The organism is Cohnella sp. SGD-V74 (assembly GCF_003001675.1).
GTDB lineage: Bacteria > Bacillota > Bacilli > Paenibacillales > Paenibacillaceae > Cohnella.
The window spans coordinates 575,526-633,196 of sequence record NZ_PVYW01000001.1; the positions used below are offsets into that span (position 1 = coordinate 575,526).

Sequence of the window (57,671 nt, forward strand, 5' to 3'; positions counted from 1 at the left end):
AGCTTGATAATGTCCGCGGCGGTGCCCTGGATCGGAGTGTTCATCGCGGTACGCTCCGCGAAGGAACGCAGGTTGAAATTGGAATGGCGGATTTCCGGCAAGTAGCGGCGGCGCTCCAGCAAGGTCGTCACGTAGCCGTCCTTCCTCGCCTGCTCCACGATCTCGGTCATATAGCGGCGCACTCCCGGGAACGCCACGAAATATTGCTCGATGAAGTCCGCGGCTTCTCCTCGTGTAATGTTCAAGTTCTGCGACAAGCCCCAATCGCTGATGCCGTAGACGATGCCGAAGTTGACGGCTTTCGCCTGGCGTCTCATGTTGGCGTCCACCCGTTCCGCCGGAACTCCGAACACGTCCATCGCCGTCTTCGTATGGATGTCCATCTCCTTCAGGAACGCTTCCTTCAGCCCGTCGTCTCCGGAGATATGCGCCAGCACACGCAGCTCGATCTGCGAGTAGTCGGCCGCGACGATCGTCCAGCCCGGCTCGGACGGCACGAACGCTTTGCGGATTTGGCGGCCCTCCTCCAGACGGATCGGAATGTTTTGCAAGTTCGGGTATTGGCTCGAGAGCCTGCCCGTCGCCGCGATCGTCTGCCGGTAGAACGTATGGATTTTGCCCGTCTCCGGACGGATTTCCTTCAACAAACCTTCGATATAGGTCGATTGCAGCTTGGAAAGCTGGCGATAGTGCAGAATCAGCTTGACGATCTCGTGATGGGGCTCCAGCTTCTCCAGCACTTCCGCGTCGGTCGAATAGCCCGTCTTCGTCTTCTTCACGACGGGCAGACGAAGCCGCTCGAACAGCACTTCTCCGAGCTGGCGCGTCGAGCCGATGTTGAACTCGAAGCCGGCGCTGGCATAGATCGCGTCCGTCGTCTCCTCGAGACGGCGCTGGAACTCCGCGCCCAGCTCCTGCAGCGCCTCCGGCCGCACTTTAATGCCCTGCTTCTCCATGCCCGCCAGCACGACAGACAGAGGCTGCTCCAGCTCGTAGTAGAGCCGGTGCATGCCCAGCTTCTCGAGCTGTTCGGCGAGCGGCTCCTTGAGGCGGCGCACCGCATCGGCTTTCGCCGCCAAATGCTTGGCCAGCTCGTCCGCCGCCGGAACGCGGAACTTGGCTCCCTTGCCGTACGCCGCTTCGTCGGACGGAATCGGATCGAGTCCATACCGCTGCAGCAAGCCGTGCAGCGACGGGTCGGCCTCCGTCGGGTCGAGCAGATAGGCAGCCAGCTGTACGTCGAACGAATGGCCCTGCAGCTTGATTCCCGAGCGGGCCAGCACAAGATCGACGCGGTGCAGATCGTAGCTCGTCTTCGGCGTTCCGGCGTCCGCGAGCCACTCTCTGAGCTTCTCCGCCTCAGCTCCCGGCAAGGCGGCATAAGGAACGACATAGCAGGTCGAGCCGGCCGCGATGGCCAGTCCGATCCCTTCGCTCTGATGCGGGTTGTCGCCCGCCGCGTCCACCAGCAGCGCTTCCGCGTCGGCAAGCGCGCCGTACAGGCCGTCCCAGCCATCCTTGTCGACCTGGACGACTTCGTAGCGGGAGGCGGTCTCCGCCGTCTGATGCTCCAGCGCTTCGTCCGCCGCCCCCAGATTCAGCCGTTCGCTCAGCGCCTTGAACTCCAGCTTGCGGAACGCCGCCGCCAGAGTCGCCGGATCGTAGCCCTTCCAGGCGACGTCGTCGAGCGCATAGTCGACCGGAACCTCGCGGTAGATCGTCGCCAGCTCCTTGCTCATCTTGGCGCTTTCCATGTTCGCTTCGATATTTTCACGCAGCTTGCCTTTGATTTCTTCGACGTGCTCCAATACGCCTTCGACCGTGCCGAATTCGTGCAGCAGCTTCAGCGCGGTCTTCTCCCCGACTCCGGGAACGCCCGGAATGTTGTCGCTGGCGTCGCCCATCAATCCCTTCAGATCGATGATCTGGGCGGGAGTCAGCCCGTACTTCTCCCCGATGCCCTCCGGCGTGAACCGTTCCACTTCGCTGACGCCCTTGCGCGTAATCCAGACGCTGACCTGGTCGGTCGCGAGCTGGAGCATATCCTTGTCCCCGGATACGATAATCGCGGATTTGCCCTGCTCCTCCGCCTGCTTCGCCATCGTTCCGATAATATCGTCCGCCTCGTACCCCGCCAGCTCGTACTGGGAGATGGAGAACGCTTCCAGCAACTCCTTCAGCAGCGGAAATTGCTCCGACAGCTCCGGAGGCGTCTTCTGCCTTCCGCCTTTATATTCCGCGTATCCCTCATGGCGGAAAGTCACTTTGCCCGCGTCGAAGGCAACGAGCAAATGGCTTGGCTTCTCCTCTTCCAATACTTTCAGCAGCATCGTCGTAAAGCCGAGCACGGCGTTCGTATGCAGCCCGTTGCTGCTTGTAAGCGGAGGCAGCGCGTAAAACGCGCGATTAATAATGCTGTTCCCGTCGATCAGGACCAGCTTGTCCTTTTCATTGGCCATGGCCGTTCGTCCACCTCGCCGACTTTGGTTTATGTGCAAGTCCAACAACATCTACATAGCCTCATCATACCATAACTGCGGAACGGGCCGCACCCCGGCGAGAACGAAAAGAGAGCCCTCCCCGTCGTCAGACTTTGGGGATGGCTCCCGAATTCGCGGCCGCGGGAAACTCGCTCGGCCTGCCTATCAAATAACCTTGCGCGAAATCGAATCCCATGGCGCGAAGAAGCCTCAGCTCTTCCGGCCGTTCGATTCCTTCCGCGACCGTGCGGATGTTCATCTTCTTCGCGAAGCGGACGAACGTGCGCAGCATATGCTTCTTCATCTCGTCCTTGTCGGCGAGACGGACGAGCGAACGGTCTACCTTAATATAGTCGGGGCTCAGCTCCACGATCGATTGCAAGGAAGAATACCCGGCTCCCGCATCGTCGATGGCGATTTCGTATCCTTGGCTGCGGTAATGCGCCAATATTTTCTTAGCCGCTTCGAAATCGTCGATCGAGCTGCGCTCCGTCAGTTCGAACACGACCTGGCCCGGGAACATGCCCTTCTCGCTTAGCCAGCGTACCGTCTGACCGGATACGAAATGGGGATCGTTGATGATGCTCATCGTCACGTTGATGAATATTTTCTGAACGGCTCCCAATGCGGGAGAATGCCGGATCGCCGTTTCCCTCGCGAGACGATCCAACGCGAGAGCCATCTGGTTTTTCTCGGCGAATCTGAACAGCGCGAGCGGACCGTCGAACAGGCTGCCCTCCGGACATCTCGTCAACGCTTCGTAGCCGAATACTCTTCCGTCTCCCAGGCGCACGATCGGCTGGTAGACGCTCTTGATGCTGCTCTCCGCGAGCAGGCGCTCCAACTCGCAGCGAAGCTCCCAATCCCGATGTCCGCTGAGCGATTCCCGTATTCTCTCCGTCGCCTTCACGACGCCGTCGTAGACGACGTCCTTGATCGGGTCCGACTTAAGCCCCAGCAGGCTGGCGTAACCGATGCCCCGCTCCTTCTGGCCGGAAGTCGTCGGGGTATGCCCGGCCTTCCCTACCGATTCCGCGGCGATCGCTTCCCTGACCCGCTTGGCCATCGCCCGCAAATAGGAATCTCCCTCGTCTTCCCGCATAGAAGCCGGCATGCCGGCATATAGCCAGAGATGTCCCGACACCACGTCTCCGAACCACAAGTCGCTTCGGTTCATCGATCTGGCGAGCCAGTTCTCCCACTCGAATCCTTCTTCTCTAAACTTGGTTGCCAAGCCGCCGCTCCACTCGGAAAGATCGATGCCGATAAGACCGATAGAAGGATGATGTTCGATTCGATCGATGAGTTGATCTATGCCGAACCAGGACGTTGCCATACGATTGAACACCAGCTTCCTCGTGAAAATAACCGCGATTATAAATGTAGCAAGGTTGTGTTAACGCAATTCCTCATTTACGTTAACGCCCGGTTAATTCCATCTCCGGCTTCAGCTCCGCCGGCTCTCGCTCCCCGAGTTCTTCCCACGCGATCGAATTGCCCCGCTGCCGCTTCGCCTGCTTCTTAAGCAGCGCCGCCCTCTCCGAGAGCGTCTCCGCCGTCCAGCCCGCCGTCGCCCGGCACAGGATCAGGGACAAGGACAGAGACAAAGCAGGCGCCTCGAGCGGCTGGCCCGAGCGATCGAATACCGGTCCGGAATGCGCCGAAGCGTACGCGCCGATCCCTTGCTCGAACTTCGCGATCGTCTCTTGCGCCGCTTCCAGCGCATCGACGCCGGACGACAGCACGATGAAGTCGTCGCCGCCGATATGGCCGACGAAGCAATCCCCGTTCGGCCGTTCCCTGGACACTTGGATGAGCGTCTCGGCCGTATAGCGGATGACGTCGTCTCCCCGCTGAAAACCGAACTGGTCGTTGTACCACTTGAAGTGATCCAAATCCGCGTACAGCACCGCGAACGGCCGGCCTTCCGCGAGCCTGCGGTTCATCTCCCTGCGGATCGGCTCGTTGCCCGGCAGCCCGGACAGCGGGTTCGCCCACTGCGCGTCCTTCACCCGGGCTTGGGACACCCATTCCAGCATCGATCGGATCGAGGCGATTCCCGTTACCTGGCCGTCCCGGGTAATGATCACCTCGTCGTACAGCTTGTCCGGCTCGCGGGCCATCGCCATCTGCGACGCCTGGTCCACAGTGACCGACTCTTCGACGATGACGGGGTGAGTGTCCATGATTTTGCCTACCGGCCTGTTCCAGTAGAGCGGCAAACCGAACTGACCGGACAGCAGCTGCAACAGCTTCTCCTTCATTAATAAGCCGATCGGCTTGCCGCCCTCCGAGATGACGACGCCCTGAGCTTCGCGGTGAAGCTCGAAGTGACGGGACACTTCGGACACGTGCGTATTGCGGCTGAACTGCTTGACCGGATTGGCGAGCACGGCCATCGTGCCCGCCGCCCCCTTGAACCGCTTGCCGACCTCGACCCGAATGCGGGCTTGCAGCTCGGCGATCCGACGGTCCGGTTCGGCATCGCCGTCTCCCCCGTCCTCGGCCAGCTTCTCCGCCTGCGCGTAATGCATCCCGCTGGCGACGAGGCCCGGCAACAGGGGCTCGCGGTCGAGCCCTCCGGCGATAAAGACGATCTGCTCCTTGCGCGCCAGGGCGATCAGCGACTGCAGCAGGCTCGCCTCCACCGAATCAGGCGTCTCCCCGCGAATCCAATCGACGTCCAGGCGAGCGTAATCGGGGTGCAAGTCCGTCATTTTGCGCAGCGATTCGAGCTCCGGACGGATTCCCGGAATCGAGATGCGAAAGCCTTGATTCCGGTAATGCTTCAAGGCGGAGCGCGTCATCGCCGCCGATTCGTTATCCCCGCCGATCAGGACGAGCACGACGTGCTCCGGCCGCAGATTCGCGGCCTCGATTCTGCGAAGCGTGCTTCCGGGATAGAGCCGCGGATCGTAAATGATTTTGGCCGGAACGGGCAGGAACAGCTTGACGTCCCCGTTGCGGGACGGCAAACGCCGAATGGCCGCTTCCCGGAAGCGGCGGTCCCATTCGAACAGCTTGCCGGATTGGTCGGCTTGAGCGTAGAAAGCCCGCAGGTCGATCCGCTCCCCTCCGCGCGCGCCGACCGGAATGGCCTCGTACCCATACAACGATCCGTCCAGCAGCGAGACGATCGGCAAGTAGCGCACTTCGAACTCGAAACCGGACAACGATTCGCGCAATTCGTCCAGAGGGAACCGAATCAGGGGCGCGGGAGAGAACAGCATCCGCTTCAGGGCCGTTTCGTACGCGGCCAGCAGCGCGCTTTCCCATTCGCGCGGGCTGCCGGGCAGCGGGATCGTCCGCCCGTCTTGCCCTGCGACCCATCCGAAGCCGCACCGAATGCCTCCGCCCGGCCGTATCGCCTCTGATTGTCCGAATTCCAACAGCAGGCGCTGCGCCGTGTCCCGGATGAGGAACGCCATCCTGCCCGAGGACACGTCGCCGGACGTCCGGTCGTCGTTCTCCTCCGGCGCAAACGACGCGGCCAGAATCAAGTCGTCGCCGGCCAGCGTCCAGCCCCTTACCGAGTCCGACAGCTTCGACAGACGCAGCCCGATCGCGCTCAGCAAGCGGGCGACGCGCAGCGGAGAACTGCCCGGCTGCTCCGGATCGGCTTCCCATCGCACGACGAACAGCCCGCAATGCCCGGGAGTTCCGTCCTTGCTCCGCCAATGCCGCAAAATGCTCCGGTCCAACCATCCTTCGTTCCCCATCATGTCGCCAACCTCCGCCCGACGTTTCTCTGGTTGCGAGATCCGTTATTTTCTTCAAAATTAACACGGCACCATTAGCTTCAGCTCCGTTTTTTGTTATCCGATTGTAAATTTGCGTCAAGAAACGCGTATTCGCCTGCTCCGAACCATAGAAAAAGAGCCGGTACGCGACGCGGCTCCTCGATAACGCGACTTTACATCCTCATGCACAGTTCAAGTATCCAGCCCGATCATGCCGATTCGCAGCGGCTTCGCCGTCATGAGCTCACGCCCAATCTGCCGAGCGCGATCGCAGCCAGCACGGCCGCGCCGTCCGGCAAGCAGTCCTCGTTCAGCGTATACCGGGGATGATGCAGCCCGTACGCCCGCTCCGCGCCGGTCTTCGGACCCGAGCCGAGCCAGAAGAAGCAGCCCGGCACGCGCTGCAGGTAGACGGAGAAGTCCTCACCCGCCAGCACCGGGGGCGCCTCGATCCGGTTGGCCCGGCCGAGGACGGCGTCGATCGCCGCCTCCGCATGGCGGACGCAAGCGTCGTCGTTGACCAGCACCGGGACGTGGCGGATGTAGCGAAGCTCCGCCTCGCACCGATAAGCCTGCGCAGTACGCTCGATCAGCCTGCGCAGCCGCTCGGGCATCTGCTCCTGAATATCGGCGGAGAACGTCCGTACCGTCCCGGCAAGCTCCACCCGTTCCGGAATGACATTGTACGAAGCGCCTCCGTGTACGCTTCCCACTGTCACCACCGCCGGGCTGAACGGGGACAGTTCGCGGCTGACCGCCGTCTGCAGCGCCATGACGATCGCCGAAGCCGCGACGACAGGATCAACGCATTGCTCCGGCAGCGCGCCATGACCGCCCCGGCCCGTCACGGTCAGCTCGAACTGGTCGACGGACCCCATCAGCGCTCCGAAGCGGGTGCCGGTTTGGCTTGCGGGCAACGTAGGCAAGTTGTGCAGCCCGTAAATTTCGTCCACGCCATCCAGCGCCCCCTGCTCGATCATCGCCTTCGCCCCGGCGTTGATTTCTTCCGCCGATTGGAACAGGAAACGTACGCTTCCCGCCAACCGATCCCGCCGGTTCGCCAGCAATCGAACCGCGCCGCACAACATCGCCGTATGGGCATCGTGCCCGCAGGCATGCATGACGCCCGGCACCTGCGAAGCGTACGGCAAGCTGCTCTCCTCTTGAATCGGCAGCGCGTCCATGTCCGCGCGCAGCGCGATCCGCGGCCCGGGCCGGGTCCCGGCCAACTCGGCCACGATGCCGTGCCCGCCGACACCCCGCCGGACGACGTCCAGACCCAGGCCGTCCAGCCACTCGGCGACGGCGGCGGAAGTGCGCTCCTCCTCGAAGCTCAGCTCCGGATACGCATGCAGCTTCCTGCGCAGCGCGACCAGCTCTCCCTCGATCGCAGCGGCGGACGCCCGCAGGCTGCCTAACAATTCCTCAGTCATCGTTATCCCCTTCCTTCAGCTCCCCCGAAGTTCCGGCAAGCCGCTCGGCGATCTTCCTTCCGGTCGGCGTCTGCGCCAATCCGCCCTTCGCCGTCTCGCGGTGCATATCCGGCATCGCGCTGCCGACTTCAAGCATCACTCGGATGACTTCGTCGGACGGAATAACGCTGCGGACGCCCGCCAGCGCCATATCGGCAGCGGCCAATGCGTTGACCGCGCCGAAGCCGTTGCGCACGATGCACGGAATTTCCACCAGGCCCGCGACCGGATCGCAGATGAGACCCAGCGTGTTTTTCAGCGCGAGCCCGACCGCGTGCACGACCTGGGCCGGATTGCCGCCCTTCAGCTCCGTCAGGGCGCCCGCCGCCATGCCGATCGCCGAGCCGATCTCCGCCTGGCAGCCGCCTTCCGCCCCAGAGATAAAAGAATTGTTGGCGATGACGTAGCCGATGGCTCCGGCGCAGAACAACCCGCAGACCATATGATCGTCGGTCCAGCCGAACCGCTCCTGGCTGCTGACGAACACGCCCGGAATGACGCCGCAGGAGCCGGCGGTCGGCGTGGCGACGATGCGCCCCATCGACGCGTTCACTTCGGACACCGCGAGCGCGTAGGCCATCGCCGCGCCCGCATCGCCGCCCAGCGACGAGTCCGCTTGGCGGGCGTATTCGAACGCCCGCTTCGCGTCTCCTCCGGTCAGACCGCTTCTTGATCCTCCCTCCGACGCGATCCCCTTCTTTACGGCTTCTTTCATGATGCCGTAGTACTGCTTCATCTTTTCCCATTCCCGCTCGGCCGTCCGTCCCGACTCCGCCGCCTGATCCTCCAGCATCACCCGGAAGATCGGCTTGCCGTCGCGCACAGCGATTTCGGCCAGCTCGTTCAAAGTGCGGAATCTCATCTGGCAGCACCGCCATTCAGATCGATGTAACTTAAACCGGTCACGCTCCGCAGCTTCCGAATCTCCGCCAGCACGCCGCCCGGGATTCCCCCGTCCGTCTCGATCGCGGTCGCCGCTTCCCCGAGCCTGCCCTTGCGATCGACGTCCATGCAGCCGATATTGACGTTCGCCGCGCTCAGCAGCCGCGTCATGTCCGCGAGCACGCCGGGCCGGTCTCCATGAAAAACGATCAGCGTCGGATAATCGGCGGTAAACCGCAGATCGAAGCCGTTCGCCTCCACGACCTCGATATTGCCGCCGCCGATCGAGCAGCCGGTCATCCGGCACGAGCGCTCTCCCGCGCGCAGCTCCGCGGACAGCGTATTCGGATGAACGGCCGCTCCCGCTCCCGTTCGGAACGTCACCTTCATGCCAGCCTCCGCAGCCTCCCGCAGAGCGTCCGGAATCCGCTCGTCGTCGGTGCCGAACCGCAGCAGCCCGGCAACGACGGCTACATCCGTGCCATGCCCGCCATATGTCGCGGCGAACGAGCCGTAGAAGACGACTTCGGCCTCCTCCGGCAGCTCGCCGAGCAGCTCGCGCGCCACTCTTCCGATCCGGACCGCCCCGGCCGTGTGCGAGCTGGACGGGCCGATCATGCTCGGCCCAATGATCGAAAAAACATCCTTAAATCGCATAAGACCCTCTCACGACCTTTAAGTTGTGTTCAAAAAGTCCGGTTTTCAGCACCGAGAATATTGGATGAAGACCGGGAATGAGGAAGCGATCGCTTAGGGTAGATACCTACATGAGTACCGGAAGAACCGGCTGAATTCAAGATTCGATGTCGAATCCACTTCCCGAGAGGCTTCGTGATCAAAAGCGGACTTTTTGAACTACCTTTCAAGATAGCCATTCGGACAGATGTCTCTGCACGAACATGTCATCGTTCAGATGCGGGTAATCCCGGTACACCCGGTCGATCTCTTCCTTCTGCCCCTCCGACAACTCCTCATGAGGGTTCAGACACCATGTTCCTTGCAGCAGCCCCTGCCTGCGCAGCACCTCGTGAATGCCCGGAATGCAGCCCGCGAAGCCGTGGGCCGGGTCGAAGAAAGCCGCGTTGGCGTCGGTCACTTCAACGTTGCGGGTCAGCCATTCCGGCGGAATGCTCCCTTGTTCCCGCACGCGCTTGATCTCTTCCAACAGCTCGACCGCCTTGTTCGTCCAGACGGCCCAATGTCCGAGCAAGCCGCCGACGATTCTTTTCTCCACGACCCGGTCGCCCACGCGGAACTTATACACGGTCAGCAGGTCGTTGACGATGTTGTCGTCGTTGCCCGTATACAGCGCGATGTCGTCCCTGCGTCCGGAATAGCAGACCGCGCGCACGACGTCGATCGTCTGGTAGCGGTTGAACGGAGCCATCTTGATCGCTTCGACGCCGGGAATATCGGCGAACGCCCGCCAGAAGTCGAAGCTGAACGTCCGGCCTCCGACCGAAGGCTGCAGGTAGAAGCCGACGACCGGCATCACTTCCGCCACCTTCTCCGTACGCTTCAGAATATCCGCTTCGGTCCAACCTTGCAGCCCGCCCATGCTGAGCAAACCGGCATCGTAGCCGAGCGCGGCGGCCGTCACAGCCTCGTTCACCGCCTGCTCCGTCGGCCCGCATATGCCGGCGACGCGGATAAACGGACGCTGCAGCCCCGCCCGCTCCACTTCCTCGGAAGCCAGACGCAGCACCTTCTCGAACAGCCCGTGCCGAGAATCGCGAATCTCGAACTGCGTGGAATGCACGCCAACGGCGATGCCGCCCGCCCCCGATGCCATATAGTAGCGGCTCAACGCCCGCTGGCGCGTCTCGTCCAGACGGCGGTTCTCGTCCAACGCCAGCGGATGGGCCGGAATGACCAGCCCGTCATGCAGCGCCCGTTTCTGTTCGGACGTCAGTTCCCTTTTCCCGCTCATCGCTCAGAATTTCCCCTTTCGTTCCTGAAAATGCGTCGGCTTGTTCAGCGTCGCTCCGCCGGCTTTCACCCATTCGGCGACCCAGTCGATCATCTGCAGCAGCGAGACGCGGGGATAACCGAACCGCTGATGGCACTGCGTCGCGTTGTTCAGCAGCGCGTTGTCAGACTCGGTTCCCGCGAATATCGGCTCCGTCCCGAGCCGTTTGCCGAACTGCTCCGCGGCCCAGCGGATCGACATCGTCTCCGGCCCCGTCACGTTCAGGAAACGCGCCGGCGCTTCGCAAGCGAGCAGGGAGCGGATGGCGATCTCGTTGGCGTCCCCCTGCCAGATGACGTTCGCATGTCCCATCGTCAGGTCGATCGGTTTGCCGGCCTGCACCGCCGAAGCGATCTCCAGCAGTACGCCGTAGCGCAGGTCGATCGCATAATTAAGCCGATAGATGAGCATTTTCGTACGATTAGCTTTGGAGAAATGCTCGAATACACGCTCGCGCCCCAAGCATGATTGGCCGTATTCCCCGACGGGCGATGGCGATACCGACTCGTCCGCTCCCCCGTAGCCGACCGGCGTGAACGGATAGACGTTGCCCGAGGAGAAGACGACGATTCGCGAATCGCGGTACTTCTCCGCCACTCTGCCCGGCAAGTACGCGTTCATCGCCCAGGTGAACGATTCGTTGCCCGTCGTGCCGAACTTGTTGCCGGCCATGTAGATGACGTTCGGAACGTCCGGCAGGCTTTGCAATTGCTCTTCATTCAGCAAATCGCATGCGATCGTCTCGATCCCCTCGGCCTCCAGCTGCTCCCGCAGCCCCTTCTCCGAGAAACGCGACGCACCGATAACCCGGTTGCCCCTACCTGCCCGCTTGAGCGCGTTCATCAGCAGTCTGGCCAGACTCGGCCCCATCTTCCCCCCTACGCCCAACAGCAGAATGTCGCCCTCGATAGCGGCAACGCCTCTGATCAGCGCCTCCGAAGGTTCGGCCAGCTTGGCCTCCAGTTCTTCGATCGATCTCATTCGTTGTTTCTCCCTTCCCTTGTCGAGATTAAGACCATCATAATCCCCCCTTTTATTAAAAGACAAATCTTTAATTCGTCTATAAATAAGCAAGGACCGACTCCGGTCCCCATCTGCATGCGTTACTTCCAGCCTTCATCCGCCAGGAAGCTCAGCCGAAAAATTTGCCGCGGGCGGCCTTTCGGAACCTTCTCCACGCCCGAGATCCGCACGAGTCCGTGGTCGATCCACTGCAGCAGGAGCCGATGCGCGGTTCTGACGGTCACGTTCAGCAGGGCGGCCAGTTCGTGCGCCATATAGTCCGTCCTCCCGGTGCGGGCCGTCTGGGAGAGCAGCTTGCTCAAGTAAGCGGACGTCATGCCCGCGCTCTCGACTCTTCCGAGCAGCTCCGCGTCCGTAAGCGACAGGTTCTGCTCCAGCGAATCCGCCATCGCCAGCGGGCCGATCAGCGTCTTGTCCTCGCGCACGATAAAGCACGTATCCCCGCCCGCTTCCTTCGCTTTGCGCAGCGCGGCTCTCGCATGCGTGCCCGCTTCGTTGGCCGAACGTCCGAACCCGATGCCGATGCTGAGCGACAGTCCGAACTTCTGGTAAGACTGCTTGCCGAGCGGAATCGTCTTGTAGCCTCCCGTTTCCCGTTCGAAGATGCCCCGCGTCGTGAAAAACAAATATTCGTCCCCGCCGAGAGGGGTCAGGTAGCCGTCGAGGGATTCCACGTAGTCAAGCAGCATCCGGTGGATGTCCAGCTTGAACTTCTGCACCTCGTGCTCGGTCGAATGGCCGTGAATCCGCTTCTCGAAGTGATCTGCGTTAAGCAGCCCGACGACGATCTGAGCTTCTTTGCTCTGGCGCGTTTCCGTCGACAGCAGCGCGCGCTCCAGCGCGACCGTAATGTTCTCGTCGGTCGGGATCACCCATTCGTTCGGAACGCCGAGCTTCGCGAGCGCCCGCGCAACCGACCCTTCGGCGGTCAACGCCCCGTCGCACGCGCCGGACTCGTACCGCTCCCGGTGGAACGCGATCAGTTCCTCGCGGGTCGGATAAACCGATCCCCCGTAGTGGTCCGCCTCGACTCGGGATTCCCCGATCTCCTTCAGAAACTTGCCGACCATCTGCCCCCCGAGCGTGTCGATCGACAGACGCAGCCGCCTGTCCGGTCCCAGCGCGTTCTTCAGTCGGGCCAGCGCCCGGTAGAAGCCCGTATCGGTGAGCGGCACAGCATGCAGCGCCGTCTTCACGTTCGCCTCCTCCCGGATTCGGCGATAGGGCAGCGGCCCCGATACGAGAATCGCCTCCACGCCGTCCGCGATTTCTTCGGCCAGCCGCGGAGCGGCATCCTCTTCTTCGTACGGCCGCGGCACCGGATCGAAGGAAGGGAATGCTTTCAGAACCTTCAATATTCGCTTGACCGAATCGTCCGGGCCGATGATGCCGATAGAGATGCCCTTCTTTTTATCCGAACCGTACACGTCATCCATGGCGACAGCTCCTCCGACTGCGGGCATAATCGAAAGAAACCGCCCAAAAGGGCGGTTTCCCGTTTGTCCAACCTATATAGCACAGACTTCATCCGCCTGTCAATCGCCGCTTGCGGCGGGCGGTCCTACTGGTTCAAATCCGGGCGCTTGCCCGTCATCAGATAGACGACGCTCTCGGCGATGTTCGTCGCGTGGTCGGCGATCCGCTCGATGTACCGTCCGACGAAGCTGAGCAGCATCGCCTGGCCGACCGTCTTCGGATTCTCGACCATGAGCGAGAACAGCTCGCGGATGATCTGCGAGTACAGCGCGTCGACCTGGTCGTCGTCCTTGGCGCTCTTATAAGCGAGATCGACGTTCTCGTCGACGTACGATTGCAGCGACTCCTGGATCATCACCGCGACGATGTCGGCCATGCGCGGCAGATCGAGCAGCGGCTTGATGAGCGGCTGTCCGTCCAGCCGGATGACGACTTTGGCGATATCGACGGCCAGATCGCCCATCCGCTCCAGATCGCTCGAAATTTTGAACGCGATCAGAATACGCCGCAAATCCTTGGCGACCGGCTGCTGCGTGGCGATCAGCTTCGCGCCGATCTCGCTCACCTTCTCTTCCAGCTGGTTCAGCTCGGAGTCGGACTTGACGATCCGCTTGGCGGTGTCCACGTCCACGTTTTTCAACGCGTTCATCGATTCGGTGAGCGCCGTCTCGGCGCGATTGCCCATCTCGATCAGCAGTTGGGTAATTTCCTCCAAGCCATGATCGAACTCCAGCCTTTTTACCATCATTGCGATCCATCCTCCCGCAGGTTCAACCGAACCGTCCGCTAATATAATCTTCCGTGCGCTGATCCGTCGGATTGGAGAACAAGCGCTCCGTCTCCGAATACTCGACGACTTCCCCGTTGAGGAAGAACACCGTCTGCTGCGATACCCGGGCCGCCTGATGCATGTTGTGCGTGACCATGACGATCGTGTATCGGTCCTTCAGCTCCTGCGCCAGCTCCTCGATCTTGAGCGTGGAGATCGGGTCAAGCGCGGAAGTCGCCTCGTCCATGAGCAGAATGTCCGGCTCGACGGCGAGCGCGCGGGCGATGCACAGCCGCTGCTGCTGACCGCCGGAGATGCTGCCCGCGGAACGCTTCAGATGATCCTTCACTTCGTTCCACAGCGCGGCGGAGCGCAGGCTCGTCTCCACGATCTCGTCCAGCTTCTTGCGGTCGCTGATGCCGTGCAGGCGCGGTCCGTACGCCACGTTGTCGTAGATCGACTTCGGAAAAGGATTCGGCTGCTGAAACACCATTCCGACGCGCTTGCGAAGCGTCTCCACGTCGACGTCCCCGGAGTAGATGTCCGTGCCGGCGATCTCGACTTTGCCTTCGATGCGCGTGCCGGCGATCATATCGTTCATCCGGTTGAACGTGCGGAGCAGCGTCGACTTCCCGCAGCCGGAAGGCCCGATGAACGCGGTGATGGCCTTCTCCGGAATTTCCATGTTGACGCTCTTGAGAGCGTGAAAATCTCCGTAGTACAAGTTCAAGTCATTGATCTCGATAATGGAGTTCATGGCCATTCTCCTCTTGTTCTTATGGAATGCTTTATCCGAACCGCCCCGTGATGTAATCGTTCGTCTCCTGCTTCTGCGGATTCGTGAAAATGTTCGTCGTCAAGTCGTACTCCACCACTTCCCCCGTCAGGAAAAACGCCGTCTTATCCGACACGCGCGCCGCCTGATGCATGTTGTGGGTCACGATAACGATGCAGAAATCCCGCTTCAGCTCGGCGATCAGCTCTTCGATCTTGGACGTCGATACCGGATCGAGCGCCGAGGCCGGCTCATCCATCAAAATAATGTCGGGCTTGACCGCGATCGACCTGGCGATGCACAGCCGCTGCTGCTGTCCGCCCGACAGCGCGAGCGCGGAGTTGTGCAGACGGTCCTTCGTCTCCTCCCACAGCGCCGCCTTGCGCAGCGACTGCTCGACGATTTCGTCCAGCGCCTTCTTGTTTTTCGTCCCGTGGTAGCGGGGGCCGAACGCAATGTTCTCGTAGATCGATTTATGAAAAGGATTCGGCCGCTGCCAGACCATGCCGATGCGCTGGCGAAGCGACACGACGTCCGTGTCCGGGCTGTTGATGTTGCGGTCCCGGATCCAGATTTCCCCCGTGATCTTGCAGTCGGGGATCAAGTCGTTCATCCGGTTCAAGCTTCGGAGGAATGTCGACTTGCCGCAACCGGAAGGTCCGATGAGCGCCGTCACCTGCTTCGCCTGGAAATCGAGCGATACGTCCTTGACGGCTTGCTTGTCGGAGTAATAGACGCTTAAGTTTTTGGTGGACATGCCGATGGCAGTCATCCGCTTCCCTCCCCTTTATTTAATGGCCGTAAACCTGCGGTACAGGTAGCGTCCGAGCCATCTGGCCGCGAAGTTAAACGCGAGCACGGTAATGACCAGCACGGCGGAAGCTCCTGCGGCGATCTCCTTGGCGTCCGGCGCGAGGCCTTCGGAATTGATTTTCCAAATATGCACCGCCAGCGTCTCGGCCGGACGGAACGGGTTGAGCGGCGAGAACGGGCTGAACGGATTCCAGTCGCTGAAGTCGAGGCGCGGCGAGCTCATGCCCGCCGTAAACAGCAGCGCGGCGGCTTCGCCGAACACCCGGCCCGCGGCGAGAATCGTTCCGGTCAGAATGACCGGCATCGCGATCGGCAGCATGACCGACGTGATCGTCTTCCATTTCGACAACCCGAGCGCAAGGCTCGCTTCCTTCTGCTCTCTCGGCACGCTTCTGAGCCCCTGCTCCGTAATCCGCACCATCAGCGGCAGGTTGAACACGGTCAGCGCCAGAGCGCCGGCGAACAGCGAGAATCCGAAGCCGAACAGGTTAACGAGCACGAGCAGGCCGAACAGGCCGACGATGATGGAAGGCACGGACGACAGCACTTCGACGATCAGGCGAATGCCGTTCGTCACCTTGTTCGCCGGCGCGTATTCGCTCATGTAGATGCCGGCGCCGAGTCCGAGCGGGATCGTGATGATCATCGTCAGGAAGAGAAGAAACACAGAGTTGAACAGCTGCGGCCCGATGCCCCCGCCGCGGCGGATCGTCTCCGGCGCCGACGTCAGGAAGTCGAAGCTGATATGCCCGAGCCCCCGCACGAGAATGTAACCGAGCAGACCGGCCAATACTAGGACGATCAGACCGGAGACAGCGACGATGACCGAGGTCGCGATTTTGTTGGCCGTTTTGGCGCTCATATCTTCGATCTCCTTTCCAGCCAGCGCACGATGAAGACGAAGACGAACGTCATCAGCATCAGAATGAGCGCAAGCGACCACAAGGCGTTATTGGCGACGGTGCCCATCGCGGTGTTGCCCATGCTGAGCGTAATCGCGCTCGTCAAAGTCGACGCCGACTCGAACAGCGAGCGCGGAATATGAGGCGCGTTGCCGATAACCATCTGCACAGCCAGCGCTTCGCCGAACGCGCGGGCGATGCCGAGCACAATGCCCGTCATCAGAGCGGGAAGCGTCGTCGGCAATACGATGCGGTATATAGTCTGCCAACGCGTGGCGCCCAGCGCGTAAGAGCCTTCCTTAAGACCCTTGGGCAGCGCGGCCAACGCGTCGGTCGCAATAGTCGTAATCGTAGGTAAAATCATGATCGACAGCACGACGGCTCCGGCCGCGATGCCGACGCCTTGTCCTGGGAACACGTCGCGGAAAAAAGGAACGATGACGCTTAATCCGACGAAACCGTAGACGACGGACGGAATGCCCGCCAGCAGCTCGATAACCGGCTGCAAATACTGGCGTCCGAATTTCGGAGCGATTTCCACCATGAACACCGACGCGCAGAAGCCGAGCGGAGCGGCGATCGCGGCGGCGAGCAGCGAGGTGCTGAACGAGCCGAAAATAAACGGCAAAGCTCCGAACAGCCTCGGCTCTCCTTCGGGAGCCCACTTTAATCCCGTAAGCAGATCAATGACATTGACGCCGTTAACGAAAAAAGTGCTAAGCCCTTTGGAGGCGACGAAATAGACAAGCGAGAAGATGGTGAGAATAAGAAACGCGATACAGAGCAGCGTATAAACTTTGCCGACCCATTCTTCCGCAAGATGCGGCTTTGCTTGCTGTCGTTCTAACGGCTGAGCCATAGATCTCTCCCTTTACACAGCCGATCAAGAGGCTTATCGGAACGCCTCTTGATCGGCTTATGGTATGGAACCTTTACTTTGTGATCGTGCCGTTCACATCGCGTTTGATTTCCATTTTGTTGGCCGGAATGTAACCCAGCTCGACAACGTCGTTGTTCTGAATTTCGTCGGTCAGCATGAAGTCGAGGAACGCTTTCGCCAGCTCGCTGGGCTCGCCTTTCGTGTACATGTGCTCGTAAGCCCATACTGGATAAGTGCCGTTCGCCACGTTCTCTACCGTTGCTTCTACGCCGTCGTATTTCAGTACTTTGATCGATTCGTCGAGGTAGCTCAGTGCCAGGTATCCGATCGCTCCCGGAGTTTCGCCGACCAGCTTGCGAACCGTACCGGAGGAATCCTCTTGGATCGAGCCTTGCAGGTCTTCCGACTTCTGGCCGAGCGCGTAAGTCTCGAACGTAGCGCGGGTACCGGAGCTCGAAGGACGGTTGATGATCTGGATCTTCTGATCTTCGCCGCCGAGGTCTTTCCAGTTCGTTACTTTGCCTGTGAAAATGTCTACCAGCTGCTGCTTCGTCAAGCTGTCGACGGATACGTTCGGATTAACGACTGCCGCCATGCCGACTACTGCGACTTGGTGATCGACCAGTTCAGCCGCTTTGGCCGCATCCAGCTTCTCTTCCGCGAAGACGTCGGAGTTGCCGATGTCGGATTGGCCTTCGGACACTTGCGTCAAGCCCGTGCCGCTTCCGCCCGCTTGCACTTGGATCGATACGCCTTTGTGAATGTCCATGAACTTCTTCGAAGCTTGCTCGACGAGCGGCAGCAGCGCCGAAGATCCGGTGGCGAGCAGCGAGCCGGACAGTTCCGCCGCCGGGCTTTCGCTTGCAGGCGCCGAGCTTTCCGGAGCCGAGCTTTCCGGCGACGGGCTTGCACCGCCGCTATTATTATTTTGACCGCATGCGGCCAGGACCACCGTCAGCGCCAACACCATCAACATCATTACTGTTTTTTTCATTTCGTATAGTTCCCCTTCCAACTCTTTGTTTTTTTCTTGACAGTTCATATTGTAGAAGGCCGGCATTATTGCAATGTTTTCGTTTTGTTAACTCGGAGAAAAATATACATACAATTATTCAATGTGAATGCTATTATTATAGAAATATTAAATGACAATGACATAAAGTCGGGGGAATCGGTCATGAGTCTATTAAAATTGAAAATTATCGAGCTCGTAGACCGCTATAAGCAGGTGACCGCCGTGGCGGATGCGCTGCGCATGAAGCAGCCTACGATCAGCTTCCATATGAAGAAGATGGAGAGCGACTGGGGAGTCAAGCTGTTCGAGGCGAGATCGGGGCGCATCTATTTGACGACCGCGGGAAAAATGCTGCTGCCGTACGCCAAGCGGATCGTGGCTCTGCATGCGGAAGCCGAGGCGAAGATCGGGGAGCTCCGGGACACCGGGCGGAACCTGCTGCGGATCGGCTGCACCGATTGCGCGACGGCGGCGCTGGCCGGAGCGGGATGGCTCACGCGGCTCACGGCGCTTACGGAAGCGCGCGTTACGATCGTCAAGACGGACGACGACGGTCTGTCGCAGTTGCTCGAAGCCGGCGAGCTCGATCTGGCGATCGGCGGACGGCAGCCCGTCGATCCGGAGCGGCTGCGCTGCGCGGAGCTTCTCTCCTCTCCCTTGAAGCTGGTGCTGCCGGAAAATCATCCGCTCGCCAGCGTGCGGAGCTCCGCGCTGGCCGACCGGCTGCACCGCTATCCGTTCGTCGAGCATGCGGAGCGCTCGCTGGCCGAGCTCGTCTCCGCCTGGTTCGCGCGAACGGGCGTCTCCCGCGTCAACGGCACGTTCGACTCGGCCGAGCTGGTCGTGCAGGCCGTGCGGGACGACATCGGTCTCGCCGTCTTGCCCGAATGCGTCCTTCCCGCTTCCATGGCGAAGGCGGTCGCGGCAGAGTTGCCGGACCGCCCGATAAGCTGGACCTTGTATGCGAGTTGGAACGCTCATGAAGGCAACGTCGAGCTTGCCGAACGAGCTGCGCGCGCGCTTGCCCCGCAACCGGGTTAGCGGCTCCTGCGCTCCTTGATCCAGAGCGGGATGCGGAACAGAACGTTAAAGAGCAGAATGACGAACACGAGCACGGCGGCCGCCTTGTCGGAAATCGACACCGCATCCGGCACGATCGCCTCCGACTGGACGTACCACAGATGGACGGCCAGCGTCTCTCCCGGCGACAACAGATTGAAGTCCCACATCTCTCCCGACGTCGTCACCCCCGCCGTCAGAATGATGACGGCGCTCTCCCCGAACGCGCGGCCCGCGATCAAGCAAATTCCGGTCACGAGACCGTTGATCGCCGACGGAACGAGCACGCGGCGAATCGTCTGCAGGTGCGTCGCGCCGAGCGCGAACGAAGCCTGCTTCAGCTCCCCGGGCACGGCGCGGATCGACTCCTCCGTCACCCGGGTCATGACCGGCAGGTTCAGGAACGCGAGGCTGACCGCGCCTCCCAGAATCGTCAGCCCGATCTGGAACATTTCCACGAACAAGGCGATCCCGAACAAACCGAAGATAATGGAAGGCACGGAGGCGAGCCCTTCCACGCAGATGCGGACGAAGCCGATCAGCTTGTTGTCCGGCGCGAATTCCGCCAAGTAGATGCCTGCGGCCATGCCGAGCGGCACGGCGATGAACAGCGAGATCAGCAGCATGTAGAAAGAATTGAACAAAGCCGGGCCGATGCCTCCGCCCTCCTCGATCTCGCTCGGCAGCCCGAGAATGAAATCCCAGGTCAGCGTAGGCAGCCCCTTCTGCAGGATCAGATAGAGCAGCGCGAGAATGAACAGAACCATGGCCGCGGACGCGCTCCAGACAAATGCGGTAAACAGCCGGTTGTTCAACGAATTGATCCCCCGGCCCGAGCTGAACGGGCTGCGGGCCGCTCCGGTCGCGTTTTTCATGAATGGGCCCCCTTCCGCTGCAGCAGCCTCACGAGCACGATCATCAACAGAGAAATGACGAGCAGCAGGAAGCCCATCATATACAGCGCGTTGTTCCAGGTCGAGTCGAACGGCACGTTGGCGATCTGCATGACGATGTTGCTCGTCAGCACCGACGTCGGCTTGAACAGCGCGTCGGCCAGCTGCGGCGTGTTGCCGATGACCATGACGACGGCCATCGTCTCGCCGATCGCCCGGGCCATGCCCAGAATAACGCCGTATAGAATGCCGCTGCGGGCGGCCGGAATCGTCACCTTGAAGATCGTCTGGAACCTCGTGGCGCCAAGCGCGTAAGAGGCGTCCCTATATTTTCGCGGAACCGCGCTGATCGCGTCGTCGCTCACCCGGCTGATCGTCGGCAGCACCATGATCGTCAGCACGATCGCCGCCGCCAGAATGCCGTCGCCCATATTCGTGCCGGTTATATCCCTGAGCAGCGGAATGAGGATGGTCAGTCCGAGGAAGCCGTAGACGACGGACGGAATGCCGACGAGCAGGTCGAGCACCGGACGGAGCAGATTGCGCAGCCATGTCGGGGCGACCTCGGCCAGGAATACGGCGATGACGACCGACAGAGGCACGGAGATGAGCAGCGTCAAGAGCGTCAAGGCGAACGTGCCGAAAATAAAGACGAAAGCGCCGTAACGGTCGTCCTCCGGCGTCCAATCCGTCGAGAAGAAAAACGTCATCGGAGATACGTCGCGGAACGTCAGCACGCCGGTGCGGAACATCAGAAACAGGATGCCGAACAGAATGAGGCAGACGAACACGGCGCTGGCAATGCAGGCCAGCTTGAAAAAACGGTTGTAAAACAGAAGTCTGTTCTTCCGGTCGAACGACTTGCCCGAGCCGGCCTTGATGCTGCCTCCGAGCTCGGACGCGTTCGGGCCGGCGATCGAAGGACGCGCCGACGTGTCCAGTTGCATAACTCCAGGTTCCTCCCATGAAGAAACCAGCTTGGCGACAGATCGCTTCGCTGGTTTCTCCCGAATGTTGAGTTCGTCGATTATTCGCGATTAAAGCCGATTATTTCAAAGCGGAGATCGGGATGAATTTCAGCTTCTTCAACGAACCGTTCTGGAACTTGGCGCTTTGGATATATTCGATGAACGCCTTCGTCGCTCCGTCCGGCTTGCCCTTCGTCATGTAGTAGCCGTAACCCCATACTTTATAAGTACCGTTAACGACGTTCGCTTCCGTCGGCGCGATTTTGTTGATTTTCAGCGCCTTCATGTTGCTCGTCACGTACACGAGGTCGATGTAGCCGATCGCGTTGGGAGTCGTCTCCACGGCCGTCTTCATGTCGCCGCTCGACTTGACTTCCTTATAGTTGGAGCCCTTGCTGATGAATTCCGTGCCTTGCAGAGCCTTCATCTGGAAGTTGACGCGGGTTCCGGAACCGAACGCGCGGTTGACGACGATAATGTCGGCGTCTTCTCCTCCGACGTCTTTCCAGTTCGTTACTTTGCCGGAGAAAATGTCTTGCAGCTGCTTCGTCGTCAGATCGTCGACTTTGACGTTCTTGTTGACGACGGCCGCGAACGGGATAATCGCGACTTTATGCGCAACTTGGCCATCGAATTTCTTGAAGCCGGGAACGTCTTGGGAGGCGTCCCAGTCGACCGCGCCGATGTCGGCGATGCCTTTGCGCACCGATTGCGGGCCGGTGATCGAGCCCGCCGCGGAAGCGGAAATTTTCACCTTCGGGTGCAGCTTCTTGAATTCGTTGGCCGCTTGCAGCGTCAGCGGCAGCAGCGCGGAAGAACCGTTAATGACGATTTTGCCTTTCAGGTCGCTTGCCGCTCCCGCCACGGACACGGAGGTCGAGACCAGGGCGATCGCCAGTGCGGCGACGGATAAAGATTTAAACCATTTCATCGGAATGTTCTCCTCTCGATTCGATTATTTGGAAGCCGGCTTCCAGCTTCCGTTCACATCCACCAATACGCGTCCGTCCTGGATGACCGCCAGCGGCGCGCCTTCCTTCACGACGATTCCGCTTACCGCGGAGGACAGCGTATAGAGCTGCTTGGCCGCGCCCGTCGCCGGATCGACCTCGTAGACGAATTGATCGTCTCCGTTGCCCTCGGTCAACAAGTACCATTTGCCGCCGGCATATTCTGCTTGGTATACGTCTCTCTCGTTGTAGAGCGAAGCGACGTTTTTGTCTTTGCCGACTTTAACCAGCGTCGACTTGGCGGAAGTATCGGCGCTCACGCTGACGTACGCGACGCTGGAACCGTCGGCGGCGTGGATGAACACCTTGTCGTCTGTGGAAGTCGTCAGTTGCACGGCTTTGTTCTCCTTGACGGAAGGATCGACCGTAAATTGATAGATTTGCGGCTCGGTTCCCTTCATGTCGATAGAGACGTCGTCCTCTTCGACCGGCTTGTTGGCGTCGGCGACGACGGCTCCCGGCTTCGTTACGGTGTACGTGAACGTTTTGCCGTCCGCGGACACTTCCAGGTTCGCTTTGTAGTCGACCTTGTCGTCGAGGATTTTCGTGATTTTATTGATTTCCGGATCCAGCTTGGCGATGACGCTGCCCTTGTCCCCTTGCAGGAAATAGATGCTCGCGCTGTCGGCCGACCATACGAGCTCCGGCTTGATGTTCGTGTCGGTGCTGACGACGACGGCCCGGCCGATTTTGGTCAGATCGAGCACGGACACTTGGCCTTCCGCGTTCGTGTAGGCGACTTTCGTACCGTTAGGCGCCAAGATCAACTCGGAAGCGTCCGCGGCCACGTCCAGCAGACGGTACTTGCCCGTTGCGGCTTCCACGAGGTAATCCGCGCGGCCCGTCTCGTTCTCTTGCGTAGCGATGAAGCGCTCCGCATCGACCCATTGGATGCGATCCACGTTGGACAGCAGCTTGGCGTCGATCCAGACCGAGCCTTTCCCATCTTCGTACAGGCTGGCTCCCAGCGCTTCGACGTAGGCTCCCAGCTCCACGTAAGTGACGCCTTTGGCGTTTTTGACCGGAACGTTCAGCTTGTGCTCCGCTCCGTCTACCTTAAGAACGGCGCTGCCCGCTTTCAGCTCTACCGTATGGCCGTTCAGCTTCGCTTGAACGACGCCGCCGGCCGCTTGCAGCTTGGCTCCGAGCTTCGCGCTTAAATCTCTGAGAGATACGAGAGTCGTGCCCTTCTCCGTAATCGTACCCAGATTAACCGTCGTTCCGTTCACGATGTAAGCCGAATTCGTAATCTGAACCGCGCTCGTTGCCGTTGCGGTTGCGGCGAATGCCGCGCCTGCGGAAGCCGTTCCGACAGCCAACGCCAATACAGTTACCAGGGACGCTTTCTTTAGCACCATCGACACCTATCACCCTTCTGGATTTTGGTAGATTTTTCTTCGCATTGCTATAGTGAGTATAGTCCTATTTTGTAAAGCCGCTGTTGCCGATTTGTTTTCCTGCTGTTAAATTTAGGAATTTACCTGACTGGCCAGCTTGCGGATTTCGCCGCGGACTTCTTCCGACTTGATCGTGGCCGCTCCGGATGCCGACAGCAGCAGCGCAGCCGCCTCCTGGTTCAGCTCCGAGGAGCTCCACAGCTGGGCGAACGTGTCCTCGGTCTTGCTCACCGAGTGGACGCCTCGGTCCGCTCCCTGCTTGCCTTCTCCCGCCAAGCCGGCGGACAGCTTCACCGCCTCCGACATCGAGCGGATCATGCCGGCGATCTCCCCGGCGGAGCGTTTCGTCTGATCCGCCAGCGCGCGGATCTCCCCCGCTACGACTCCGAACCCTCTGCCGTGCTCTCCCGCTCTCGCCGCTTCAATCGCGGCGTTCACCGCCAGCAGATTGCACTGATCGGCGAGATCGGCGATCAGGCGAACGATGCCGTCGACAGCCGACGTGCGTTCGGTCAATTGGCCGGCGGCTTTCTCCTGCTTGTCCGCGTTCACCGACCACTGCTTAAACAGTCCCTGCATCTCGCCCAACTGCTCGCGGCCCTGGTCGGTAATTTCTCCGATCCGCTCGCTGCACGCCTTGGCTTCGTTCGTCGCTTGCGCGACCCGTTCGACGGAAGCGTGAATGTCCTCGATCATCGTCTCGGTATCGCGAATCGTGCTCATCTGCCGGCTAACCGCTTCTCTCTGCAGCAGTCTGGACACGTTAAGCAGGTCGTTCACCGTCAATATGCCCGCGAATTTCCCTTTATCGGTAAGCACGACGGCATCGTAGAACGTCTCCTCCTCCCGGGACAGCGCGCGGTCGATCAGTTCCTGAGGGTCGATGGATACGTCCGCGACGAGCGGCGACGGGTCCATCTGCAGCGAGACCGGACGTTGTCCATACAATGACATGCCGTACAAAGAGCCTATCCGCCGGTAGAACCGGCTTCTCATGATCAGTCCGACGGGACGCTTGCCTTCATCGCAGACGACGGCGCAAGGATAAGGCTCCTTGCTGCGGAACAGGCGGACAAGATCGTCGTTCGGCACATCGGGGGCGATGACCGGACAGCTCTTCATCCAATCTTTGACGGCGATCGGCTGCATGACTGCGGGGAGATCCGCTCGGGAAGAAGACGCCGGGCTTGAGTAGGAAGACTCGGCCAGTGCGGCGGATGGGGTGGACGAGGCAGACGCTTTAGGCCGGACAGATGCGGTAGAAGAAGCAGGAGCCTTAGACGCGGTGGATACGGTAGACGGGACAGATGCTTTAGACCGGACAGATGCGGTAGAAGAAGCAGAAGTCTTAGACGCGGTGGATACGGTAGACGGGACAGATGCTTTAGACCGGACAGATGCGGTAGAAGAAGCAGAAGTCTTAGATGCGACAGATACGGCAGTTGCGGTAGAATCGGCGGACGGCGAAGTCGGTTGCACCGTTTCTTGCTTCTCGAGAACTGAAGTTATAGGCATGGGACGCACCTCGTTCTAGGATTCGGGTCGTGGGGATTAATCCCTATTTCGAAACTAACAGACGATTGTTTTCCATTTGTCCGCTGTTCGTTAAGCGACTGTAAACTTTAGCCAGCAATCAGCATTGAACATACCTAATAGGTATATTATAATAGTGCTAAAACTGGAGGAAAAAGATGGATTTCGTATTGCTCGGCTTTTTGATGATCCGCGATTTGTCCGCGTACGAGATGCGGAAAATTTTGCAGCGAAAAGTATCGCCGTTTTACAGCGCCAGTCTCGGGAGCATCCAGACGACATTAAAGAAACTGGAGGACAACGGGCTGATCCGCACACTTGAAATGGACGCCACAGGCCGAAGGAAAAAGCTCTATCGCATCGACGAACCGGGAAGGCGCGGCTTCGCCGAAAAAATGTTTTCCGAGATCGCGGCCGGCAGGCTGGAGCAGGACATCACGACGCGCTTGTTCTTCCTCGGACTGCTCGATGCTCCCGATCGCTTGAAGGTTGCACGTTCGATCGCAGCCTCACTGGAGAGCGTTCTGGGGGAATACGATGCGGCAGCGGAGGAAGCCGCGCGCGCGGAAGTGCCGGAGAGCTTGCGGCAAATTGCCGTCTACCAGATCAAGACGCTGGAATTGGCGATCGCTCTTTACCGATCCATGCTGGAATGGTTCCGCCGATTTCAGGAACAATTGGAGGGTGATCCGGATGCGGGAGAAGAAGTTGAATTTCAAAAACGCGGAAGTGCGTTATCGGATTGAAAACGAAGAAGGCCGGCCAACGATCTTCATGCTGCACGCGGCATTCGCCGATCACGGACTGTTCGAAGACCAGGTCGCCGATTTCGGCAGCGACTGCCGCATCGTTCTGATCGATCTGCCCGGCCATGGAGCCAATCGCTCCTTGCCCGCGAGCGTATCGCTGCGGGATATGCCCGAGATCTGCGCCCGAATCGCCGCCGAGAACGGCATCGAGCGATGCGTCGCGATGGGCGTATCGCTCGGGGCGCTCGTCGCCCAGGCTTTCGCCGATCGCTGTCCGAACATCGTGGAATCGGTCGTTATCGTAGGCGGATACTCGATACACAAGGCGAATGAAGCCGTGCTGAAAGCGCAGCGGAAGGAGGGGTTGAAGTGGCTGCTGTACGTCCTGTTCTCCATGGACAAATTCAAGCGGTACGTCCTTCGCGTCTCCTGCCATACAGAGCGGGGACGGGCGAAGCTCGAGCAGGGAGTAATGCAATTTCGGCGAAAATCGTTCTCCTCGATGAGCGGGATGGCCTCCCTGCTCCGAAAAACCGACGACCCGATGCCCTACTCGTTGCTGATCGTCGTCGGAGAACACGATCTGAAGCTCGCCCATGACGCCGCGGTACAGCTTCACGGTTTGGAGCCGCGCTCCGAACTGGTCGTCATCCCGGACGCCGGCCACTGCGCGAACGTGGACCAGCCCGCAGCGTTTAATCGCATCCTGCGCCGTCATTTGTCCGGAGCGTAGCCGCACAACAGCGTTTGTGCCGGAGACGGAAAAAAACCGGGCGGAAGACGGTTTTAAGCCGTTTCTGCCCGGTTTTGAAGCAACCTTAATTCAACGCAAATTACACTTCGTCGATGCTGACCCAGGAGCCGCGCTCGATCGACAGATCGACCGCTTCGAGCACCTCTTGGCACTTCACGCCGTCGTAGAAAGTCGGCGCGAACGGCGAGCCCGTCTCAATGTGCTGCACGAATTCGTACACAATATGCACGAAGGCATGCTCGTAGCCGATGATGTGACCGGTCGGCCACCAGTTGCCGGCGTACTTGTGCGACGGCTCCGTCGCCAGAATGCGGCGGAAGCCGGCCAGGTTCGGCTCGTCCTCGCGGAAGTACACTTCCAGCTCGTTCAGCTTCTCGAGATCCCAGCGCAGCGTTCCTTTGCTGCCGTGAATCTCGAACGTGTTATGGTTTTTGCGTCCGGCCGCGAAACGGGAGGCGACGAACATGCCCATCGCGCCGTTCTTGAAGTCGGCCAGGAAGCCGGTTGCGTCGTCGACGGTTACCTCGTCCTTCTGCGTGGACGAGCCGACGCCGGCGGACAATCCGCCTGCCGCATCCGTTGCAAGCGGGCGTTCCTTCACGAACGTACGGTTGTGACCGACCACGCGGTCGAACTCGCCGATCAGGAAGCGGGCGAGATCGATGCTGTGCGCATTGATGTCCCCGTGAGCGCCGGAGCCGGCGACTTCCTTCTTCAGCCGCCACGCCATCGGCGTGTTCGGGTCGACGAGCCAGTCTTGCAGGTAGGTGGCGCGATAGTGATGGATCTCGCCCAGACGGCCTTCGTCAATGATCTGCTTCGCCAATTGAACGGCAGGCAGGAAACGGTAGTTAAAGCAGACCGCGTGCTTGACGCCGGCTTTCTCCGCCGCTTCGAGCATTTCGCGGCCGTCCGCCAGGTTCAGCGCGAGCGGCTTCTCGCAGAAGACGTGCTTGCCCGCGGCGATTGCGGCCAGCGTAATCTCCTTGTGCGCATCGCTGGGAGCGTTGATATCGACGAAGTCGATGTCTTCGCGTGCAACCATTTTACGCCAGTCGGTCTCGTACGATTCCCAGCCGAACTTGTCGGCCGCCGCCTTGACTCCTTGCTCGTCGCGTCCGCAGATCGCTTTCATGACGACGTCGGCGGCCGGTTCGAAGAACATGCCTACGTCTTTATACGCATGGCTGTGGGCTTTGCCCATGAACTTGTAGCCCACCATGCCGACGTTGATTTTTTTGTTGTTTACGCCCACCACATCTCACCCGCGCTTTCTTTCAGAATGAGGGAGTTGAGGAAGCCGGCCGCTTTCGTGAACCCTTCGTTCACGCTCATGATGCCGTCCTCGTGCTCGATGCTGATCGTGCCGTCGTAGCCGACAAGGCGCAACGTGCTCACCATGTCCTTCCAGAACTCGTCGTCATGCCCGTAGCCGACCGTGCGGAATACGAACGAACGATTCAGAATATCGCCGTAATGCTTCGTATCGAGCACGCCGTTCAGCGCCGTATTGCGCTTGTCGATCTTCGTATCCTTCGCGTGCACGTGGTAGATGGAGTCTCCGAGCGCCTTGATGCACTCGATCGGGTCCATGCCCTGCCAGAACAGATGGGAAGGGTCGAAGTTGACGCCGATGTTGTCGCCCGCTTCCTTGCGCAGGCGCAGCGCGGTCTCGGTATTGTACACGAGGAAGCCCGGATGCGCTTCGATCGCGACTTTGACGTTATGTTTGCGCAGGAACGCCGATTGTTCCTTCCAGTACGGAATCGCGATCTCGTTCCACTGCCATTCGAGCACGGTCAGGAAATCGGGCGGCCATGGGCAGGTAACCCAGGACGGATACTTCGCGTTCTCGGAGTCTCCCGGACAGCCGGAGAACGTAATGACCGTATCCACGCCAAGCTTCTCCGCCAGCTGTACGGTCGCGACGAAATCCTCGTGATCGGACTGGGCCGTAGCCTTGTCCGGATGCAGCGGGTTGCCGTGGCAGCTGAGCGCGCTGATCGTCAAGCCGCGGGAATCGACCGCTTCGCGAATGCGGCGAATGGCCGCGTCGTCGTTCACGATTTCCTTGGCGTTCACGTGCGCCGTGCCGGGAAAACCTCCCGTGCCGATTTCCACCGCTTGCAGTCCCGCCGATTTGGCGGTATCAAGCGCTTGTTCGAACGATTGTTGGGCGAATAGAACGATAAATACGCCGGATTTCACTTGAACTTCACCATACCTTTCATTCAAAATGGAAGCCTTTGCACGTTTTTATGTACGCGCGTTCATAAGTCGCAATTCTATTTTACCTGAAATGCCGGGCGGATTGCCACCCTTATTTCGCTTCGGGGGCGGATTGCGCCCCCGTTATCGGTCCGGCGGACCGTTATTTCCCTCGGTCGGCGGCTTTTCCGTCCGTTAGCGGACCGGCGGACCGCTATCTTCCCCTCGGGCGGCCTTGCAGCCTCCCGCTAACCCCGCTCCCGCGGCTTAGGCGAAGCTGATCGCTTGCCCCTTGCTCGCGGACTCGTAGACGGCTTCGAGAATTTCCTGCACGACAAGCGCCTGCTTGGCCGTCACGACGGGCTCGCGGTCGTACGCGATCGCCTCGATCCAGGCGCGCGCCTCCTGCTCGGCGGCGTCGTCCGGCAGCGGATTGCCTCCGAAATCGCCGGCCATCTGAATCTCCTGCGTGTACAGGCGACCGTGCTCCTCGCCGTTGACGCGCAGTCCTTTCTTCATATCGGCTCCCGCCTTCGTTCCGCTCAGAGATACCTTCGCCTCGTCCACGTCCAGCGTGTTCAGCGCCCAGCTCGACTCGAGCCACACGGTCGCTCCGTTTTTCATCGTGATCATCGCGAACGCGGAATCTTCCACCGTAAACTTGGCCGGATCCCAAGGTCCCCACAAGTTCGCGTTGCTTCCTTGCTCCGCGAGCTTGCGATAGGACGAACCCAGAACCGTCTTCGGCTCGTAGTTGTCCATCATCCACAGGGCCAGATCCAGCGCGTGCGTGCCGATGTCGATCAGCGGGCCTCCGCCCTGCTTCTCCAGATCGAGGAACACGCCCCAGGTCGGCACGGCGCGGCGGCGAACCGCATGCGCTTTGGCGACGTAGATCTCGCCCAGCTTCCCTTCACGGCAAGCTTGATACAGCCAGCGACTGTCCGCGCGGAAACGGTTCTGGTAAGCGATGCTCAGCTTCTTGCCCGTTCGTTGCGACGTTTCCAGCATCCGGCGCGCGTCTTCGGCGGTTTTGGCCATCGGCTTCTCGCAAAGCACGTGCTTGCCCGCCTCCAGCGCGGCGATGGAAATTTCGGCGTGCGTGTCGTTCGGCGTGCAGACGTGGACGACGTGAACGTCCTGGTCGCGCAGCAGCTCGTACACATCGTGGTACACTCTCGCGTCATGCGTGCCGAACTTGTTTTTGGCTTCGTGCGCCCGGTCGGCCGAGATGTCGAAGAACGCGACCACTTGCGCTTCCGGGATTTTGGCGAGCGATGGCAGATGTTTCCCCATGGCGATTCCGCCGCAGCCGATCATGCCTACGTTAACTTTTGTCAAAGCGCTTGTCCTCCTTGCGGCTAAACCTTATTCAAACTACAATATAGTGTATCACACTTCATCGAGAATCCCATTCGGGGATGTGCGAGGATTTTATGCGATTTTGCCTTTTGCCGACAATCCGCCTCTATGCGAGACGCTGAAAATCGAACTTTTTGACCAAACATTATAAGGGGATGATCCCTTGCAGCCGTTGAAAGAAAAGATCGAATACGAGAACCCCCTGTTGTCGTTGAAAATATGGCAAATGCTCCGCCGCAATTCCGGGAGCGTCTCCTGGCACTACCATCCCGAATGCGAGCTGATCCTCGTTCAGGAAGGTTTCCTGACCGTCGATCTCGGCGAAGAGACGTTCGGATTGGGGGAAGGCGACGTCGTCATCCTCGGCAGCTCTCAATTGCACCGGGATCACAATCCCGAAGGCGGCCTGAAATATATCGTACTCCAATTCGATCTTAATAATTACTTCGATCAGAGCACGATTCCGTACTTGCAGTATTTCAACGAGACCAAGGTGCCGCTGAGCGCCATGAACTACATTTTCCGGGAAAATCCCGAAGCCCGCCGGGAAGCGGCCGAATGCATCCGGCAACTCCACCGGGAAGCCGTCGACAAGCTGGGCGGTTATGAACTGGCCGTCAACATGCTCATCAAGAAGCTGCTGCTCATTCTCATCCGCAACGACACGCGCGGGCTGCTCGCCGATCAGGATCGGATCGAACGAATCCGTCTTAAGCCCGTCCTCGACTTCGTCGAAGCGAACATCGACGGCCGGATTGCCGTCGAGGAAGTGTGCGGGCTGGCCAACATGAGCTACTACTACTTCGTCAAATTTTTCAAGAAAATCATGGGGCAATCGTTCACCGAGTACGTCAATTTCCGCAAAATCAAACGCGCCGAACAGGTGCTCCTCACCCGCGACGTCAGCGTAAGCGAGGTCGGCGATCTGATCGGCATGGCCAACATGGCCCATTTCTACAAAATGTTCAAGCGCTTCAACGGCTGTTCGCCGAAGGAGTTCCAACGCAAAATGCTGGCTTGGGGCCGGGGATAGACCGCTCCCTCCCGCACCTGAGTCTTGCCGCTCGGTCGCATGGCCGCATCCTCCCTCCACTCCGTCTTCGCCATCTATCGCCGCGCAGCCATCCGGTTCCGTCTTCTCGGACCGGATGGTTTTTATTTTTCCGCCTCTCCAATTATTAAAGATTCGTTTCAGATTTTAGCGCATCGGATTACAGATTACGTCTATCGATTTTACATTTTGAACCTACCTTGTCTCCATGGGGCGATGGACAATAAAAAGGAACGTTATTTTGCGCGGAAGGGGGATCGACTGTCGGCCACTGTGTCTTGAAAGCGCAAACCATTCGGAAGAGGTGGGTTATTGTGATGAACGCACCAGAAAGCGAATTCGGCAAGCTGTTATCGAGATCGCTTCTACTCGGACTGTCTCTGCTCGTCCTGCTCGGCGGGATGCCGTCGGTTCCAGGAGCGGGACTTGCCGTTCATGCCGCGCCCGCGGCAGGCGGAACGCCGGGCGGAGTGAAGGGAGATTTGAGATTGTGGCTCAAGGCCGACGACGCAAGCATTGTCGCGGACGCCGGCCTGGATGTCGGCCTGTGGCGGGATAGCAGCGGAGGCGGCAACGATTTTGCGAACGACGGAACGATCGCGGCGATCGCGGGCCGTCCCAAACCTAAGTATGCGGCCTCCGTCGGAGAGCTGAACTTCCAGCCCGCAGTTCAATTCGTGCGCAGCGGGGGCAGTATCTTGCAGGATGTAGACGGCATCGTCGGAGCCGCCGAAGAAATCGGCTCCTTGAATGTCTTTCTCGTCTCCGGGGGCGCCCCCACCGTCGCGAATTCGTCCGTGTTCGCCGAATCTCTGGCAGGAGGCTCGCTGCAGGCGCACATCCCGCATACGTCGGGCTCTACGGAAGGCAGAGGCTCCGTCTTATGGGATGCGGGCAGACCCGCGAGCGGCTCGGGCTTGCCGAGAGCCCAGGCCGCCAATCAGGTTCTGCCATCTGCGTACAACGTCTGGGGATTGCAATTGGAGACGAATCCGACGGTCGGGCAAGCCGTCTATCAAGCGATCTACCGGGACGGAGCCAACGTGGCCCAATCCGCGTCAGCCCGTCTGCCGATCGTCGGCAAAGCGGACGGCGAGATGTCTCTCGGCTCGGCTGCCGCCGGAGGATCGGGCTATAACGGGCTCGTAAGCGAGCTGATTGTTTTCGCCCAACCGTTAACCGGGCTCGAACGCCGCCAGGTGGATACGTACTTGGCGCTTAAGTACGGCCTTCCCTTAAGCTCCGGACAATATTTGTCCGCCGGGGACGCGCCGTTAAACGTATGGGATTCCGCCGCTGACGCGGACTATTCGAACAATGTGGCCGGGATCGCCATGGATGAGGAAGGAGCATTGGATCTGATGCAAAGCCGGAGCAGCGCGAGTCCGCTTGCGGACCAAATTATCGTAACGGCTGTCGAACCGCTGGCCGATAAAACGTATCTTCTCTGGGGCGACAACGGAGGCGAATCCCTCCGCTTGCCTTACGGGGACGGCTATTTGCGGCTGGCGAAAATATGGAAGGCTCGCAATACCGGCCATGTCGGCCAAGTCCAGGTCGCCGTTCCGCAGAGCCTGGTTCCGCTCGGCGGCGTGCTGCTGACAAGCGCGGACGACGGCTTTACCGATGCCGCTTCCTTCGAGCTCGCGCCGGTGACGATACACGGCGGCGCTTATTATGCCGCGAACATCAGCTTGGCGGACGGAGCCTTCTTCACCTTCGCCGAACGGCTGCCGGGCGTTCAATTGTCGAGCCTGGAGCTGTGGAACGGCTCGCAGCAGGTGGCGATGAACAAGACTTTCGATCCGAACGTAACGGACGGTTACGAAGCTGTCGTGCCTACCGGAACGGAGAATGTTCGACTTGTCGCAACGCCCGGGTCGGTCGCTTCGGTAACGGCGAGCTTGAGCAACGATCAGCACGAGGACTATACGGTCGCGGACTTGACGAACGTTCCGCTGAGGCCGGGAGTAAACCGCATCGGAATCAAGCTGGACAACGGCAGCGGGTCGGCGAACAACTACGGCATCCAGGTTATTCGGGAGCTGCCGATCGGCTCCGACGGCAAAATCGGCCTGAATTCCGGCAGCGTCGCGGCCAGCTCGTCGCAGCCTAACACAAACTACGTCGCGGCCAACGTCGTCGACGGCATTTGGGGCGAGGACCCGATCTCGATGGAAAGCCGCTGGTCGGCTTCCGGGCATGGGCAATGGCTGCAATTCGACTTGGGAACGCCTCAGACGATCACTTACGCCATGATCGCGTTCCTGAACGCAAGAGAGCGGAATTCCAGCTTCGAGATCGTCGTTTCCGACGATCCGGATTTCGCTCAGAGCGCTGTCGTCCTTGCCAGGCGCAGCAGCCGCAATTTGCAGCCGGGCGATTCGATTATGCAGCCCTATGTAATGGAACAGCCGGTATCCGCCAGGTACTTGCGTTTGGTCGGTTACGGCAACAATGCCAGCGGCAGCAGCGGTAACTGGAACAGCATTATGGAGGCGGAGCTTTACATAGGAACGCCGCCTGATACAGGGGAGCCGGAACAACCGACGAGGCCGCCTCAAGCCGGAGATTTGACCGAAGACGATATTCAACTGCCCGTCCTTGCGCGCGTTGCGGTCAGCTCTGCGGCCGAATTGCAGCAGGCGCTCGATCAGGTCGGGCCGGGGACGATCATCGAGCTGCAGAACGGCAGCTATGAGCAGAACGGTCCCTTCGTCGTCCTGAACAAGCACGGCACGGCAACGCTCCCGATTCGGATTGCCGCGACGGAGATCGGCGGCGCCGTCATTGCGGGGAACAGCTATTTCCATCTTGAAAACTCCAGCTATGTGGAAGTATCCGGCCTGACGTTCAACAACGGAATCGGAACGACGGACGGAGCCCAGACGCTGGCGGAACGAGGACTCGGACATCGGGCGTTAACGGGCGTTCATCCGGGCGTCCAATTGTACGATTCCAGCAAAATATCGATTATGCGCAACGTCTTCGCGCTCGACGAGACCGGACAGCCCTATCAGTTCGCCGCTCCGGAAGGCAACGTCTGGTGCCTGGTCGGAATCGAGGGAAGCTGCCGCATCGGCGGTTCCGAATACGATCCCGATCGGCCGATCTATAACGGAGATACGCCGTATACGAACGACTCCATTCTTGTCGCGAACGGAACGCACCGCCATTATATTCGCGTCGAAGGCGTAAGCAGCCATAACCGGATCGCCTACAACGAGATCGGCCCGAAGAGAGGCTTCGGCGCGGTCGTTATCTATGACGGAGCAGGCCATACCGGAGAGTCGATCTCGCAGTACGATACGATCGAGTACAACTATTTTCACGGCATCGGCCCTCGCGTCGTTAACGGGCTTGAAGCGATCCGGCTCGGTCTCTCCAGCCTGTCGCTCAATTCCGGATACGTCACGATCCAATACAATCTGTTCGACGGCCTGGAAGGGGAAGACGAGATCATATCGGTCAAGAGCAGCGACAATGTCATTCGCTACAACACGATACGCAACTCGTTCGGAGGCATCGTGTCCCGCCATGGCAACCGCAACAGCTTCTATGGCAACTTCATTTTCGGAGACGGGGTCACGCCGGGCAGGAGCGGCTTCCGAATTTACGGCAACGATCACCGAATTTACAACAATTATATGGAAGGACTGACCGACCGGGTCATCCGGCTGGACGGAGGCACGCATGACGACGGTGGAGACGGAGGTAGCGATCCGATCGTGCGCTGGGGCGGCGTACCCGGCCAATCGGCCCGGCTCAGCGAGTTGTCGAACGAGGAACGAACGGAATTGCTGCGCGGCCATTGGCGGCAGTACAACGTGCAAATCTATCACAACACGATCGTCAACGTCGGTAACAATACGACCGGAATTGCGCTCGGCGGGCGCACCTATCAGCCTTCTGGAACGAAAATCTACAACAATATCGTGTTCAGCAACGCCGGAACGATCTTCAGCGAGACAAGCGCCGTCGTGAGCTCCCCGCTGGGCGAAAGACCCGTATATGTCGGCAACCTCGTCGACGGAATCGCCAACGTATCGAACAATCCGGCCGTCGGCAGCGCGGTCCGCAAAGAACAATTGCTGCTGGTGCGAAGCGCGGACGGCTTGATCCGCCTGTCCGGCCTCAGCCCCGCCATTGACGCGGCTGTCGCTCCCTACTTCGCTATGGAGGACATCGACGGTCAAACCCGGCATATCCCCGATGCAGGCGCGGACGAGTACAATCCGGGAAGCCCTGTCATCAACAGACCGCTGACGACTTCCGACGTCGGTCCGTCAGCCGGTCTGAACGACGGAGACAGCGGCGGCGGTAACGGCAGCGAGGGTGGCAATGGCAGCGAAGGCGGAAATGGCAGCGAGGGCGGAAATGGTAACGAAGGCGGTAGCGGTAACGAGGGCAATAATGGTAGCGAAGGCGAGAGCGGGAGCGGTAATGGAGGTAGCAGCGGAGGCGGTAACGGTAACAATAGCAGCGGCGACATCCCGTCATCTCCCATTCCAACTGCTTCTCCTCCCGCTTCCGAACCCGATCGGAATCCAAATTCGGATTCGGGCTCGGCGGAAGTGCCGCCCTCTCTCGTCGATTTACGCAGCCATTGGGCCAAGGAGGAGATCATCAAAGCGATCAAGCAAGGCATCGTCAACGGCTATCCCGACGGCAGCTTCAGGCCAGATGAACCCGTAACACGGGCGCAATTCGCCGTATTGCTTGCCAGAGCGCTTAAGCTGCGTCCTGCTTCTTCCCCAGTCCGATTCTCGGATCGGCAGGACATCCCGGCATGGGCGCTGGAAGCTTTGCAGGCCGCGGTCGAACGGGGCATCTTGCAAGGATACGCGGACAGCACGTTGCGACCGAATGCGGTCATTAGCCGCGCCGAAATGATCGCCATGCAGATGAGGGCATTCCCCGGAAACTCGGAGGAGGAGAACGCGCCGACATTCAGCGACGCTTCCGACATTCCGACCTGGGCCCGAGCTTCCGCTGCCCGCGCCGAAGCGCTGGGACTTGTCGCCGGGCGGACCGGCCACCGCTTCGAACCGAATGCCAAGTCGACTCGTGCAGAAGCGGTCGTCGTGCTCATTCGCATGCTGGAACTGAAGTAAAATATAGAAGAAACAGAAGCTGTCGCATAAGTAAAAATAGCTGTACTGAAAAATAAGCCACTGGGATAGTGCGGGCATGTATCTCCTTCCGCTGCGAGACACCGTCTCCAGGAGATACATGCCCTTTTTCACCACTCATCTTGTACGACCTTACCTACAGGACAGCCCACTGTTCACACGTTCTAACCAGACTCACCCGGTCTGCAGTTCCTCCGACCTCCTTCACAGCTCCACCATCCCCCGTTCTCATGCTCGAGCCCGACAGTCGGGCTTATTCGGCGAACGCCGATGCGACGGGGAACAAAGGCAGCCCTCTCGTCTCCTTTCTCCTCTTTCACATTATCCCCTTCAATCAGGCCGTCTGCTTCGGCTTCTCCCCGCTCCGCTTTCCGCTTCTTTTGTCGCTATCCCCTTCCGTCAGGCCGTCTACTTCTTCCCGCTTCGCTTTCCACATCTTTTGCCGCTATCCCCTTCCGTCAGGCCGCCTCCGCATCACACCTCTCTTTCAGTCCTTTGCCGGTATCCCATTCGTTCAGTTCGTTCCGTCTCTCTCCTTTCATTCTCTGTGCCTTTTGCCGCTATCCCCTCCATTCAGTTCACGCCATACCTCCCCTGCCGCCGTTTTCGGCCCATTTGTCGCTATCCCTTCCGGTCAGGTCACGCTGTACCTCGCGTACCGCTTTTTGCCGCCCCTTTTGCCGCTATCCCATTGAGTCAGTTGGGAGTCATGTCCAGTTGCTCGCGAGTTTCATCCATTCTTCGACCATCGCCTATCCTGAACTCACGAAGTCTAGCGGCCGTTCCAGGTCTGGCAGGCTGACTCGAGCTTCACGGCAACAATCCCTTAAACTTGGATAATCTGCTCCTCTCCGAACGGAACCAAGCCATTCTCTCACTCATCAATCTCGGCTTCCAGGAGCCCTGCGACCAACCTGACTCGACGGGATACCGGCAAAAGGAGGGAAAAGGCATTACGTACAGGTTCAGAATGTGGTGCAGAAAAACTGACTCGACGGGATACCGCCAAAAGGAGGGAAATGGCATTACGTACAGGTTCAGAATGTGGCGAAGAAAACCTGACTCGACGGGATACCGGCAAAAGGAGGGAAAAGGCATTACGTACAAAATTCAGAATGTGGTGCAGAAAAACTGACTCGACGGGATACCGACAAAAGGAGGGAAAAGGCGATACGTACGTATTCAGAATGTGGTGCAGAAAAACTGACTCGACGGGATACCGGCAAAAGGAGGGAAATGGCACTGCGTACAGGTTCAGAATGTGGCGAAGAAAAACTGACTCGACGGGATACCGGCAAAGAGGCAGAGAACGATAAGCCTCTTTGCCGGATATCTATTACACATTGGGCATGCCCAATCGCTCTAGCCGGTTCTTTGACGGCGCTCCGATCTTCATACTTGTTCTCCAGGAGGACGACTCTGGCAGCTTAAGCGACAGCCCTGCCCCAGCCCATACTGCCTCCAAGGCGTACGGCCGCCGAAATAGTTGCGAATTGGAGGCGCCTCGCTGGGCCGTACCGCCCGGACGGCCAGGTCGGGAACGCGCTCGCCGACGTACAGAACAATATCCTCTCCAGCGCAAATATCCAGTCGGATCAGGCCACTCTCTTCGACGGCCACCCGATCCGATCGGTCCTCCCGTCCGTGATTGGCCTCGACGGCCCGAACCGCCCCCCGCCCGGTCAAATCCGTGCGGACGAAGCAAGACTCGCCAGCCAAGCTCTTCACTCGCACGAAGCGGGTTTCTCCGCCCTCTCTGACGGCGCTGACCAGGAACCCGCCCTCGGCCCGCAGTTCGTGAAAGGCCGTATCTCGCCACTGCGCAGGCATGGCCGGAAAGATGCGCAGCACGCCTCCCCAGCTCTGCAGCAGCATATCGTGAATCGCTTCCGCCCCGGCCAGCGGCGTCTCGATGACAGGCCCCGCTTCCCTGTACATCGTGTTCGGCGTAATCAGATGCAGCAGCGTATGCAGACATTGCAGCGCTAGCTCGCCCTGGCCCAGCGCAGCGGCGATCGAAGCTGCGCCGGTGAAGCTGAATCCGCGCAAATCCCCTTCGAGACCAAGCCAATGACGCAGCGATCTATTGACGAGCTCCCATTCCTCGGACGATTCACAGCGGATGAGATGCAGCGGAAACACGGCCAGCAAATGGCTGAAATGGCGATGGCCGAAAGCCAGCGGCGTATCCTTCCCGACCCTAAAGCCGGTATCGTCTGTCGGCAGTGGCGCGAGGCGTTCGACTACCTCCCGCCACCTCCCGATCCGCTCATCCTCGACGCCCAGCCGCTCGGCCGAATCCAGCAGCGTCTCGCAGCCCCAGCGCAGCAGCGCCAGATCGTAATGGCAGTCCGCCACTTGAAGCCGCTTGAACGAGCCGTATTCGGGAGATATCGTCGGCGGCAGATGCAGCCTCCCGTCCTCCCCTTCCTCCAGAAGATGAAGATAGTAGTTCACGCTTCTGCGCAGCAGCGGATACAGCAAATCCCGCAGCAGCTCCTCGTCCATCGAGCAGCGGTAATGCCGCCATACGCTGTGGCAAATCCAGGTCAGGTTGCCGACCTCGTCGTCGACCTCGCTTTTCAGATCCAATCCGCTGCTTCTGCCCAATCCCGCGCTGTCTCCCCTGTACGCTTCCGGCACATTGGCGATCAACTGCTCCCGGCAGCGGCGAAGCGCGCCGATGAGAGACTGTCCCAGCTCCAGCCGGTTGGACGCGTAGACGGGGGAATAGCTCATTTGCACGTTCATATTAAACCAGGCTCCCGGCCACGGCGTCGTCGTCAGCCAAGGTCCGATATTGTCGAGCAGCGGCGCATTCGCCCTCGTCGCGGAGGCCAGCTTGTACATTTGTATCCAATAGAAGCTTTCGAGCCGCGAATCCGGGATCGAGACGAAGCTCTGCCGGTAATAGCTGTACCACCAGTCCCGGTGGGAGCGGACCAGCCTATCGCCCGGAAGGTCGGACGCCTCCCGCACAACCCGCACCGCTTCCGCGCAATCCGTCTCCTCGCAGCCCCGCACGACCGCGATCCAGTAAGATCTGCGCCCTTCCGCCCCTTCGCGCTCCGTCCAGGAGGTCGTGCAGCCTTGACCGGATTCGAAGCGCTGGATTCCAACGCCGATCCGGTCAACCGTTCTTCTGGTCACGACCGTATCCGGAATAGGCTGGTTCAAATTGATTCCGTCCGCTTGCTTCAGAACCTGATCCAGCTCCGAGTAAGCCGCCCATTCGATCGTCGCGCCGCGCTCCTCCTCCGAGCATTCCAGCTCGATGCAAAGAACGGGCATTTCGCTGTGAACGAATGCCCGCAATTGTACGCTTCCCTTCGTCGTCGTTATATCCGCCCTCAATTCCGCGTTCCACAGATCCAAGCGCATCGACGTCGGCTGATAGATCCAGCCTTCCAGCCGCAGATGCACCTCTCCTACCGGAACGCGGGGATCGAAGCCGGTCCGTCCCGCCGATCCGGCCGATACGTCGGTGCGGCCCAGCACGAACCGCAGCGTATTGCGCATGCTCGCATGCTCTTCCCCGTACGCCATCGCTCCCACGAAGCCGTTCCCGAGGAACGCTCCGGAATCCCAGGAGACCGGCTTGACGACCCAGTCCATATCGTGTCCGGACAAGTATTCTACCCAGTCCGTCTCCAGTCGAATACCGCCGTCGCCTTGCCTTCCCACTTCGTATCCCCTCCTCACATGATTTAGCCTTTAACGGCGCCGATCAGCGCGCCCTTGACGAAATACCGCTGCAGCAGCGGATAGACGAGCAGAATCGGAACGGTCGCGACCATGATCGTCGCGTATTTCAACGTGGCCGACAGCATCGCCACATCCTCCGTCGCCGCCCCTTCCGCCATCGCGCTGGCCTCGCCTTGCAGCAAAATCTCCCGCAGCACCAGCTGCAGCGGATACTTCGCTCGATCCTGGAGGAAGATCGACGCGTTAAACCAGGCATTCCAGTGGCTTACGCCGTAATACAGCAGAATAACGGCCACAACCGGGAGGGAAAGCGGCAGGATGATCCGGAACAAAATGACGAAGTCGTTGGCTCCGTCGATTTTGGCCGATTCCTCCAGACTTTCCGGGATGGCGTCGAACGCCGTTCTCATGATGATGAGGTTAAACGTATTGACCGCGGTAGGAACAATAAGCGCCAGCAGCGAGTTGCCCAGCCCCAAGTTCATGACCGCGAAGTAAAAGGGAATCAACCCCCCGCTGAAAAACATCGTGAATACGAAAAACAGCATAATCTGCTTCCGATATCTTAAGCTGCGCCGCGACAGCGCGTACGCGCCGAACGAAGTGAGCACGATGTTCAGCGCCAGTCCGCCGACGAGAATGATCAGCGTGTTCGTATACCCCGACGCGATCATCGGGTTGCGGAACACGTTCACGTAGGCGTCCATGGAGAAGCCGAGCGGCTTCCACAGCATTCCCGAATGCTTCATCAGCTCCGATGCGTCGCTCAGGGAGGCGAAGGCGACGTGCAGCAGCGGATACATCGTCAGCACCATAAGGAACGTCAGGAAAATGTAGTTGAACCAGTCGAATAGCCTGCCGGACCAGGAAACGGTACTCATCCGCGATCTCCCCTTTTTACCATAGACTTGTATCGTTCAGCTTGCGGCTGAGCCAGTTGGACGAAATGACGAGAATAAAGCCGATCGCCGAATTGAACAAGCCGACTGCGGAGCTGAAGCTATAATTGAAATCTTGCAGGCCTACCCGGTACACGTAGGAGGAGATGACGTCAGCGGTTTCGTACACGCCGGGACTGTACAGCAAAATAATTTTTTCAAAGCCGAGGTTCATCATTCGCCCCAAATTCAAAATAAGCAGCACGGTAATCGTCGGAAGAATGCCCGGAATCGTAATATGAAGCATCTGCTTCCATCTTCCGGCGCCGTCGATCTTCGCGGCTTCGTAGCGCTCCGGATCGATTCCCGTCAATGCGGCCAAATAAATAATCGTCCCCCATCCGATATGCTGCCAGATGTCGGTCGACACGTAGATCGTCCGGAACAGGCCGGGCTCCAGCAGCAACGAGTGCCGTTCCCCGCCGAAGAACGCGATAATGTCGTTGATGATGCCGTTGCTGGACGTGAAATCCTTGATCATGCCGCAGATGACGACAAGCGAGATGAAGTGCGGCAAGTACGTGAGCGTCTGGACCGTTCTCTTGAAGATTTGCACTCTGATCTCGTTAAGCAGCAGCGCCAGCACGATCGGCGCGGGAAATCCGAAGATCAGGTCGTAGAAGCTGATCATGAACGTGTTGCGAATCGTGCGCCAGAAATAAGCGCCCTGGAAGAAATCCATAAAATGTCCGAAGCCCGCCCATGGACTGCCGATAATCCCCAAGCGCGGAGAAAAATCCTTAAAGGCGATCATGGCTCCGTACATCGGCTGATAGTGAAACAACACGTAGTAGACGAACAGCGGGAGAAGCATGACGTATAAATACTTGTTTTTCCGAACGTCGAACAGCACGCGTCCCATGGCTTTCATATCGGTTCCTCTCCATCCTTGGCAGCCGATCCGCGGACGGTATCCGGCGCGGACGATCCGCGGATCGGCTTGCGCTTACCTGTTGTTGTATCGCTCCAGCGCGGCCTGATAAATTTCCGTAACCCTGTCGATGCCCATCGAACGAATCTGTTCGACGTAGCTGTCGAAACGGTCGAGCGGCTCCTTGCCCATAACGAACTTCATGAACATCTCTTCCTTATAGCTCGTTACCGCAGTCAGAATCTTGGCGACTTCCTGGCTTTCCTCGACAGTAGGCGTAAGGAAACCCGGCAGCAAATGCTTGGCGGCGTCCGTCTTCGCCCAGACGACGGCGGCTTCGTCCATTTCGGGATACGTGTTCAGGCTTTTTCTTGGATCGCCGAGGAACGGTCCGTTCGGCTTCGTATACTGAGAGATCATCTGCTGCACGCTGTATTGCGGGTCCTTCAAAACTTTGTCCGTAAATACGGGCTTTCCGTCGGCCATCGTATAGCTCTCGCCTTCGACGCCGAAGTTGAACAGCCTCGCGCCCGGCTCGCTGTAGGCGTAGTCCAGCCATTTGGCGACCAGCTCGGGATTTTTCGCCGCCGTCGTAATGCCCTTGCTCGCCGACGGATTAAACTCGAAGCTGCGCTGGCCGATGAACGCAGTGTCGCCTTTGTTCAAGGTCGGATACGGCGCGGGTACGAGATGGAATTTCTCGTCGCTCTTCTTGCCGGACTCCATCCATCTGCCGAGCCCTCCGGAGATAAGGTGAACCGTCGCGCCGGACTGTCCGCTCAGCATTTTGGCATCCAGCGCTTTCGTGTCCGTGTTCAGAGCAAAATCTTTGTCGAACAGACCCTCCTCATACCATTTGCGCAGCAGCGCAAGCGCGTCCTTGAACTGCGGGTCGATCGGGCCGTACTGCACCTTGCCGTTGTCGTCGATGTAATGGCGGTTGGCGGTGCGGAACGCGCCGATGAAGGCGTCCTGCAAGTTCGTCTCGTTGTTGTACATCGCCGTGAACGGAGCCGTCGCGCCTTTGTGCTCCTTAAAGGCCTGAAGCACCGCATACCACTCGTCGATTGTCGTCGGGACTTCCAGATTAAGCTCGTCCAGCCAGTCCTTGCGAATGATCGGTCCGCGGAATACGAGGGCGTTGTCCGGACGAATCATCGGGAAGACGTAGTAGGTTCCATTGTCGGTCTTCATCATCCTGTCCAGCTCGGGATTGTCCTGGAGCAGCTTCTTCAAGTTCGGCGCATGCTGGTCGATCAGATCGTTCAGCGGAACGATGACTTTGTCGTTGATCGCTTTCTCGGGGCCTCCCGGATATTCGACCGTCCAATCGATCTCGATCGTGTCCGTCAAGTTGTTCGAGGCGATCATCAGATTAAATTGTTCCTTGCGCTGTCCGCTTGCGGGATGCGTGTACTTGACCTTGATGCCGGTTTCCTGCTCCAGCTGCTTGCCGAACGGCGTGTCCGCAAGGTTGGAATAGAACGTGATCAGGTTGTCGTTCACTTCTTCCCACGAAGTAATCGTCTCGGTCGTATTGACCGGATACGCTCCGGCCGGATCGCCCGACGGCTGCACTGGCGGTTGGCTTTCCCCGTTCGCAGACGAAGCGGCGGGCGAACTAGGCCCCGCGCTATTCTTCTCTTCTTTCGAGCAGGCCATTAACAATCCGAATACGATAACAATGGAAAGCAAAATACTCAAGCGTCTTGAACCAGCGGACTGAGCTTTCATCGAAATCCCCCTTAAGCGTATTGGCGAGTGCACTCTACCCGAATTATCAACCGCCGCCGCGTTAGAAATAAATCGTCAAAACCTAAAACAACCGTTAAAAGCTGAAATTCCGCATCGTTAAAATGTGGTGTGGCATGCAAAAATGAAAAGCCGACCATAGATCGGCGCGGCTTAGGGCGTGTATGCATACACGCTTTAGTTCATCTCCCGGTACTTCCCGGGCGTAATCCCCTCGAACTTCTTGAAAATCCGGTTAAACGTATTGATATCCGCATACCCGACGGCGCGGGAAATTTCGTTGACGGGACGCTTTTTCTCCAGCAGCAATCTCTTGGCTTCCTGCAATCGCGTCTTGTTGATGAAGTCCAGCAAAGCCTCGCCGGTCTGGTCGCGGAACTGCCTCGACAGATACGACGGCGTTAAGCCGAAGCGTTCGCCGATACGGGAAATGTTCAAGTTCTCGTCGCGATACTGGTCCTGCACGTAAGCGATCACCTGATCGATCAGTTGGTTGTCTCGCTTGCGGCTGCTTTCGATGATCGTGCACGCCTGCCCCAGCGTCTCCAGCAATTGGGCTTTCATCTCCCGGATCGACCGGCAGTTCATCAGCCTGTCCACGGGATTCGACTGCTCCATGAACATCGCTTTGTTGATCGCGTTCATGTCCTCTACCGTTTTCATCATCGTGCTGATCAAGTCGAACATCAAGCATTTGGCCAGCGGGACGGACAATGAAGCGTTCTCGAGATTTTTGCGGAAAATAACTTCGACAAGCTGCTGCGATTTCTCGTAATTGCCCGTCTTCATAAAATTGATCAGCTGCTGCTCGATCGTCAGCGGGTAGTAATAGCCGTCCATCGCGCTCTCCAGCTCCGATTGCTTCAGGGAAGAATAGTTGGTCGTCTCCCCGTTGCCCAGCACCATGCCGTATTCCAGCGCCTCCAGCGCTTCCTGGTAAGCTTGCCCGATTGCGAATATTTCTCCATGAATGCCGCTGATCGCAACGGCGAGACGAACCTGCAGATGGCGGTACAGAAAATCCTTCGTGCTCTCGGCAATCCGCATCAGCTCGCCGGCGTTGCGCTCGGGATCGTCCTGCCGGAAGTTGAGAATGCAGGCCAGCGAATCGTCCATATCGACCATATACGCGCGGTTGTTTTCCCGGGACGTTTCCTCGACGACGTTCGTGATAAAAAAATGCAGCAGACGCTTCTTGGAAGCGTCTTCAACATTGCCGTCGGCATCGCCGTATTTTCCGTAATCCTCGATATAAAACAGCAATACGGCGTAGTCGGACGAGCCAAACTCGATGTCGTGGGCGGCCAGCGAATCGTGAATCGGCACGCTGCTCTCCACGCGCCCTTTAAGCAGTCCGGCCAGAAAATGCGAGCGGACGACGTCGTTATGCCGCTTCAGCCGTTTGCTGATCTCTTCTTTCTCGTGAAAAGCGCTGTCGATCGCCCTCTCCAAATACGAATATTCGTTGGAATTGCCGTCGAACGGCACGCCGACTTTGCCGGAAAAGCTGCGAATCAGCATGCTGATCGGGCTGTAGTTCATGCGCATGAAGAAATAAGTGACGAATCCGCCTATGACAAGACAGAGAACGATGCTGACGTAAATCAGGTTTTTCGTGTACTCCATCTTCTGGTTGTATACTTTGGCCGGGGTGAGCACGACATACTTCCATCCCGTAACGGCCGATGTCGTATGCGACACGGCCAGCTCGCCGCTGTCCGAATATTCGTACGTCAGCCCCCGTTCCTCCTTCATCCGGCCGTAGTCCAGCGAGGAAGCGAAGCTATGGTCGTCGCTTGAAGCGATGATGCGATTGTTCTCGTCCATGACGACAACCGACGAGCCTTCGGCGGGCCTGATGTTCTCCAGCAGCTTGGAGTCTTTGATCACGATCAGAATCACGTCGCTCGGCTGTCCCGGATTGTGCAGGGCGATAGACCGGGCATACAGAACGGAACGAACGGGCTTGCCGTCCGCCTCGTACAGCACCGGCGTATAGGCCCGGGTATAGCGGGAATCGAAAATATCGTTCCATTCCTCGCTCTTCACGTCCTCCCGGTGCTGCAGCAGGGAGAACAGCGATCGGCTGTCCATCCGCTCCTGAGGCGAGATGACGGTATCGCTGTTCTCGTAACGGACATAGATTTGTTCGATAAACTCGTTGGCCAGCTTGTACACGCGCAAGGCGTTGGCGATCTCGAACAGTTCGTAATGGTCGCTGTCGCTTAGCGGACTCGTGGCATGCGTAAAATCGGCGATCGGCTTGTTCAGCGAAATCTCCACGCTGATCCGTTCGATCCCTCTCAGCATGCCGTCGATCGCCTGCTCCATCTGCAGCAGCGTGGATTCGTTGGCGCGCTTGATCTCGGTTTTGACGACGTCCATCGTGGAGACGTAGATCGCTCCGCTGATGACGATCGGCACGAACAATACGGACAAATAAGAAATCAACCAATTCACGATGATGCTGCGATTGCCCGGCCAGATCCGCTTGATGATAACGATCCCTCCCCGAAACTTAATCTTCTCCGATCGTTTCCAGCCACGCCTTGGCAATCAGCGCATGCCCGGCGGGGGAAGGATGCACGCCGTCCGGCGCCCAGTATGGCGAATGCGCTCTCGTCGCAGCCTGGGCGAACAAACCGTCCAGAGGCACGAGCAGCGCGCCGAACTCCCGCGCCAGCTTGCGCACGACATGAATTTTCGGGTCCAAATCCTCCCGCCAAGCTTCCCGGTCCGCCGGATGCGGCAGGACGAACGGCTCGATCAGGATCAGCTTCGCTTGCAGCCGTTCCGTCGTCCTGACAAGCAAATCGCGGTAACCTTCCTCGAACCGCTCGACGGAAGTCGGATCGTCCCGGTCGTAGCGGCGCCACGTATCGTTGATTCCGATATAGACGGACACCCAGGTCGGCTCCAGATCGAGGCAATCCCGCTGCCATCTCTCTTGCAAATTGCTCACGCGGTTGCCGCTGATGCCCCGATTGAGAAATTTCAAATCCAATTCGGGATACTTGGCGGACAAATGCGCCGCGATCAGGAAGGCATACCCTTTGCCCAGATCGCCGCCGTCGTCCCGGTTCCGTCCCGTATCCGTAATGCTGTCCCCTTGAAACAAAATCACATCGTTTTTGTTCAATAGCTTGCCCATGCGCGTATCCCCTTTATTTTTTTGACCAAATTATAAGCGATAGCCGGGGTGAGACATAGCATTAATTCCGCAAATCGATGTGCAAAACCTTCAATAGCGCCAAGAAAAACGCCCGAGTCGCTAGACCCGGGCGAGAATTGCGATATAAGTTCGGATACTCTCAATGATTCGAAGTCGACTTCCGGTTGACGAACAGCTTGTAGCCGACGCCGCGAATCGAATCGATCTGCACGCTCTGCTGGTTCAGCTCCAGCTTCTTGCGCAGGGAGCTGACGTGCACGTCTACGGTGCGTTGGCCGCCGATGTAATCGAAGCCCCATACGACGTTCATCAGGTCGTCCCGCGTAATGACGATGCCGGGCCGTTCCGCCAAGTACAGCAGCACCTCGAACTCCTTCGGCCGAAGCGTAATCCACTGGCCTCCCGAGAACACCTCGTACTTGTCGGGGAAAATCTGCAGATCGCCGATCGAAATGACTTTCTCCCCGTCCGCCGCTTTCGCCGGCTTGCTCTCCTCGTTGCGCGAGCGCCTGAGCACGGCCGATGTCCGGGCGAGCAGCTCCGCCACGCCGAACGGCTTCGTAATGTAATCGTCCGCCCCGAGCTTAAGCCCCTGCACGACTTCCTCCTCCGCGTTCCTCGCGGTCAGAATGATGACGGGCGTGCGCACGCCGTTCTGCCGCAGCTTCTGGAGCACTTCGAAGCCGTTCATGCCCGGGAGCATCAGGTCCAGGAAGATAATCGCATAGGATTCATGTATCGCTTTATGAAGCCCTTCCGCTCCGTTTCCTACCACTTCCGTTTCATAGCCTTCCTGTGAAAGGTTGTAGGTTACGAGACGGGCAAGCGTCGGTTCGTCCTCTATAATCAAAACTTTGTCCGACATGCGTACCTCCGGATAGGCAGGATTCCCTGCCTTAATGGCTCATCTATGTTAGTTTTATCATACCACTGTAAAGCCAACATCATGCAAATGTTAACTCAGCGTAAAATAGACAGGCCTGCTTTACGGTTGCAGCAGCGGAAGCTCCAAAATAAACCGGGAACCAGCGCCGACCGTGCTCTCCACCCGAATCGTTCCGTGGTGCAGCTCGGTCAGATGCTTGACGATCGACAGCCCCAGGCCGGTGCCTCCGGAGCTGCGGGAACGGGCTTTGTCGACGCGGTAAAACCGTTCGAAAATGCGCGGGATGTCCTTCTTCGGAATGCCGATCCCGGTATCCGACACCGTAATGCGCACCAGTTCCTCGTCTCCGCCATCCGCCTCCACGATCTCCGCCCGCACTTTCACCTTGCCGCCTTCCGGCGTGTAGTTGATCCCGTTCTGCATCAGATTCATGACGATCTGGCCGAGGCGGTCTTCGTCCGCTTCGAGGAACAGCCCCTCCTCCGCCTGCACATCCAGCTCGATGCTCTTCTTCGCCGCTTCCGGCGACAGCAGCTCGGTCATCCGTGCGAGGAAGGCCGGCAGGTCGATCGGGGAAAATTGCAGCGGAGAACGGCGCGACTCGATCTTGGACAGCTCCAGAATGTCTCCGATCAGCCGGTTCAGCCGGTCGCTCTCGTCCTGAATGATCGTCAGGAAAGATCTCGCCGTCTCCTCGTCGTTCATCGCCCCCGCGAGCAGCGTCTCTGCGAAGCCTTTCACCGCGGCTACCGGCGTCTTCAGCTCGTGCGAGACGTTGGCGACGAACTCGCTGCGCATCCGCTCCAGACGGCGGATCGCCGTCACGTCCTGCAGCACGAGCAGCAAGCCTTGCTCGTCGTCGCCGCCCATCGTCATCGGCACGATATGAATTTCGAGCAGCCGCTCCTCCGGATAATACACCGTCAGCTCCTCGTGAACCGCAACCGGCTGCTCCAGAACTTCGCGGATCAGGTTGACCAGCTCGAAATGCTGGCGGATTTCCGTGACGTTGCGGCCGACGCGCTCGCGCACCGTGCTGCCGAGCAGCAGCTCCGCTTCGCGGTTGTACAAAGTAATTTTGCCGTCGGGCGCGATCATGACGACGCCGCTCGTCATATTGTCGAGCACGCTCTGCAGCCGCGTTCCGTTGTCGCGGATTTCATCGAGCTGATCCTGCAAGCTTGCCGCCATCGCGTTCAGCGCGCGCGCCAGTTCGCCAACCTCGTCCTTGCCGCCCTCCGGCACCCGCGTCGCGTAATCCATATTGGCCATCCGCTTCGCCGCCGAAGTCATCCGTTCCAGCGGTCTTGTCACGCCAAGCGCGACGCGGTAGCTGACCGCTCCGGCAACGACGAACAACAGGAGCAGCCCGAAAATAAGCGCCAGCCACATGTTGTCCAGGCTCCGCTCGACGTCTCCGAGGCTCATCGCCAGACGCACGACCCCCGTTGCAGCGGAGCCCTCGCCCGCGTTCACCATGATCGCGACGTACATCATGCGCTCCTTCAAGGTGTCGCTGTACCGGATGCTGCTTCCCGTTCCGGACGCCAGCGCTTCGCGCACTTCCTCCCGGTCCAGATGATTGTTCATCGTCCCGGGATCGTGATCGGAGTCGCCTATGACCGTTCCGTCAGGTCGAATGTAGGTGATGCGCATCTCGGCGATTTCCTTGAATCGCTGAGCCTGTCCCTGCAAATATTCGCTCGCTTGGGCGTCGTCCAGCGTACCCGGCCAAGGCACCGCCGCGTTCAGGACGTGCAGTTCGCGAATCATATGATCTCGCAGCGCCGCTTGATGGTTTTTCTGATAGGAATTGCCCATGAGCAGACCGGCCGCAAGCACGGAGGAGCCGATCAGCAGCACGAACAGGACAGTAAGCTTGAAACGGAACTTGGTCATGACCGGGGGTGCGCTCCTTCTTCGTTACGCGAATACGGGATCTTTGAACTGCTCCAGCTTCGCTCTTGAATCTTTGTCAACGTCCGCATGCAGGCTGTTGCCGTGAGCGTCCATCGTGACAATCGCCGCGAAGCCTTCGACCTGCAGATGCCACATCGCTTCCGGAATGCCGAATTCCATAAAGTCGACGCCGTTCACCTGCTGGATGCACTCCGCATAATATTGGGCCGCTCCGCCTACCGCGTTCAAGTACACCGCCCCATGCTCCTGGAGCGCCGCAAGAGTTTTCGGCCCCATGCCGCCTTTGCCGATAACCGCGCGCAAGCCGAACTTTTTCAAGATATCGCCTTGGTACGGCTCCTCGCGAATGCTCGTCGTCGGCCCCGCCGCCTTCACGTGCCAGCCGTCGGAATCCTTGAGCATAACCGGTCCGCAGTGATAGATAACGCCGCCGTTCAGGTCGATCGGGGAATCGTGATCCATCAGGTGCTTGTGCAGCGCGTCCCGACCCGTGTGCATCTCTCCGTTCAGAATGACGACGTCTCCTACTTTCAAGCTGCGCACATCCTCTTCCGAGAGAGGCATCTGCAGCACGATTTCTTTCCCTCTGGGCGCTTCCGCCGCCGCAACCGCCTTGTCCTTCATCGGAACGTTCGAGCCGCCTTCGTAAATCCAGCTCTTGATCTCGTGCGTGTCGCCGTCGAGCAGCACGCCTTGGCGGCGATACGCCCAGCAGTTGTAGGCGACGGAGACGAAGAAGCTGGCCGGAAGACGATTGGCCACGCCGACTTTGCAGCCGAGCAGCGTCACGTTGCCGCCGAAGCCCATCGTGCCGATGCCGAGCTCGTTCGCTTTCTCCAGCACGTAGTCCTCCAGCTGAGCCAGCTCGGGAATCGCGTTAACGTCGTCGACGTTGCGGAACAGCTGCTGCTTGGCGAGCTCGTAGCCGGTCGTCCGGTCGCCGCCGATGCCGACTCCGATGAAGCCGGCGCTGCAGCCCTGACCCTGCGCCTGATACACCGCATGCAGAATGCATTTGCGGATGCCGTCGAGATCTCGCCCCGCTTTGCCGAGCCCTTCGATCTCGCACGGCAGGCTGTATTGAATGTTTTTGTTCTCGCAGCCGCCGCCTTTAAGAATGAGACGCACGTCGACCTCGTCGCGCTCCCACTGTTCGAAGTGGATGACCGGCGTGCCGGGTCCCAGATTGTCTCCCGTATTCGCTCCCGTCAACGAATCGACCGAATTGGTGCGAAGCTTGCCGTCTTTGGTCGCTCTGGCGATCGCGCTGCGGATCTCCTTCTTCATTACGATCTGGTTGGCGCCGACCGGCGTATGGACAACGAACGTAGGCATTCCCGTATCCTGGCAGATCGGCGACACATTGCACTCGGCCATTTCGATGTTTTGCGCGATTGTGGACAGGGACAAGCCCGCGCGCGTAGCTTGGTCTTCCGCCTCTCTGGCGGCGGTTATGGCACGGCGGACATCCGCCGGAAGATTCGTGGACGTTTCTACGATGAGCTTATAGACGCTTTGTTCGAATGCAGATGACATAAGTGCTGAATCCCCTCTCTATTCGTTGACTCCTATTAAATATATAATAGCATATATGCTCCCTATAAGTTTAACCAAAGTCGAGCAAAACCGACTTGCCGGAGAAAGGGTGCCGCCTTCATGGCCAATCATTTTTTGGCGTATATGTACCGATTGCAGCATATCGAGCGCTGGAGTCTGATGCGCAGCGCGAATCCGGAAAACGTCGCCGAGCATTCCTTCCACGTCGCCCTGATCGCCCATTCCCTGGGCGTTATTGCGCGGGAAATATTCGGGCGCGACGTTCAGCCGGAGCAGCTCGCCTCCTACGCGTTGTTCCACGATGCGACGGAGGTATTCACCGGCGACATTCCGACGCCCGTGAAGCATCAGAACCCGCGGATTCTCGCCAATTTCCGCGAGATTGAAGCGATGGCCTCCGAGCGGCTGCTGGCCAACGTGCCCGAACGGCTGCGCGGCAGCTATGCCCCGCTGTTCACGCGTCAGCCGGACGATCCTGCCCTCGCCAAGCTGCTGAAAGCCGCCGATCTGCTCGACGCCTATTTGAAGTGCACCAGCGAGATGTCCGCAGGCAATCGCGAGTTCGCCACGGCCCGCCGCCAGATCGAAGAGAAGCTTGCGCAGCTCGGGCTTCCCGAAGTGGAATGGTTTCTCGACCATCTGGCGCCGGGATTCGAACGAACGATCGACGAACTATCCGAAACCGAAGGAGACGATCAGCCATCATGAAACTGAAAGTATTCAAATCGCTGTGGGGAATGGAACATCTGACGCTGGAAGAAAAATTCGCAAAAATCGCCGCAGCCGGCTATGCCGGGGTCGAAAGCCCGCCGCCCGGACCGGACGAGGAGGAGAAGTTCCGCGAGCTGCTGGCCCGATACGGACTGGAATATTCCTCGATGGCGTTCACGAACGGCGATCACGTCGAGTCGTTCCGTAGTCAGCTTGAGCGGGCGGCCACGTTCTCGCCCGTGCTGATCAACGCTCATAGCGCGAAGGACGATATGCCTTACGAAGAGCAGCTGAGCTTCTATCGCCAAGCGGCGGAAATCGAACGCGCTCTCGGTATCCCCGTCGTTCATGAGACGCACCGCGGACGGGCCATGTATACGCCATGGACGACCGAACTCCTGCTGAACGATCTGCCGGAGCTGCGCCTGTGCGCCGACTTCAGCCACTGGTGCGTCGTATGCGAATCCTTGCTCGAGGATCAGGCCGGACGGATGGAGAAAATCACGGCGCGCGCCGCATACGTCCACGCCCGCGTCGGCTATGCCGAAGGGCCGCAGGTCAATCATCCGGCCGCGCCGGAGCATGCCGACGCGCTTGCGGCGCACGACGCCTGGTGGCGTTCCATCGCCCGCCATCGCCGCGATCAAGGCGCGGAACAGCTCATTTTCGTCCCCGAGTTCGGACCACCGGGTTATCTGCATACGCTTCCGTTCACCCGGCAGCCGGTCTCCGATCTGTGGGAAGTGTGCCTGTGGATGAAAAATTACTTGGAGAGCCGTTGGGACGAGTGGCTGGCTTAACATACGAATGGGCTTGGCTCATAAATCAGGGCAATAAAAACGATCGATAACAGGTTGAGGCTATCCCATAAACAGAGACGTACAGATTATCGTTGTAAAAGGATGGGCATCTATCTCCTGGAGACCGGAGGGAGATAGATGCCCGTGACTATCCCTCGATAATCGTTCGGTACGTCTCTTTTATTTATAGGACAGCCCTCATGTTTCATAAATCGATCGTTCTTTATTGCTTATCCGGAACGGTCACGACAACCGTACGAGCCTCTCCATTGTACGCCAGCTCGATCCGCCAATGCCCGGTGTTCGCCTTGTATTCCGCCTCTTTGACCGCTGGCGGGAACATTCCGCCGGCGTCGGGAGCTTCCAGCGCTTTGCGGATCGCTTCCGCCTCCGTCAGATTCGCGCCGTCAGGCTGCTGCGCCGCGAAAGCTTCCACGCGCCCCGCCTTCCCTTGCCCCGGGTAAGATTCCGCGATAGGTCCGTCCGGCCATACTCGAACCCGCTCGCCGATGCCGTGCTCCGTACCTGCATTGGAAAACCAGGTAGCTTCGTAATAGTGGTTTGCTCCCCCGTCGTCGCTAGTGTTCGTTTTGACAGAGCCCGTGACTAGAATTCCATCGCCTTTCCTATCGACGATATAACCCGTATAGACAAACTCCGGCTCTTCGGAAGATTGCCCGGCCCCATCGTTCGATGCTCCCGTGCTCTCTCCGCAAGCCGAGAGCAGTACGACGAATGCAGCCAGAAACGCCAATAGAACGCCCCTTCTCCTTCTCATCGTTGCCCGCCTCCTTTATGTTTGCTTCTGGTTCTGACGAAGATCAGAACGCCAATGCCGACGGCGGCAACGAAGCCGATCCACGCCCAAACCGAAGCCCCGCCTTCGGCCTCTTCGCTTCCGGGCACGCCTTCTTCAGCCGATTGTCTCCCGGGACTACTCCCTTCAACCGATCCGCTTCCCGGCCCGCTCCCTTCCGCCGATACGCTTCCCGGCTTGCTCCCTTCGGCCGGTTCATATCCCGCGCCCAGCTGCTCTAATGCGTCCCCGGCTTCATCGATCGGTTTCGTCAGCTCGCACATACCCGTCTCCAACCGTTCCGGAGTTCCGTAGGCGGACACGAGGTATCGGCCGCCTTCCTTGAACTGCACGTAACCGCAGCTTTCCGAGCCGATCGCCGTATACACCTTCGTTTGCTTGGTCAGCTCGCCTTTCCACACGTTCTCGACATCGAACGTAACTTCCACCCGATCGATCGAGCTGTCGATAATCCCTTTATCCGGCTTGACCAGCTTCGTCACCGTGCCGGAAAATATCGCCGTCTTGCGGCTCAATTCGTCTTCGACGGACGGCGGAGCGGCGCAGGAGCAGGCGTAAGCCGTTCCCGGAGCCGCGATCGCGCCCGCGGTAAACGTCAGCAGCAGGCACGCGAACAGCGCCAATGCGGTTCTCATTTCTCATCACCTCTACCTTCAGACGACAAAAGCTCCCCGATTGTTCCGCGCTCGAAAAAAAAGAAGCCGGCTAAGCGGCTTCGGAAAATTGGCGGACGACGCGGTATTGCGCGAAGCCGGCCAGCAAGATAAGAACGGCCAGCGCTGTAAACAGCGTCTCCCCGCCTCCGTACTCGAGCAGCAGTCCTCCCAGCACGGGCCCAAGTCCTCTGGACATCAGGTGGCTCGTCCCGTATACAGAGAAGTAGAAGCCGCGCTGCTCAGCCGGAGCCATAACGGATACGGCCTTCTGCATGTGCGGCCCGAAGATCATCTCCCCGATCGTAAACACGAATTCCGCGATGAACAGCCAGACGATGACGGTCGAATATCCGTAACCGAGCGCCACGACGGCAAACAGTCCGTAAGAGGCGCCGATCACGAGATGAGAGCGCATCGCCTCCGTTTTTCTGGCAATCCAGATTTGCATGGCGATGACCATCACGCCGTTAAAAGTCAAAATGGAAGCGAGCAGCGTCCGGTAATGCTCGAAATTCGTTTGCAGATGCAGCGGAAACGTCGATTCGACCTGAGCGTACAGCAAGCCGACCGGTAAGCTGAACAGCGTCATCCACAGCAGCGTCTTGTGCTCCGCCCAGCGAAACTTCGTCCTCCGCGGAGCCCGCAGCACCCGGCCGGACGCGTCCCGGGCCGCCCGAGGCATCGTCTCCGGCAGCTTAAACGCGATCAACAAGCCGTACAGCAGGAAGGACAGCGCCGAGATAAGGAAAACCGCGGACGGATTCCAGTCGAACATCAGCAAACCGAGCACGGGACCGACCGCAGCCCCTACGTTAAATGCGGTATGCATCAAGGCAAACACTTCCGCGCGCTTGTTCTCCGGCACCATGTCCGTAATCTGCGCATTCGCGGCCGGCATAAACAGAGCAAAGCCGATCCCGTTCACGATCGAGATTGCCGCGTAATGCCACACGTCTTCCGCGAACACGTAGCCGACCATGCAGGCCATCTGCAGCGCGAGAGCCGCCGTCATCAACGGCTTCCGCCCGAAGCGGTCGCTCCAGCCGCCTCCGTACCAACTGACGAGCAATCCGCACAGCGGCTGCAGACCGACGATAATCATCGGCAGAATAATCGAGCCTTCCATTTTATCGTAGAGATAGAGAACCAGAAAAGGGCGAATCATAAAACTCGTAATCGTCGTTAACGCCGAGCCGAGCACCCTGATCCAGATTCCCGCGTCGTAGCGGTTGATTGCGTGTGCGATTCTCTTGATCTTCCTTCATTCCTCTGCATCGTCTTGGGAGTAACCCAAGCATTATAACACAGAAGAATAGACACAGAATTAAGCAAAAATCCCCATCCGGCAGCCGGAGGGGATTCCGCGAGGGGCGTTGCGCCCGCTCTGCTTACGCCTTATACCAAGGCACTTGCATAAACCAAATGATGACCAAAAACAGAACGAAAATGATCGTGCTGAGCGTCTGCACTTTCGAGATCGAAGCGCTGGCGCTCTCGCCCTTGACGGATGCTTCCGCGATTCGCTTAAGCGGTCCTTGGACGATGCCGCTGAGGGCGCCGATCGCGAGGAACAGGATGCCTACCGTCACGATCCAGGAGACGGCATAAGACACGTTTAATCCGGTCAACAGATAGCCGCCCGTGATCAGTTGGAGAACCAGGGCATACTGCCCGATTCTGCCGCCGGAGATCAACCCGCGAGCCAGCCCTTCCTGCGCGGTGCCGGACAATTGCTTGAACTTCCCGGCCACGAACGGCAGGATCGCGTACACGCCCATGCCGACCGCGCCTACTACGTGCAAAAACAACATTACATTCGCCATTCGTCGAAACCTCCAATATTGATCAACCAAACTAAGACATCCTAAGTATACACAAAAAAATGGACGAGCAAAACTTTTCGAGCCTGGGCGGCTGGGTTTCGGCTTCTTCTCGCTGCCCAACTCGCCCAAGACGCAAAAAAATCGCCGAAGACCTGCTTCGAGGCAGGCTTTCGGCGATTCCGAGACGTCTTGATCCGTTACGCGTTGTCGACGATCTTGATGACGTTGCGCACGGAGTCCGCGGATTTCTCGAGAGCGGCCTTCTCCTCCGCCGTCAGATCGAGCTCGATCACTTTCTCGATGCCGTCTCCGCCAAGCACGGCGAGCACGCCCATGAACAAGTTTTCGAAGCCGTATTCGCCTTGAAGCAGCGCGATGACCGGAAGGATCCGTTTCTTATCCTTCAGAATCGCTTCCGTCATTTGCACCAGGGAAGCCGCCGGAGCGAAATACGCGCTGCCGTTGCCCAGCAGGTTGACGATCTCGCCGCCGCCGGTGCGCGTGCGGGCCACGATGGCGTCGATCTGCTCTTTCGGAAGCAGCTTCTCGACGGGAATGCCGCCGATCGTCGTATAGCGGACGAGCGGAACCATATCGTCGCCGTGGCCGCCGAGCACGACGCCGCGCACGTCTTCGACGGACACGTTGAGCGCTTGCGCAAGGAACGTGTTATAACGGGCGGTATCGAGCACGCCGGATTGGCCGATCACGCGATTTTTGGGGAAGCCGAGCGCCTTGTTCGCCACATAAGTCATGGCGTCGACCGGGTTGGACAAAATGATGACGTAGGCGTTGGGACTTGTCGCTTTGACATTCTCGCACACCGACTTCACGATGCCGGCGTTCGTGTTCACGAGATCGTCGCGGCTCATGCCCGGTTTGCGGGCGATGCCCGCCGTAATGATGACGACGTCGGAATTCGCGGAATCCGCATAGTCCGCCGTGCCGATAATGTTGGCGTCCACCCCTTGCACCGGAGTCGATTCCAGCATATCGAGCGCCTTGCCCTTCGTCGGATTCTCAAGCTGAGGAATATCGAGCAGAACGACGTCGCCCAACTCCTTCTGGGCCAGCATCAACGCCGTAGTCGCGCCGGTGAAGCCGGCGCCTACGACCGTAATTTTTGCGCGTTTGATTGCCACTTGATTGCCTCCTTTGTCATTTTGCCTTTTCCCGCATAACCCCGTTATGCGGGGAGAACCGCCGCCTATGCAGGCGACGGTTCATTCCCCTTGCGATTCATCCCCTTGCGGGCGACGGAATCTTATTTAGAAGTTCTTGATGATCTCGTCAGCGAACTCGGAGCATTTCACTTCCGTAGCGCCTTCCATCAGACGGGCGAAGTCGTAAGTAACGACTTTGCTGCCGATCGATTTCTCGAGGCCTTTGTAGATCAGGTCGGCCGCTTCCAGCCAGCCGAGGTGCTCGAGCATCATAACGCCGGACAGAATAACGGAGCCCGGGTTGACGACGTCTTTGTCCGCATATTTAGGAGCTGTGCCGTGCGTCGCTTCGAAGATCGCATGGCCGGTCACATAGTTAATGTTCGCTCCCGGAGCGATTCCGATTCCGCCGACTTGAGCAGCCAGCGCGTCGGACAGGTAATCGCCGTTCAGGTTCAGCGTCGCGATGACGTCGAAGTCTGTCGGACGGGTCAGAACTTGCTGCAGAGCGATGTCGGCGATGGCGTCCTTTACCAGGATTTTGCCTTCGTCCAGAGCCGCTTTCTGAGCCGCGTTAGCCGCCGCTTC

The 57,671-nt window shown here is 59.1% G+C and carries 46 protein-coding genes (2 of these 46 cut by a window edge); 8 read left to right on the plus strand and 38 right to left on the minus strand.

Annotation, left to right across the window (positions count from 1 at the left end; genetic code table 11):
* The 15 genes from polA to B0G52_RS02635 form a co-directional block, all read right to left on the minus strand.
* Nucleotides 1-2,459: the 5' portion of a DNA polymerase I gene (gene polA / locus B0G52_RS02565; protein ID WP_094041924.1), read on the minus strand. Its footprint begins 214 nt before the window's first position; only the first 2,459 of its 2,673 coding nucleotides appear in the window; it begins with the start codon at nucleotides 2,457-2,459; its stop codon lies beyond the left edge, outside the window.
* A gap of 127 nt (nucleotides 2,460-2,586) precedes the next feature.
* Nucleotides 2,587-3,828, minus strand: a complete 1,242-nt coding sequence (locus B0G52_RS02570) for an EAL domain-containing protein (RefSeq protein ID WP_143762502.1) — start codon at nucleotides 3,826-3,828, stop codon at nucleotides 2,587-2,589.
* 70 nt (nucleotides 3,829-3,898) lie between these two features.
* A complete protein-coding gene (locus B0G52_RS02575) occupies nucleotides 3,899-6,202 on the minus strand; it encodes a GGDEF domain-containing protein (RefSeq protein WP_094041926.1) in 2,304 nt (767 codons plus the stop codon).
* 254 nt (nucleotides 6,203-6,456) lie between these two features.
* Nucleotides 6,457-7,653, minus strand: coding sequence for a M20 metallopeptidase family protein (locus tag B0G52_RS02580; protein WP_094041927.1), 1,197 nt, complete (start codon nucleotides 7,651-7,653; stop codon nucleotides 6,457-6,459).
* On the minus strand, nucleotides 7,646-8,554 hold the full coding sequence (gene sdaAA / locus B0G52_RS02585) for an L-serine ammonia-lyase, iron-sulfur-dependent, subunit alpha (RefSeq protein WP_094041928.1): 909 nt from the start codon (nucleotides 8,552-8,554) through the stop codon (nucleotides 7,646-7,648). Before sdaAA ends, B0G52_RS02580 begins: the two co-directional genes overlap by 8 nt.
* On the minus strand, nucleotides 8,551-9,231 hold the full coding sequence (gene sdaAB, locus B0G52_RS02590) for an L-serine ammonia-lyase, iron-sulfur-dependent subunit beta (protein WP_094041929.1): 681 nt from the start codon (nucleotides 9,229-9,231) through the stop codon (nucleotides 8,551-8,553). Before sdaAB ends, sdaAA begins: the two co-directional genes overlap by 4 nt.
* A gap of 205 nt (nucleotides 9,232-9,436) precedes the next feature.
* Nucleotides 9,437-10,504, minus strand: a complete 1,068-nt coding sequence (locus B0G52_RS02595) for a dihydrodipicolinate synthase family protein (protein WP_094041930.1) — start codon at nucleotides 10,502-10,504, stop codon at nucleotides 9,437-9,439.
* 3 nt (nucleotides 10,505-10,507) lie between these two features.
* Nucleotides 10,508-11,524, minus strand: a complete 1,017-nt coding sequence (locus B0G52_RS02600) for an NAD-dependent epimerase/dehydratase family protein (RefSeq protein ID WP_094041931.1) — start codon at nucleotides 11,522-11,524, stop codon at nucleotides 10,508-10,510.
* Between the two features lie 122 nt (nucleotides 11,525-11,646).
* Nucleotides 11,647-13,002, minus strand: a complete 1,356-nt coding sequence (locus B0G52_RS02605; RefSeq protein WP_094041932.1) for a hypothetical protein — start codon at nucleotides 13,000-13,002, stop codon at nucleotides 11,647-11,649.
* Between the two features lie 125 nt (nucleotides 13,003-13,127).
* Complete coding sequence (phoU, locus tag B0G52_RS02610) at nucleotides 13,128-13,787, minus strand: phosphate signaling complex protein PhoU (RefSeq protein ID WP_094042013.1); 660 nt, start codon at nucleotides 13,785-13,787, stop codon at nucleotides 13,128-13,130.
* A 25-nt stretch (nucleotides 13,788-13,812) separates the two neighbouring features.
* Entirely contained in the window at nucleotides 13,813-14,568 is a 756-nt protein-coding gene (gene pstB / locus B0G52_RS02615) for a phosphate ABC transporter ATP-binding protein PstB (RefSeq protein ID WP_233162283.1), read from the minus strand.
* Between the two features lie 31 nt (nucleotides 14,569-14,599).
* On the minus strand, nucleotides 14,600-15,358 hold the full coding sequence (pstB, locus tag B0G52_RS02620) for a phosphate ABC transporter ATP-binding protein PstB (RefSeq protein WP_094041934.1): 759 nt from the start codon (nucleotides 15,356-15,358) through the stop codon (nucleotides 14,600-14,602).
* Nucleotides 15,359-15,373: 15 nt separating this feature from the next.
* Complete coding sequence (gene pstA, locus B0G52_RS02625) at nucleotides 15,374-16,261, minus strand: phosphate ABC transporter permease PstA (protein WP_094041935.1); 888 nt, start codon at nucleotides 16,259-16,261, stop codon at nucleotides 15,374-15,376.
* The gene (gene pstC / locus B0G52_RS02630) at nucleotides 16,258-17,160 is read right to left on the minus strand and encodes a phosphate ABC transporter permease subunit PstC (protein ID WP_094041936.1); all 903 of its coding nucleotides are present in this window, start codon (nucleotides 17,158-17,160) and stop codon (nucleotides 16,258-16,260) included. The genes pstA (B0G52_RS02625) and pstC (B0G52_RS02630) overlap by 4 nt, the downstream gene beginning before the upstream one ends.
* Before the next feature lie 73 nt (nucleotides 17,161-17,233).
* The gene (locus B0G52_RS02635; RefSeq protein ID WP_094042014.1) at nucleotides 17,234-18,175 is read right to left on the minus strand and encodes a phosphate ABC transporter substrate-binding protein; all 942 of its coding nucleotides are present in this window, start codon (nucleotides 18,173-18,175) and stop codon (nucleotides 17,234-17,236) included.
* A 183-nt stretch (nucleotides 18,176-18,358) separates the two neighbouring features.
* On the opposite strand from B0G52_RS02635, the gene B0G52_RS02640 reads away from it, so the two are divergent.
* Nucleotides 18,359-19,237, plus strand: a complete 879-nt coding sequence (locus tag B0G52_RS02640) for a LysR family transcriptional regulator (RefSeq protein ID WP_094041937.1) — start codon at nucleotides 18,359-18,361, stop codon at nucleotides 19,235-19,237.
* Here the strand turns inward: B0G52_RS02640 and pstA (B0G52_RS02645) are convergent.
* From pstA (B0G52_RS02645) to B0G52_RS02665, 5 genes are all read right to left on the minus strand, one after another.
* Complete coding sequence (gene pstA / locus B0G52_RS02645; protein WP_094041938.1) at nucleotides 19,234-20,130, minus strand: phosphate ABC transporter permease PstA; 897 nt, start codon at nucleotides 20,128-20,130, stop codon at nucleotides 19,234-19,236. The genes B0G52_RS02640 and pstA (B0G52_RS02645) overlap by 4 nt on opposite strands.
* Complete coding sequence (gene pstC / locus B0G52_RS02650; RefSeq protein ID WP_094041939.1) at nucleotides 20,127-21,095, minus strand: phosphate ABC transporter permease subunit PstC; 969 nt, start codon at nucleotides 21,093-21,095, stop codon at nucleotides 20,127-20,129. The genes pstA (B0G52_RS02645) and pstC (B0G52_RS02650) overlap by 4 nt, the downstream gene beginning before the upstream one ends.
* A gap of 100 nt (nucleotides 21,096-21,195) precedes the next feature.
* Nucleotides 21,196-22,047, minus strand: coding sequence for a phosphate ABC transporter substrate-binding protein (locus tag B0G52_RS02655; protein ID WP_094041940.1), 852 nt, complete (start codon nucleotides 22,045-22,047; stop codon nucleotides 21,196-21,198).
* A gap of 24 nt (nucleotides 22,048-22,071) precedes the next feature.
* The gene (locus B0G52_RS02660) at nucleotides 22,072-23,484 is read right to left on the minus strand and encodes a copper amine oxidase N-terminal domain-containing protein (protein WP_094041941.1); all 1,413 of its coding nucleotides are present in this window, start codon (nucleotides 23,482-23,484) and stop codon (nucleotides 22,072-22,074) included.
* A 111-nt stretch (nucleotides 23,485-23,595) separates the two neighbouring features.
* Nucleotides 23,596-24,672, minus strand: a complete 1,077-nt coding sequence (locus B0G52_RS02665) for a methyl-accepting chemotaxis protein (protein WP_106359391.1) — start codon at nucleotides 24,670-24,672, stop codon at nucleotides 23,596-23,598.
* A gap of 136 nt (nucleotides 24,673-24,808) precedes the next feature.
* Here B0G52_RS02665 and B0G52_RS02675 point away from each other — a divergent pair, with 136 nt between their 5' ends.
* From B0G52_RS02675 to B0G52_RS02685, 3 genes are all read left to right on the plus strand, one after another.
* Nucleotides 24,809-25,057 (plus strand): hypothetical protein, encoded by a 249-nt coding sequence (locus tag B0G52_RS02675; RefSeq protein WP_143762504.1) that lies wholly within the window; start codon nucleotides 24,809-24,811, stop codon nucleotides 25,055-25,057.
* 157 nt (nucleotides 25,058-25,214) lie between these two features.
* Nucleotides 25,215-25,802: a PadR family transcriptional regulator gene (locus B0G52_RS02680; protein ID WP_094041943.1), complete on the plus strand. Its 588-nt coding sequence runs from the start codon at nucleotides 25,215-25,217 to the stop codon at nucleotides 25,800-25,802.
* Nucleotides 25,750-26,538, plus strand: coding sequence for an alpha/beta fold hydrolase (locus B0G52_RS02685; RefSeq protein ID WP_158223548.1), 789 nt, complete (start codon nucleotides 25,750-25,752; stop codon nucleotides 26,536-26,538). The genes B0G52_RS02680 and B0G52_RS02685 overlap by 53 nt, the downstream gene beginning before the upstream one ends.
* 100 nt (nucleotides 26,539-26,638) lie before the next feature.
* Here B0G52_RS02685 and B0G52_RS02690 read toward each other — a convergent pair whose 3' ends face one another.
* From B0G52_RS02690 to B0G52_RS02700, 3 genes are all read right to left on the minus strand, one after another.
* Complete coding sequence (locus B0G52_RS02690) at nucleotides 26,639-27,781, minus strand: Gfo/Idh/MocA family protein (RefSeq protein ID WP_094042015.1); 1,143 nt, start codon at nucleotides 27,779-27,781, stop codon at nucleotides 26,639-26,641.
* 23 nt (nucleotides 27,782-27,804) lie between these two features.
* Nucleotides 27,805-28,767, minus strand: a complete 963-nt coding sequence (locus tag B0G52_RS02695) for a sugar phosphate isomerase/epimerase family protein (protein WP_094041945.1) — start codon at nucleotides 28,765-28,767, stop codon at nucleotides 27,805-27,807.
* Between the two features lie 267 nt (nucleotides 28,768-29,034).
* On the minus strand, nucleotides 29,035-30,087 hold the full coding sequence (locus B0G52_RS02700) for a Gfo/Idh/MocA family protein (protein ID WP_094042016.1): 1,053 nt from the start codon (nucleotides 30,085-30,087) through the stop codon (nucleotides 29,035-29,037).
* A gap of 205 nt (nucleotides 30,088-30,292) precedes the next feature.
* Here B0G52_RS02700 and B0G52_RS02705 point away from each other — a divergent pair, with 205 nt between their 5' ends.
* Nucleotides 30,293-31,162: an AraC family transcriptional regulator gene (locus B0G52_RS02705; protein ID WP_094041946.1), complete on the plus strand. Its 870-nt coding sequence runs from the start codon at nucleotides 30,293-30,295 to the stop codon at nucleotides 31,160-31,162.
* Between the two features lie 335 nt (nucleotides 31,163-31,497).
* Nucleotides 31,498-36,294 carry an S-layer homology domain-containing protein gene (locus B0G52_RS02710; RefSeq protein WP_094041947.1) on the plus strand — a complete coding sequence of 1,599 codons (4,797 nt, stop codon included), beginning with the start codon at nucleotides 31,498-31,500 and terminating at the stop codon, nucleotides 36,292-36,294.
* Nucleotides 36,295-37,704: 1,410 nt separating this feature from the next.
* Here B0G52_RS02710 and B0G52_RS02720 read toward each other — a convergent pair.
* From B0G52_RS02720 to B0G52_RS02760, 9 genes are all read right to left on the minus strand, one after another.
* On the minus strand, nucleotides 37,705-39,996 hold the full coding sequence (locus tag B0G52_RS02720) for a glycosyl hydrolase family 95 catalytic domain-containing protein (protein ID WP_094041949.1): 2,292 nt from the start codon (nucleotides 39,994-39,996) through the stop codon (nucleotides 37,705-37,707).
* Nucleotides 39,997-40,019: 23 nt separating this feature from the next.
* On the minus strand, nucleotides 40,020-40,898 hold the full coding sequence (locus B0G52_RS02725) for a carbohydrate ABC transporter permease (RefSeq protein WP_094041950.1): 879 nt from the start codon (nucleotides 40,896-40,898) through the stop codon (nucleotides 40,020-40,022).
* Between the two features lie 16 nt (nucleotides 40,899-40,914).
* A complete protein-coding gene (locus B0G52_RS02730) occupies nucleotides 40,915-41,826 on the minus strand; it encodes an ABC transporter permease (protein ID WP_094041951.1) in 912 nt (303 codons plus the stop codon).
* A 75-nt stretch (nucleotides 41,827-41,901) separates the two neighbouring features.
* Complete coding sequence (locus B0G52_RS02735) at nucleotides 41,902-43,560, minus strand: extracellular solute-binding protein (RefSeq protein ID WP_094041952.1); 1,659 nt, start codon at nucleotides 43,558-43,560, stop codon at nucleotides 41,902-41,904.
* Nucleotides 43,561-43,755: 195 nt separating this feature from the next.
* Nucleotides 43,756-46,038 carry a helix-turn-helix domain-containing protein gene (locus tag B0G52_RS02740; protein ID WP_233162286.1) on the minus strand — a complete coding sequence of 761 codons (2,283 nt, stop codon included), beginning with the start codon at nucleotides 46,036-46,038 and terminating at the stop codon, nucleotides 43,756-43,758.
* Nucleotides 46,039-46,096: 58 nt separating this feature from the next.
* Nucleotides 46,097-46,729 (minus strand): SGNH/GDSL hydrolase family protein, encoded by a 633-nt coding sequence (locus B0G52_RS02745; protein WP_094041953.1) that lies wholly within the window; start codon nucleotides 46,727-46,729, stop codon nucleotides 46,097-46,099.
* 160 nt (nucleotides 46,730-46,889) lie between these two features.
* Nucleotides 46,890-47,615: a response regulator transcription factor gene (locus tag B0G52_RS02750; RefSeq protein WP_094041954.1), complete on the minus strand. Its 726-nt coding sequence runs from the start codon at nucleotides 47,613-47,615 to the stop codon at nucleotides 46,890-46,892.
* Nucleotides 47,616-47,735: 120 nt separating this feature from the next.
* Nucleotides 47,736-49,535, minus strand: coding sequence for a two-component system histidine kinase PnpS (gene pnpS, locus B0G52_RS02755; protein WP_094041955.1), 1,800 nt, complete (start codon nucleotides 49,533-49,535; stop codon nucleotides 47,736-47,738).
* A gap of 24 nt (nucleotides 49,536-49,559) precedes the next feature.
* A complete protein-coding gene (locus tag B0G52_RS02760) occupies nucleotides 49,560-51,092 on the minus strand; it encodes a fumarate hydratase (RefSeq protein WP_094041956.1) in 1,533 nt (510 codons plus the stop codon).
* 120 nt (nucleotides 51,093-51,212) lie between these two features.
* On the opposite strand from B0G52_RS02760, the gene yfbR reads away from it, so the two are divergent.
* Entirely contained in the window at nucleotides 51,213-51,821 is a 609-nt protein-coding gene (gene yfbR, locus B0G52_RS02765) for a 5'-deoxynucleotidase (RefSeq protein ID WP_094041957.1), read from the plus strand.
* The gene (locus tag B0G52_RS02770; RefSeq protein WP_094041958.1) at nucleotides 51,818-52,624 is read left to right on the plus strand and encodes a sugar phosphate isomerase/epimerase family protein; all 807 of its coding nucleotides are present in this window, start codon (nucleotides 51,818-51,820) and stop codon (nucleotides 52,622-52,624) included. Before yfbR ends, B0G52_RS02770 begins: the two co-directional genes overlap by 4 nt.
* A 223-nt stretch (nucleotides 52,625-52,847) precedes the next feature.
* Here B0G52_RS02770 and B0G52_RS02775 read toward each other — a convergent pair whose 3' ends face one another.
* The 6 genes from B0G52_RS02775 to icd form a co-directional block, all read right to left on the minus strand.
* On the minus strand, nucleotides 52,848-53,402 hold the full coding sequence (locus B0G52_RS02775) for a DUF3221 domain-containing protein (protein WP_094041959.1): 555 nt from the start codon (nucleotides 53,400-53,402) through the stop codon (nucleotides 52,848-52,850).
* Entirely contained in the window at nucleotides 53,399-54,076 is a 678-nt protein-coding gene (locus tag B0G52_RS02780; RefSeq protein ID WP_094041960.1) for a hypothetical protein, read from the minus strand. Before B0G52_RS02780 ends, B0G52_RS02775 begins: the two co-directional genes overlap by 4 nt.
* Before the next feature lie 70 nt (nucleotides 54,077-54,146).
* On the minus strand, nucleotides 54,147-55,298 hold the full coding sequence (locus B0G52_RS02785; RefSeq protein ID WP_255407485.1) for an MDR family MFS transporter: 1,152 nt from the start codon (nucleotides 55,296-55,298) through the stop codon (nucleotides 54,147-54,149).
* 187 nt (nucleotides 55,299-55,485) lie between these two features.
* On the minus strand, nucleotides 55,486-55,920 hold the full coding sequence (locus tag B0G52_RS02790) for a DUF2269 family protein (protein ID WP_094041961.1): 435 nt from the start codon (nucleotides 55,918-55,920) through the stop codon (nucleotides 55,486-55,488).
* A gap of 197 nt (nucleotides 55,921-56,117) precedes the next feature.
* A complete protein-coding gene (gene mdh / locus B0G52_RS02795) occupies nucleotides 56,118-57,062 on the minus strand; it encodes a malate dehydrogenase (protein ID WP_094041962.1) in 945 nt (314 codons plus the stop codon).
* Between the two features lie 126 nt (nucleotides 57,063-57,188).
* Nucleotides 57,189-57,671: the end of an NADP-dependent isocitrate dehydrogenase gene (gene icd / locus B0G52_RS02800; RefSeq protein ID WP_094041963.1), read on the minus strand. It continues 810 nt past the right edge of the window; only the last 483 of its 1,293 coding nucleotides appear in the window; its start codon lies off the right edge, out of view; it ends in the stop codon at nucleotides 57,189-57,191.

What these genes read in the sequence shown, in the direction of transcription:
- B0G52_RS02605 (WP_094041932.1), bottom strand. Translation starts at nt 13,002, where the DNA reads ATGGATGACGTGTACGGTTCGGATAAAAAGAAGGGCATCTCTATCGGC.
- pstA (WP_094041938.1), bottom strand. Translation starts at nt 20,130, where the DNA reads ATGAAAAACGCGACCGGAGCGGCCCGCAGCCCGTTCAGCTCGGGCCGG.
- B0G52_RS02595 (WP_094041930.1), bottom strand. Translation starts at nt 10,504, where the DNA reads ATGAGCGGGAAAAGGGAACTGACGTCCGAACAGAAACGGGCGCTGCAT.
- sdaAB (WP_094041929.1), bottom strand. Translation starts at nt 9,231, where the DNA reads ATGCGATTTAAGGATGTTTTTTCGATCATTGGGCCGAGCATGATCGGC.
- B0G52_RS02725 (WP_094041950.1), bottom strand. Translation starts at nt 40,898, where the DNA reads ATGAGTACCGTTTCCTGGTCCGGCAGGCTATTCGACTGGTTCAACTAC.
- B0G52_RS02635 (WP_094042014.1), bottom strand. Translation starts at nt 18,175, where the DNA reads ATGAAAAAAACAGTAATGATGTTGATGGTGTTGGCGCTGACGGTGGTC.
- B0G52_RS02790 (WP_094041961.1), bottom strand. Translation starts at nt 55,920, where the DNA reads ATGGCGAATGTAATGTTGTTTTTGCACGTAGTAGGCGCGGTCGGCATG.
- B0G52_RS02655 (WP_094041940.1), bottom strand. Translation starts at nt 22,047, where the DNA reads ATGAAATGGTTTAAATCTTTATCCGTCGCCGCACTGGCGATCGCCCTG.
- B0G52_RS02770 (WP_094041958.1), top strand. Translation starts at nt 51,818, where the DNA reads ATGAAACTGAAAGTATTCAAATCGCTGTGGGGAATGGAACATCTGACG.
- B0G52_RS02580 (WP_094041927.1), bottom strand. Translation starts at nt 7,653, where the DNA reads ATGACTGAGGAATTGTTAGGCAGCCTGCGGGCGTCCGCCGCTGCGATC.
- B0G52_RS02710 (WP_094041947.1), top strand. Translation starts at nt 31,498, where the DNA reads ATGAACGCACCAGAAAGCGAATTCGGCAAGCTGTTATCGAGATCGCTT.
- pstC (WP_094041936.1), bottom strand. Translation starts at nt 17,160, where the DNA reads ATGGCTCAGCCGTTAGAACGACAGCAAGCAAAGCCGCATCTTGCGGAA.
- pstA (WP_094041935.1), bottom strand. Translation starts at nt 16,261, where the DNA reads ATGAGCGCCAAAACGGCCAACAAAATCGCGACCTCGGTCATCGTCGCT.
- B0G52_RS02700 (WP_094042016.1), bottom strand. Translation starts at nt 30,087, where the DNA reads ATGATCGGCTGCGGCGGAATCGCCATGGGGAAACATCTGCCATCGCTC.
- B0G52_RS02690 (WP_094042015.1), bottom strand. Translation starts at nt 27,781, where the DNA reads ATGGTGGGCTACAAGTTCATGGGCAAAGCCCACAGCCATGCGTATAAA.
- B0G52_RS02680 (WP_094041943.1), top strand. Translation starts at nt 25,215, where the DNA reads ATGGATTTCGTATTGCTCGGCTTTTTGATGATCCGCGATTTGTCCGCG.
- B0G52_RS02745 (WP_094041953.1), bottom strand. Translation starts at nt 46,729, where the DNA reads ATGGGCAAGCTATTGAACAAAAACGATGTGATTTTGTTTCAAGGGGAC.
- B0G52_RS02780 (WP_094041960.1), bottom strand. Translation starts at nt 54,076, where the DNA reads ATGAGAACCGCATTGGCGCTGTTCGCGTGCCTGCTGCTGACGTTTACC.
- yfbR (WP_094041957.1), top strand. Translation starts at nt 51,213, where the DNA reads ATGGCCAATCATTTTTTGGCGTATATGTACCGATTGCAGCATATCGAG.
- sdaAA (WP_094041928.1), bottom strand. Translation starts at nt 8,554, where the DNA reads ATGAGATTCCGCACTTTGAACGAGCTGGCCGAAATCGCTGTGCGCGAC.
- B0G52_RS02750 (WP_094041954.1), bottom strand. Translation starts at nt 47,615, where the DNA reads ATGTCGGACAAAGTTTTGATTATAGAGGACGAACCGACGCTTGCCCGT.
- B0G52_RS02575 (WP_094041926.1), bottom strand. Translation starts at nt 6,202, where the DNA reads ATGATGGGGAACGAAGGATGGTTGGACCGGAGCATTTTGCGGCATTGG.
- B0G52_RS02685 (WP_158223548.1), top strand. Translation starts at nt 25,750, where the DNA reads ATGCGGGAGAAGAAGTTGAATTTCAAAAACGCGGAAGTGCGTTATCGG.
- B0G52_RS02640 (WP_094041937.1), top strand. Translation starts at nt 18,359, where the DNA reads ATGAGTCTATTAAAATTGAAAATTATCGAGCTCGTAGACCGCTATAAG.
- B0G52_RS02600 (WP_094041931.1), bottom strand. Translation starts at nt 11,524, where the DNA reads ATGAGATCGATCGAAGAACTGGAGGCCAAGCTGGCCGAACCTTCGGAG.
- pstB (WP_094041934.1), bottom strand. Translation starts at nt 15,358, where the DNA reads ATGACTGCCATCGGCATGTCCACCAAAAACTTAAGCGTCTATTACTCC.
- B0G52_RS02665 (WP_106359391.1), bottom strand. Translation starts at nt 24,672, where the DNA reads ATGCAGCCGATCGCCGTCAAAGATTGGATGAAGAGCTGTCCGGTCATC.
- B0G52_RS02660 (WP_094041941.1), bottom strand. Translation starts at nt 23,484, where the DNA reads ATGGTGCTAAAGAAAGCGTCCCTGGTAACTGTATTGGCGTTGGCTGTC.
- pstB (WP_233162283.1), bottom strand. Translation starts at nt 14,568, where the DNA reads ATGAACTCCATTATCGAGATCAATGACTTGAACTTGTACTACGGAGAT.
- B0G52_RS02760 (WP_094041956.1), bottom strand. Translation starts at nt 51,092, where the DNA reads ATGTCATCTGCATTCGAACAAAGCGTCTATAAGCTCATCGTAGAAACG.
- B0G52_RS02730 (WP_094041951.1), bottom strand. Translation starts at nt 41,826, where the DNA reads ATGAAAGCCATGGGACGCGTGCTGTTCGACGTTCGGAAAAACAAGTAT.
- pstC (WP_094041939.1), bottom strand. Translation starts at nt 21,095, where the DNA reads ATGCAACTGGACACGTCGGCGCGTCCTTCGATCGCCGGCCCGAACGCG.
- B0G52_RS02735 (WP_094041952.1), bottom strand. Translation starts at nt 43,560, where the DNA reads ATGAAAGCTCAGTCCGCTGGTTCAAGACGCTTGAGTATTTTGCTTTCC.
- pnpS (WP_094041955.1), bottom strand. Translation starts at nt 49,535, where the DNA reads ATGACCAAGTTCCGTTTCAAGCTTACTGTCCTGTTCGTGCTGCTGATC.
- B0G52_RS02775 (WP_094041959.1), bottom strand. Translation starts at nt 53,402, where the DNA reads ATGAGAAGGAGAAGGGGCGTTCTATTGGCGTTTCTGGCTGCATTCGTC.
- phoU (WP_094042013.1), bottom strand. Translation starts at nt 13,787, where the DNA reads ATGGTAAAAAGGCTGGAGTTCGATCATGGCTTGGAGGAAATTACCCAA.